Source organism: Candidatus Methanoperedens sp. (genome assembly GCA_027460535.1).
Taxonomy (GTDB): Archaea; Halobacteriota; Methanosarcinia; order Methanosarcinales; family Methanoperedenaceae; genus Methanoperedens.
This window is the reverse complement of sequence record JAPZAR010000014.1, coordinates 57,672-115,342: the sequence shown is the minus strand read 5'-3', so window position 1 is coordinate 115,342 and position 57,671 is coordinate 57,672. Positions and strand designations below refer to the sequence as shown.

Sequence of the window (57,671 nt, the reverse complement as noted above, 5' to 3'; positions counted from 1 at the left end):
TGTAATTCCGGATGATCTCTTTCTGCTTCACAGCAAGCTCTCCAATATCCTCACGGGTCAAATTCCATTTTGAATCTGGGTTTCTACGGAACACACCCATACCCGAGCACGGGGCATCTATAAGAACACAGTCAGCAGCGCCATTATACAGATGAATTTCATCAATATCGGATGTCTTTATGTTTGAAGCCCCAGCCCTGCTCGCCCTTCTTCTCAGATTTGCCAGTTTTGGCTTGCTGGTATCCAGAGCTATGATATTCCCTTTAGCTTTCATCAATCCTGAAAGGAAGAGTGATTTTCCTCCGTTACCGGCACATGCATCGATCACGCATTCTCCCGGCTTTGAGCCCGTAAGCAGCGTGATAAGCTGGCTTCCCTCGTCCTGGACCTCAAAAAGCCCGCTCCTGAACGCTTCTGTCTTGAAAATATCCTCCTTTTTATCAACAAAGAGACCAAAAGGAGAAAAAACTGTTGGCGTTGAATAATAACCTTCGGATTCCAGCAAGCTTTGAAGAGTATTCCTATCTGTCTTGAGCGGATTTACCCTGATCGTCAAAGGAGGTTCAAGATTATTGGCAAGACAAAGAGCATCCACCTGATTTGGCTCCCGGAATTCCGAAAGCCATTTTTCCACTATCCATGATGGATGTGAATGGTATATGGATATATGTTCAACTGGATTTTTCCCCATATCAGGAAAGATTATCTCGTCTTTATTCCTTAACACCCCCTCAACTGTTCTCTTTACAAACCCGGAAAATTTTTTCTGGCTCACCGATAACGCTATTGCATTATTCAATATCGCAATCGCGGAGGTTTGTGCAAACACGGCCTGGTATGTACATATCCTGAGCATATTGAGAATATTTTGGTCAAGCCCCAGGATCATGGCTCTGGATGCATTTTCAATGATAAAATCGATCCTTGCCCGATGCCTCAGTATCCCATAGGTAAGTCCAACGATAGCAGCTTTTTCAGATGATGAAAATTCTTCTCTCTTGAAAAGGTCTCCGAGGAGCGCATCAGGGTATTTTTTTTCGAAAGAGATGGTATCTAGAAGCTTGAGAACTGCGAAATATGTTTTTTGCCTGATGAACTGACTTCTGTTATTATTATCCACGATCGCCTTTTTATGCATTGTATTATTTAAGTATAGAGATTAACTATAATATAACCGGTTAGCCATCAGGGGAATAAAATGATAAAAGTCTACATAATTTTCTATACCCGCTACGGTAATACCTTAAAACTCGCAGAATTGATAGCTGAGGGCGCCCGATCTGTTAAAGGATGCGAGGTTATTCTGCGAAGGACAGCAGAACTTGCCCCTGAAGAAATAATCCAGAAAGACGAGCGCTGGAAGAAGATACGGGAGAACCTGAAGAGCATCCCCGAAGCAAAGGCCAATGATCTTTTCGATGCCGATGCCGTTATTTTCGGGAGTCCCACGCGCTATGGCAATATGAGTTCTTCTCTCAAGGATTTCATAGATAAGACGGCTGGCGTATGGGTAAAAGGAGGCCTTGTAGGAAAAATCGGTGCAGCTTTTACATCCAGCACATCGATCCACGGGGGACAGGAGACAACACTTCTGACCATGTTCATCCCCATGCTCCATCACGGAATGATCATTGCCGGGATCCCGTATTCTGAAGACCATTTGTTCACAACAACCGCAGGCGGATCACCGTATGGAGCCTCTGCAGTAACAGGTTCGATGGCGGACCTACCTTTCACACCGGGAGCCTCAGCTCTCGCAAGAGCTCTTGGTAAGAGGGTTGCTGAGCTTGCGACAAAACTGAAACTGGGCGAGGAAGCGATGAAAAAACAGGGATGAAAATGCAGAAAGTTTGCACAGACCTGAGCGATATAGAGTACAGCATACTCAAAAATTTGAGAATCGTGGAAGGGGAGAACGGCGATAAGCTCAGGAACCTTCTGAGATATTATATATTCACGACACCTGAATTAAAGTCATCGGAATATGCTCTCAAGAGATTTGAAGATAAAAAGGAAATTGAAGAGCTGACGACCGGGGTGATGACCGCATATAATGATACCGATAACCCGATGGAGAAATGGACCGAAGATATAATCAACAAACTGACATCCGACCTGGTTGAAATAAACGTGCTTACAAAAGTCGAAGGAAATCAATTCATGCCTTCGAATAAATTCAAGAGCATGTTCAAGATGCTGCTCCATGATATAGCAACGGAATCAAAGGATATCGAAGAATACCAGGCGGCGGTGGTAGCATCAATCCAGCTGCTCAAGGAGTTCGGCGGCGGGAGCCTGAGCATGCAGAGTATAAGGGATGGCTCGATCTATATTAATGAGAACTGGATGTATGCTTACGCCGGCGCGATGAAACGGGCAAGGGAATTCAAGAGAACTAAAAAAATATTCTTTTCTGAGACTGAAATTGCGGAATCTTTCAGCAGGGTATGATGGCCTTGACGGGACTCTACAGGGACGAAGGGTTGGAAATATACGAAAACTCACATTATCCCCATGGCGAACATATCACTGAAGTAGAGCAGATACTTTCATGGTACAGAGCAGGGAAATCGCGGGTCCTTGATATAGGATGCAGCGGGGGGCTGCATGCCATTGAGTTCTCCAGAAATGGCTTTTCTGTAACCGGTCTTGATATGGAATCGTCGGCAATAGAACGTGCGAAAAAAAGAGCCGGGAATATGCCAGGGAAGGCTGAGTTTGAGGTTTTTGATGTAGAGATCGATGATTTTTCGCATCTTGGGAAATTTGACCTGGTCTACAGTATTGGGAACGTCCTTTCACATATCAGAAAAAATAATATTTTGAACGTCCTGAAAAAAATCCAGGGCTGCATGGATGAAAATGGAATTTTTCTGTTTGATGTTCTCATCAATGAGAAACCATTTCGTAGAAGAATGCTTCCCGGAAAAAAGGACATTCAAATAATCTGGGAAAGAAAAATAGATGCAAAAACAGGCGGGATAAGCATGGACGGGACTTTCCTCGAATATGGTTTCGCCCAGCATTTTGATGTATGGGGATACAGCATCGAAGAGATATTGGCCATGTTAAAGAGCTCTGGATTCAGAAATATTGAGTTCTCAGGAAAACTCGATTTCGCCGCAAAAGATAAAACCAAAAACCCTATAAGTCTTTACATATAGATTTTTATCTCTTACGAATTATGAAAGTACCTGAGATTTTGAAGACTTCTTAAGCCCCTCAATAAAGCCTACCATATCAATCAATTTTGCTTTTGTATAGAAACGAGCGGTCTCCTTGCCCGTGCTAAAATCAATTGTCTTAATTCTATGTTTATCAAATTCTTCTTTGTTAGTCTGATAGAAACCTGAAATTTTTTGCAATAATGAAACACTAAAATATTTACTGAAACCAAATCCTTTGCAAAAATTATCATCTAAGGCTGGGACATTGCCGAATACTCCAAGCATTATCTTTGTAACTAATGTGGTAGATGCATATTCATCATCTTCGCCGAGACAACCAGAAATCTGTTCATATATTCCAAGCAACAATGAAATTCTCTCGCCCGAGTAAGTATCAAGGTCAATCTCCCAATAACTTTTTGGCATTTTGGCGATAACAGATATCAGTTTTTCATAATGCCTAACACTTTTCTTTAATAGAAATGACGAACCTCTCAGCATTCCCCAACTGGAAAGATAAAAGCCAATTTGCAGGCAACTTAACTGAACATTAGTAGAGCTGGCGATAGCCTCAATATTTCCCTGCTCATAGAATTCACGGAAATAATTATAGCAGTAATCAAAAGATGAATATCTCTTATCGGGTGAACGACCTTCCAAATAATTTCCTATGTTGTCACTGATATTCATTTTTCTCCAAGGCTTTCTGCATGATTCACTCTTATATATTCTTAAGTCTTTCCAATATAAATCCATCCCCCCATATTGACGGTCAATTATTGTATATGATCCAAGACGGGGAGCGGGGCGCCCTCCACCCGGCGCGCCGCCAAAGGTTCAGCTCTGCCGAATCCCTCCGGGGACGGTGCGCCCGGTGTCGGTGTGGCTGGGCGATAACTACCAAAACGAATTGTCACGATCACTTTTTAACACCAGCGACAAAAACATCAGTTCGTAAAAATCGAAAGTAAGCTCATAGATACAGTAAGGGCGATCCTTTGAATATTAAAAGTAATTCAATATGTATAAGTAATAACATAATATTGGCGTTTACTGTGCAAGCTCAAACCCTCTGGCGCAGTCCTGCATGAAAAAACAGGTGGCATGCTCTTCAAGCGAAGTCTGCTGGAGAGGAAGCGCATAGATACTCCTGGCCCTGAGCGTTTAAATAGAATCATCTTTATAAATACCTACATTCATTGTAATATATATGCCTAAATCAGACACTATTCTTACAAACAATAATAGAAAGAGCCTTTCAAAAACAGAGTCCTATTTACTTTCAAACTTATCCGAAGAGGAAACGGAAATATTTACTGTGAATGATGTGTCAAAAGTTCTTAATAAATCTTATGCAGCATCCCGTAAAATAATAAGCAACCTTAAAGCGAAACGATGGATTGAGAAGATAGAAGCAGGTAAATATCTCATCATACCCCTGTCTGCGGGCGTTAAGCCGAAATATACAGAACATGAGTTTATAATCGGCTCAAAGCTGGTCGAGCCTTATTATGTCTCGTATTGGAGCGCCCTGAATTATCATCACATGACAGAGCAAATTCCATTTTCGGTTTTTATTGCAACCACAAAAAGAAAGAGCAATAAAGAGATTCTGGGCGTGAAGTATATCTTTGTGACTCTATCGAAGAATAAATTCTTTGGGTTTACCACGTCAAGCATCGCCGGGAAAAGCGTTAATATTTCAGACAGGGAAAAAACAATTGCGGATTGCCTTGACCGTCCGGAGTACTGCGGCGATATAACCGAAGCGACAAAAGCCTTAAGAAGCATAGATTTGTCTTATAAAAAAATAGTTGATTATGCGATCAAGATGGGCAATGCAACAATCCTTAAAAGGCTGGGGTATTTATCTGAAATCTTGAAACTGGATTTGGGTGAAGGATTAAGGAAAAGAATGCTAAAAAATATTTCAAAAGGATATTCGGTTCTGGATCCTTCTGTAAAGACGAGAACGGGAAAATACAATGAAAAATGGAGATTGCTGGTAAATCGAAAAATCGGTGATGAATTCTGATAGCCGCAGAAAAGATACGGAAAATAGCACGGGAAAAAAAGTTTCCGGCAGGTGTAATAGAAAAAGACTATGCTTTGAGCTGGCTGCTTTACGGCATATATTTTTCTGATTTGAAAGATGTTCTTGTATTCAAGGGCGGAACTGCTTTGAGCAAAATATATTTCCCGAAAACGTGGAGGCTCTCTGAGGACCTGGATTTTACCGTTATTGAGGGAATTCAGGATTCAAGAATAAAATCGATGCTGGTGGATTGTTTTGAAGCGCTTAATGAAAAGAGCGGAATGGAATTTCATCTTGCAGAATTTCATTCGACCCCGGGGCACAATATAGGAACGGTGCAGTTCACCGGCCCTCTTGGCAAGAACAGCGTCCGCGTGGATATAAGCCTGAATGAAATTCTCACTTTAGAGCCCCTGAGAAAAGAAATAGATGACGATTACGCAGATATTGGGAAATTCGATATTCTTGTTTACTCGCTGGACGAAATATTTGCGGAAAAGCTGCGTTCGATAATTCAGAGAGGCAAAAGCAGGGATTATTTCGATGTCTGGATGCTAATGAAAAATGAAGCGTTTGATAAAAAGAAAATAAAGGAGATCTTCATAAAGAAGTGCACGGATAAAAACGTTGAGCCGGGGTATGAATTATTTTTTTGAGAAAACAAAGCTTAACGAAGCAAGGGATTTCTGGTAAACCGGATTGACAAGGCTGATGAACGAAATCCCGGACTTTGATAGGATTATAGACGAGTTAAGAAATGAGCTTGAATTCTTGAGATGATGTCTTTTGCTGTCGATAGAATTGGCGGGTTATTACTACGGCGAACCTAGTGTTGACAAGTGCGGAGAATCCTGCACAATGACTGTAGTAGGCACGTTTACAGTATCGTGCTACGGTATGGATTCAGAACCTCAAAGATGCAGAATTGCTCCATGAGTTGCATCATTCTTGCCCCTGAGCGGTGTAATATTCTATATGCATGGAGGGATATGTGATAAAAAAATAATGGAAAGGAATTATCCATAATCCTTAAATAAGATGAACATAATTGTACATCAATGTACTAAATTGTACAATCCACGAAAGTTATGCATCCAAAAATTAACGAGATATTGGCATATACTGCAAAGAGAATCCCGCCAGACGGAACTGATAAAAAAAGGAATGAGAAAACTCGAAGTTTCCAGGACATTTTAAAAATCAGAAAAAAGAATAACCTTGTTCCAGTGATAACGGAGGTCAAGCCCTCCTCACCGACACGGTTCATAAGGGCAGTGACACCTGCGGATGCAGCAGATATCGCTGTACAGATGGAAAAAGCAGGGGCTGCGGCAATATCAGTGCTTACGGAACCTCAATTTTTCAAAGGCAGCCTGGAAAACCTGAAAGCTGTCCGTGAAGCTGTAAAGCTTCCCGTTCTGCGAAAGGATTTCATTATAGATAAAAGGCAGATATATGAATCGGAGAGCGATCTGATACTCCTGATAGCGGGTATTCTCGGAGAGAGACTTAACGATTTTGTGGAGGATTCCATATCCTGCGGCCTTGAGCCGCTTGTAGAGGTACATAACAAAAAGGAGCTTGATAGCGCCCTTTCTACAGATACAAATATCATTGGTATCAACAATCGGGACCTCGATACACTGAAAGTTGACATCACCACCACTGAAGCTCTGGCACCGCTTATCAGCGATAGAATAATCATCAGCGAAAGCGGGATCTCAGCGCCAGAGGATGCCGTCCGTATGATAAACGCGGGGGCAGATGCGATCCTGGTCGGAACATCTATTATGCAGGGAAATATTTACGATAAAACATACGAGTTAGTACATGCTTTGAAAAGATAGGATATATATGAAACAGGAACTTAAATCTACCAAATTCGGTAAGTACGGAGGGCAGTTCGTGCCTGAAGTATTGATGCCGGCCCTTGAAGAGCTCACGGAACAGTATGAAAGATACAAAGACGACCCTGTTTTCAAAGAGGAGCTGGATTATTATCTCAGGGATTTTGCAGGACGCCCTTCGCCTTTATATCACGCAAAAAGAATGAGCAGCGAATATGGTGTCAAGATATATTTGAAGCGCGAAGACCTGGTTCACGGAGGCGCCCATAAATTGAACAATACGCTCGGGCAGGCGCTCCTTACAAGATACATGGGTAAGAAACGGATAATCGCCGAAACCGGCGCCGGGCAGCATGGTACCGCATGCGCAATGGCTGGCGCGGCTTTTGGCATCGCCACCGAGGTTTACATGGGCGCCAAGGACACGGTACGGCAGCGTATGAACGTTTACAGGATGGAACTGATGGGCACGAAGGTCATACATGTAAGAAGCGGCTCGCAAACGCTGAAAGATGCGATCAACGAAGCCATGCGCGACTGGGTTGCCAATGTGGAGACAACGCATTACATGATAGGCTCCGTGGTCGGGCCGCACCCTTATCCGACGATGGTGAGGGATTTCCAGAGCGTCATAGGAAAAGAGACGCGAACGCAGATAATGGAAAAGGAAGGAAGGTTCCCGGATTCCATAGTGGCCTGCACAGGCGGGGGGAGCAACGCGATGGGAATTTTCCATCCTTTTATAGACGATGACGTAGACCTTTTCGCCGTGGAGGCAGGCGGCAGCGGCATGAAAACTACGGATAAGGAAGCATTGCATTCAGCGACCCTTTGCGCCGGCGAGGAAGGCGTGCTTCACGGCGCTCATACAAAAGTGCTTCAGAACAAGTATGGACAGATACTTGAATCGAGCTCGATAGCCGCTGGCCTTGATTATGCGGGCGTAGGGCCGGAACTTGCCTACCTTGCAGATATCGGCAGGATAAAGCCCAGGAATTCAATGGACAGCGAAGCGCTGGACGCCTTTCATGACCTGTGCAGGCTTGAGGGCATTATTCCGGCGCTTGAGTCCTCGCACGCAGTGGCTTATGTCAAGAAGGCGGCGGCTTCGGGAGAGCTGGGAGATATTGTGGTAATTAACATTTCGGGAAGGGGCGACAAGGACCTTGAAACGGTGATGGGCGTGAAATAATGAAGATAAGTGAAAAATTCAGGGAACTGGAAGCAAGAAAGGAAGGGGCTCTCATAGCCTATATCTGTGCCGGCGACCCCACACCTGTTGCCACAAAAGAGTACGTGACCGCACTTGTGAGAGGCGGCGCTGATATCATAGAACTGGGGCTTCCATTCTCAGACCCGGTAGCGGACGGTCCTACCATCCAGGCTGGGATCGAGCGCGCGCTGAACGGCGGGATGAACCCAGATATTTATTTCAGGACAGTCGGGTCTCTTAAGGTCCATATCCCTCTTGTGGTGATGACCTATTACAATCTCATATTCAAAAGAGGTCTTGAAAAATTCGTAAAAGACTGCGGAGCCTCGGGTATTTCGGGGATCATAGTCCCCGACCTGCCGGTAGAGGAATCGGGGGAGCTTGCGGCTTTTTGCAGGCAGTGCGACATCGACCTGATCTTCCTTGTTGCTCCCACGACTACGGAATCAAGGATGAAGAGAATCCTGGCGCAGGGCACGGGTTTCCTGTATCTTGTGGCGCGCCTGGGCGTTACGGGGGCACGGAGCGATATAGCCAGTGCTACAAAAGAATTGATCAAGAGAGTGAAGACCAAAACGCCCAAAGCAGTAGGATTTGGGATCTCAAATGGCAGGCAGGCTTCCGAGTTAATCCGGGCCGGGGCGGATGGGGTTATCGTAGGCTCTGCGTTCGTGGATATTATCGCGAGCGGAAAAGATGCATCCGGGAGGCTTGAGGCGCTGGCGAGGGAATTGAAAGAAGGGATACGGGCGGCACGGGAATAAGTTGCTTCCGAAATTTTTTCCTTTGATTTTATAAGAATATTTCTTTTGTTCAACAAAAAAAGATTCATCTATACTTTATTCATGAATTACCCGCATGATGGCTTCATTATCATGGATAATTTTTTAAATGAGTATGATGTTTAATGTATTGATGAGTGGGTGTTCAAATGACTGTATCCGAATCAAAATTTGATGAATATAACTTCTATCAACCTTTATTGGAATCCCAAATAATAGTTTTCAGTCCAAAGGAATATATAGAAGTCTATGAATCGTGGTTCCATACATTGACAGGTGTTCTGGTTTTCCTGAAATGCAATCCGGAACTGAAAGATATTCTAAAAGCGGAACTCGTAAGGCATCAAAACGAGATAGTGCTTCAGTTAATAGAAATTATTGAAGAAAAGCAAAAACATGTCTGATTGTCAAAATATTATGGAGAAGATGAGCGTAAAACTTTAATGTTGTTCTTGAATCTGAAAAATTGAATATCATAACCCTCAAGCAGTTCCCACATCGAATTTTAAAAGTTTTCGCTTTAGATATCGATCTTGTTTTCTTTAGGACATTATAAATATAAAGTATTTATTATTCATCGTCCGAAAGTTCGATGCTCTGGCAACAAAACCTTTTTCCATGCCTATCAACTATGGTTCGGATTTACTTGCTCCTCTTCTTCTCCACCTGTGCTTTCACCCTCGGATTATCTGCAGCTTTCTGGACATCAGGTGGGAAGTCTGACGCCTCGAACACTTGGCGAATCTCGATCACGTCGCCATCTTGTGCAGGGACTCGCTTCGCCCATTCGACCGCCTCTTCCTTCGACTTCACGTCAATCATCCAGTAGCCGCCGATTACTTCCTTGGCTTCGATGAGGGGCCCATCGGTAACTTTGGGCTTCCCGCTGGAAAAAGCGACACGGGCGCCCTTCGAGATTGGATGAAATCCATCGAGTGAGATCAGCGCACCTACCTTCGCCAGGTCTTCGTTGAACTTCATCATCTTGGCAACGGACTCAGCGGGCGGGGCGAATCCTTCCCCAGCTCTCTCTCCGGGCGGCGTATCAGGTTGGTAGATTTTAGGGATCATGAACATCATGAATCGCATGGTTTTATCTCCTTTTAATTTACGCATAGGAAACTACTTTGATGAATCTTCTTGAAAGAAGAACTAAGGCTTCTTGGCAAACATAGCCTTCGCAGCCTTTTCTAGCTCCTTATCAGAAATATCCTTTATATGCATAGCCAGCATCCATCGATGACCGAATGGGTCAACAATACCGCCGGCGCGGTCGCCCCAGAACGCATCCGCGAGGGGCATGGTTACAGTGGCGCCTGCGGAAACAGCCTTTGCAAAGACAGCATCGACATCCTCAACATAAAAGAACATGCTGGTACTTGTGCCGCCCTCTGGTGATTGGGGTGAGAAGACTTTGTGTTCCGGGAATTCAGGAGACAGAAATAATATCGAGTCACCGATCTGAATCTCCGCATGTACGATGCTTCCATCAGGCCCGTGAAAGACCCGCCGTTTCTTTGCACCAAATACCCGTTTGTAAAATTCAATTGCCTCCGCCGCATCGCGCACAACCAGATCAGGTGTGAGCGAATGAAAACCTTCCGGAATTGCTTTTGTTTTCATACTAACCTCCAAATTTTTCCCTGCCTAAATTATGATTGGTTCTCATTCGATTTAAATTTATCTCGCATATGTCTGCTTTAAAGATCTTATGTCAATCCTTTTCATTTTAAGCATTGGCTTAAAGGATCGGTGCTGATGCTCCGGAAATAAGATTACTGTAAAAAGCAAAGTGATCGTAGAATGGGACTGAGGTTCCAGGTCTTTCAGCCATGGGTGTGAGATCAATACCTGATTCTCATGCATTTAAGTATACAAATCCGGGGAAACCTTCTTCAAACATTCTTCAGTTAATTTTCTTGAGAATGTATATGTTTATATAATTATGAATTTAACTCATATTATGAATGAAGGCAATTCCAGAGAGAATATTAAAGAAGGATTAAGTGTAGGAATCGTTTTAAAGCAAGATCAGAGGAGCGGTAAAATAACTCAGGGTATTGTAAAGAGAATTTTAACTAATGCTTCATATCATCCACATGGAATAAAGGTTGAACTAAAAAACGGTCAAGTTGGAAGAGTCAAGGAAATTCATTCAAACGTTGCAAGACAAGAACTATTCATTGGTCATTGGTTAAGGAGTTTGATTGATTTAATGCGTATCGTTTTTCGAAATACGAAAGATAGTTATGATTCTCGATCCTTAGTTGAAATAGAACACGGATGGCACGGATTTGACGGATACCCACGGATATTTTATCATCCGTGCCAATCCGTGTTATCCGTGGAATCCGTGTTCCATCCCATTTTTTTCTCTTAACCGATGACTTATGAAGAACTATTATTGAGTGTATTCTATATGGCAGTTTGATGCCTGGAAATTCCACGACTCAAACGAAATATAAGTATTAGGCATGAATCCTGATACACTGCTTTTCCCAGAGCGGCGGTCTGTTCCTCCTGCTTCAAAACACAGGAAAAAATAACAAACAGGACATCTGAAAGATATGCCCTTCAGGGTGTCAAGCGGAATAGGACTCAAACGGTGAGGAAGAACCTTTACTCAAAGAATCTTTTTAATTTTTTCTAGTCGGAGATAAATTTACTTGAAAATTGAGATTTCTTAATTCCCCATATAAATGATCCAAGTAAGGATAATCAACCACAGAGAACGCAGAGATCACAGAGTTGTAATAATTCTCTGTGTCCTCTGTGCGCTCTGTGGTTTTTTTCGTACCAGAAGATAATAAAAAGTCTCTACTTAAATCAGACCCTTTAACATCGAAATCTTTATCGATTTTTAGATGTATTACGAAGCATTATGTCTGAAATCCTCATAGTATATTACTCAAGGGCAGGCAGCACGGAAAAGCTGGCAGGGGCGATCGCTGAAGGCGTGCGTGAAGGAAAAGGGAATCCAACACTGAAATCCGTGGACGAGGTCGATGTCAATGAGCTTCCAGAATACGACGGCATCATAGCAGGTTCCCCCGTTTATTATGGCACCATGGCAGCCGAACTGAAGAAGTTCTTTGACGAATCTGTCGTGGTCAGGAAAAAACTCATCAATAAAGTCGGCGCGGCATTTGCCACCGGCGCCCACAGGACCGGAGGCAAGGAAACCACCATCATCTCCATACTCCTGGTAATGCTGATCGAGGGTATGATAATTGTTGGCGATCCCTATGAGACCGGGGGCCACTATGGCGCGGCAGGTTCTGATGAGGTCGGACTGAAAGAGGGAAGAGCGCTTGGGAAAAGGGTAGCCGAGCTTGCTGACGTCGTACACGGGAAAAAATGAAGACAAAGAAAAATAAACAAAAATCAGGACCAAAAACACCCGGTAAGCGATCGTTTTTCAATCTAAGAACAGCAATAGCCATACTTGTTTTTTTTATCCTAATTTTTCTTTTTTATTTTTCCATCCCGCAAGAAAGCGATAAATGGAGCGTGAGCAAAGAAGGTGTTCTTTCCTATCCTGAAAACAGGGGCAAAGTCGAAGTAAAAGTGCTCAAGACCGATTCGGGCAGCAACTATACTCTCGAAACTATTTCCTTTACGAGCAAGGATTATACAGTGGAAGGGCTCCTTCGCATACCTTCCTCTGACAGGAAAGTGCCGGGTATCGTGATACTGCCCGGAGCAACCGTTCCGAAGGAAGGGACGCAGGGGTTGGCTGGGATCTTTTCAGGTCAGGGTTATGCAAGTCTTGGCATTGAGCAGCGCAACCGCGGAGGTGTGGATTTCAACTATGACTATATGCTATGGAAAGAGGGAAAAGAACCGGTAGAACATAAGATGGTATTTGATGCCCTGCGCTCCATCGATGTATTAAGGCAGGATCCACGGATCGATCCAAAGAGAATCGCTATTCTCGGGGAAAGCAACGGCGGGCGTTTTGCGATCATTGCAGCCGCGCTTGACCCAAATATTAAAGGAGTGATCGGCATCAGCACAAGCGGTTACGATACGGAATCCCAGATTGCTAATATAAATGACGAAAATCTGATCAGGTTTTATCGTTCCATCGACCCTGAAACATACCTGCAGTTTATACCTCCGCGCAGATTTGTAATGCTGCATTCCGATAACGACAGTATTATTCCGGTTGACTTGGCGAGGAATACTTTTAAAATGGCTGGGGAACCAAAACGGTTTTATAATGTGACAACCGGGGGTCACGGATTCAGTGAAGGCATGAGAGAGCCTCTTGGGAATGAATTAAGGCTTGTGCTGCAATAATTTTTTACATTAACCTGACATTTTCCATATGGCTGTTATCATATAAGATAATGATTCATTGGAATATCATGGGTGTATAAAATGAATAAACATATTACTAGCGTTTGTTATTTAAATCTAAAAGTGTTTTAAATTAGCCTGAAATAACCATGAGCCTGAGAGAAAATATAAAAGATGGTGTTAAATCAGAAAAAACGCCCAGGCTAATTCTCTATGCAATCTCGATCGCTATGCTCACAGACATTTCATTAACCTATTATATACTCACGTCTATTGTGGGAAGCAGTGAAAGAAATCCTGCAGCATATTTATTTATTCAAACCTTTGGCATTATTCCCGGACTCCTGGTTTTAAGCCTGCTCAGTATGATTTTTTTAGTTATGTTTGGAATAATTTTAAAGAGACTGGTCCCAAAAATAGTAAAAAATGAAAAGGTTGATTGCCAGCTTGTATCCAATGGCATATGGATTTTCATACTGCTCTTTGTCCTGATACAGATTTTTAAAGGAATTGTGAAGAACCTGTTGATACTGCTGGTCTCCTTTTAATTTACCGATTAAAGAATATTAGTTTGGCGCCAAGGCTTGAGATTGACAGGTATGAGCAGTCGTCTGCCCGGATTCTGCGCCAATTATCATACAAATTGGAAGTATAAGGAAATAACCAGCCTAACCTATCTGAAAGCATCTCATTGAAATTGAACCATTTTGAAATCCTTCATAGGTGAATCTCAATGGCTCATTCTTCCCCTGCAGAGCTATGCCATAGATCATTGGCAAATAATGGTCAAGTGTCGGGACCGCAAAATAAGCTGATGGGCCAATATTTTGATAATTGATCAATTCCTTATGGTTCCCATCCATCAAATCAAATTTCACTTTCTCATCAAATTCTATCGCCCAATCATATGGTTCCGCATCAATATTCTGAAAGTTGATCAACCCAAGATTATGGACAATATTTCCGCTGCCGATGATCAGAACTCCCTTTTCCCTGAGTCCCGCAAGCCTTGATGCCAGGTCATAATGATACTGCAGCGGTTTGGGATGCCATTCGTTGAACGAGTAATCCAGGCTCATTTCAAATACCGGGATATCAGCCTCAGGATACATATGTTTCAGGATAGCCCATGAAGCATGATCCAATCCCCGATCATTGCTGCATTTAACCTGCGCTTTTCGTAAAGAATCGCTTACAGATCTGGCATGAACAGGCGAACCCGGACAGGGATATTTGATCTTGTACAGCTCATGTGGAAATCCATAAAAATCATAGATGGTTTCTGGTTTTTCCGTGCACGAGACATATGTCCCCACAGTCAACCAGTGCGCTGAGATGACCATTATTGCCTTTGGCCTGGGTAGATCTTTGCCTAACTTTACAAGGCTATCAGTGAATTTGTTCTTTAAGATGATATTCAATGGTGATCCATGGCCAATGAATAATACAGGCATTTTATCATCTTGATTCATAGTTCCCCAATTCAATTAAGTCTCAAGGCATATTATAATTTTGGGATGTCTTGGCTTTTAGATAGATTTAATAGCAACCGTGTAGAGTATAGCGATACTATTTGATCAGCCCGCAAGAAAATAGCTTTGTCGAGTTTATCAAAATCAGGGGCTGTGGCCTAGTCCGGCATGGCGACGGGCTCCAGCGGAAATCCCCGGAAAGTCCCCGGAATTTATTCCGTGGCCGGGGGTGTGATGATGAGCAACGGGTCTACCGAGCGAACCGGACGCGGTAAGCTATGAGGAGCCGTTGGAGCACTGAACGTGCATTGACCCCGTATTTAAATATGGGGCCAGAAAGCCAAAAACCTGGCGTTTTCGGAGAGACCCGTCGATCGTGAGTTCAAATCTCACCAGCCCCATACTACAAACAATTTCTATCTGCCTTTTGTGGTTCAAGAAGGGTAACTTTAGTTCGGTCTTTAATCAGAAAGATGAGGGAATGGCAAGTTCTGTTGAGAATTTTATTTCAGATCATAACACATGCGAATATATCAGGGAATATATTCCTGAAAACAGTATACAGGCCTCGTACATCGTCAGGGGATTGTGACTGATCACGATAGGTATTTCGTGCATCCTAAGAATGACTTATAACAATTGCGGAATATTGAACATGGGACACAGTTTTTCAAATAACACCAGTGATTTGTGAAATATTTATAAAGAAATTTGGTTGATAGAATTGCGGTGTGTTCTGAATCCCTGTATCTAGAATGAACCAACTATGCTAGCTTGGCAAATACATTGAAAGTGGATTCCGTTAAAAAAAGAAACGGGGGCGATTTGAATCCCCCGAATTTCCATAGTTTAACCCTGTGACAGAGCTTTTACGTTTTCTAATACTTGGTCGACCGAGATGACTGGGTACGTTTTGAACTTGATGTACGGAACATACCTCAATAATTCAAGGGCGATCTCCTGTTCAGTTCCTTCAGTGATAGTGTATCCTGAAATTCTACCAGCAAACTCTCCCCAATCCGTCATTTTGCCACTATCTAAGGCCTCTTTGACCATATTCAACATCTTGGTCCAGTTCTCAAATCGCTCTTCAGGTTTATCTGGCACTTTAGTCGCATCCACTTCCCAAAGTACGAGAAACTTTGTCATTCATTTCACCTCCTTCTATTTTAATCACATGCTTTTAGCCAAAGTTGTCAAGTATGCCTAGTGAACAATAGCATCTAACCGCTTTCCCAAACTGCAAATAAGAGAACACACTAAGTTTATTTAAGGTTGTCGGCTACTAAAGAAGTCAAGCCCCAAGAGTAACCATTTCGATATTAAAGCATTTACCTGCCGGTTCACAAACCAGGCTCAAAATAATTTTTTACATGACCATTTTATGATCTGAGTAACATTGGACAATAGACGTTCTCATGCGCCCACACCGATGCATCCACACCACCACACACAATATACCCGATTTTACGATTACCGGTTAATATGTTACGATAAAGCCGCTTGAAAATAAAGTCTGCCGATGATCAGGACATTAGAGGGAATGCTTTAGTTTTGACCACGATCATGCCATACAATTCATAATATTTATGTTGTATTGCTTGACTGTTGTTAATGTTAATACTCTTTTAGTAAAAAGCGATTATTAGGGTTCGCACGTCGTATGGGATTTGTGACTGACATCTAGTAGAGAACTCATACTCCAAAAGGTTATAGGAAGCCAGACCTCTTCTTGACCTCAAAAAATAGCGCACAATGTTTATCAAGAGTCTATTTCAACAACTTGGAATTGCTTTTCAATTTAAAGTCTAATCCCTTCGATAACGCTCTGTGTATTTTTTTATTGTATCGTTTAAATTTATATGCGCTTGTTTGTTTCTATATTTGAAAAAGAGATGTGTTTTTCCATCCAACATCAATGCTACATTACTATAGCGCTTCAATCAAAAAGAGCTTTAAGAATAATATTTAGATCAAGCGATCTAAATTCTTCATTATTTTTCGCAGCCCATGTTAATTCAGAATATGAAAACTGATCTTTCCTCAAGCTTGAAATCAAATCAAACATTGCATCCACATCTTCATCTTCGAAATAACCTGTAAGTTCATCTTTACTTTCTGGGATAAAACAATCGGTGTGGAATTGTCTCTCCCAATCCCACTACAAAATGAATTATATTTTGATTTTATTTAGTTTCTTGATAGCTTTGTATGATGGGTTCTTCAAAACATCTTCCAATTTATATCTCGGTACATCTTCCACAAATTCAGCCAGCGTAGCAGCTGTGAGTAACTGCACATCATATAAAACACTTTCGATTACAACATGTGTAATTTTTGACATGATTTCTCCTTTTTCATTTTAAGGTGCTATTTATTATATCAAGAATGAGGTCTTGATTATGCCCTTAATGAAAATACCACCTTAATTATTTATACTAATGCTCATGCAATATATTTTTTTCGGTGGACAGATGTTCCTTTATAATAAGGTCAAAGATTTCAGGACTATGTAGGTTGTTTTTCCCGATATCCATTTCTCCTTTCCCGTACTCTGCCTTCATTAGAATTAGCAAGAAATCAATACGAGTTGCTAAAACTTTTTTATTTCCTTTTGCACCTGATTTTTGGGATAAATATTACGATAAATGACAGGAAATGTATTAATGTTCGTGTCCAGAGTCTGTGGACATGAAGATTAATCGATAGTTTTGTAAAGTTAATAAATTATTTTATAGACATATTTATGGCAATTCTTAATTTTCCATTAAAACCAATGTTAAATAATCCTTCAAATTTTAGAAATAAACCTCAAGCATATTTAGGAAATCTCGCTCTGGATATAGGTATATTATTTTAATTTCTTAGTGATGTGATCAACATTAGTTGATTCTTCCTCTAATGTTCTTATTCTGTCGAAGAGTTCTCCTCCCATTAAGAGTTCTGGCTTGTCTTTTACTATATCTATATAATGATCCTTTATTTCTATGAGGATTTCATCTGCTATAACATCATCTGTTTTTTTAATGCAAATGAATAAGTATTCTATCGCGCGCGGATCACTGCTCTCTCTTATTTTCATCTCAATAATAGTTTTTATTTTATTTAAGAGTGATTTTGCTATAAAGGGATTTATCTTTTCAACACTAAGGAACAATTCTGCTATTGCTGAAAGGTCTGCACTTATATTTATTTTATAAGTATAATAATTTTTCGTTTCATTGACAAGTCTTTTTGCCGCCTTACTATCTAATTTTTTCACATTAGTTAGCAGGCTGCCTATTGCCACCAGGTCATTACTTTCTCCTATTTTCATTGCATAATCTTTTTGTGTTTCGTTAAGGAGTTCTTCTGCTATTTTTGGATTTATCTTTCTAATAATCGAGAGCATCAGACTTATTCCCCATAGGTCAGAGCTCTCTTTTATTATCCTTGCAATATCATTCTTTGTTTTATTGAGAAGCTCTTCTGCTGTTTTGTCTCCTGTTCCTCTCATTATATAGAGCAGCCTTCTTAATCCTCGAAGGGTATTACTTTTTCTTATTTTATCTGCATAGTCTTTCTTTGTTTCATTGAGAAGTTCTTCTGCAGTTTCAGGATCTATCCATTTCACATAAATAAGTAACAATCCTATTGCATTAAGGTCATCACTATCTCTTATTTTCATTTCAATATCATTCTTTGTTTTGTTAAGAATTTCTTTTGCTCCTATTAAATTAAAGTCTCTCACATAGTTAAGCATTGATCCCACTGCATTAATGTCTGAGTCCACTTTTATCTTCTCTTCAATGCACTTTAGACTTTTTCCATTAGAGAAGAGAACTTTTATTAGTTCATCATATCCAAAAACGCTTATTACTTCAACAAAGAAATAGTAAGTGCTCAAACTACTTTTCCAATCCATTTGTTTTATTTTTTCTTCGACAACTTCTTTCTTAACTTTTCCTTTATTTATATGCTCAAATATCATGTAGCGATTGAAAAGGTCGATGGGCAGCTTCTCAGGGTTTTCATATTCCAGAAGCATGCCCGCATCAGGCGATGAAATCTCCAGCAAGGTCAGATATGTTTTCAAGTCCATTACATCCCTGAATTTGGGTTCTTTTTTCAGAAATTTGCACAGGTTCCTTTCAGTCTCTTTTAATTTCTCTCCCTTCTCTCCAGCTGCCTCCCTCAGCAGTTTAAATGTCTCTGCTGTTGTATTTTCATCCTGAAGAGAATATAGAGCACTCTGCAGTTGCTCTTCGCTCAAAATCCGCTGGTAGAGGTTATACCACCGTTCCCTCATGCACATCAGTTTGAACAGCACACTCCTGTCAAATAAGATGTTGAATACCTGGTCGGGAGTGAAAACTCGCGTGATTCCCCGTTCCAGTGCCGAGGATTCTTCGGTCTTTTCTTCCCCTCTAAGCTTTGGTCTTTGAAATTCCTCTAAAACTGTGAACAACTTGCTCTCGAACACGCTCAGAATGAGCGCTGTAGCATTCACCACTCTCTTGATCTTTCTCGGATTACCACCGATGCTGTGATTCACAAGCTGTGTGTATTTTTCAATCTCTTCAACAGTCCCGCCTGTTAACGATTGCAAATAGCTGGTTATTGCCTGCTCGCTTATTCTTGGGATATAAAATTCAGCCTGAACTATTTTATCGAAATAATTTTCATAATAAAACTCATAATTCTCCTCTTTGTATCTCGTCTTGAGCTCAGCTTCCAGTATCCCATAGTCACAGCCCAGGATGAAGATACAGCCATTGATATCCAGGAATATCTTCAAACTGTTCAAGAAATCAATCAATTTCTCAGGTATTCTATCCAGGTCATCGATAAAAATGACGAGCTTGCCTTTCGATGGCTTTTCTGCCCTGTCCTTTGTTTTTATTCTCCACCAAAGCCGTTTGAAGAACTCTTCCTTCTGCGACAGTTTAACCTTTTTTTCAATTGCGCCCTTAAACTTTTCAATCTTGGTTATCCTCTCTATCACTAATTTCACATCTTCATCAGACCATTCTTTAAAGGGACTGGCTTTCTTGCTTTTCTTCACCAGCTCCATAACGCCTCCGGTTGATATCTTTCCTCCAGAATAAAATTGGAGCACTGAGTCGGTAGAAAAAAGGAATATGTTCCGCAGCGACTCACGCAGCAACTTCTTATTATCGTTCTCATCTTTAAAAAGCTCATTCACAATTTGAACCATAAATGGAATCCAGGGCTTCTCTTCGTTTCCATACTCCCAAGATTTAAAAAATACGGTCTTATAACCTCTGCGCTCCAATTCCGCTTTAGTAATATTCATTAGACTCGTTTTGCCTGAACCCCAGCTCCCAAAAATGCCAATGGTGAAAGGTGTATCATCGCTGGATATGCCCTCAATAGTATTGATTATTCCGTTGGCATACTCACTGAAACCAAGCTTGTCATCCTTTATTTTCTCTACCGCAACATCTGAGAATTTCGACACCATCCTGCTGTTAGATTAACCTTTTTTCTTCATAAAGCCTTTCATTAAATAATGTAAAGAGCTTTACAACCTCTCCCTCCCATACTCAACCGCATTCCAGAATAAGGCCAATCCCGAGCTCATAAATTACGTAACCGGCACGGTTCTTCCGCTTTGGATAAAGAAATGGGATATGGATGGGGTATATTTGGATTCAGGAGGGATGGCATACTGCGATTCCTACATAAAGAACTTGTGTGATAAAACCGGCTTTGCAAAGGGTTCTGAATGCCTGACACCTGTCAATGGTTACTTTAGTCCTGAGCCACTTGCAAACGCCATGCGTAACAAAATTGAAGAGCTGGAAAAAGAAACGGGAAAGAACTTGACCTTCGCAGGGGAAATACCATTTATGACCTCGCGGGATATGCCAGATGACATTATCATTAAGACCTGCAATGGTGACGTTTCCGGATGGTGGTCTGATCCCCGCGTAAACAGGACACTTGGAATATATTTTGATTGGGTGCAGGCCTATAATTTCAGGGGCCTTCTGAAATCAGTTTACGAGGGAAAGCCTCCATCCTATTCGGACAATTATATCAATGCCGTCAAATTAGTACAAAACGAGCTTGAAGGAAAATACGCAAAAACTGCAAAATTCGTGAATATGTGGGTTGAGGCTTATGATTTTCTTGATTTGCTCAAACCTGATGTTTCAAACGCTTTTATAACCCTGGACGCCACGGCTCCGGGCAATATTATTTGGATAGGGGAATACCAAATTATTCTCAATGAAGAAATTGCAAAAGCGCTTGGATATAAGCCGGACATTTTAAAGGAACAATATAAAAAACTCATTGCAATCAAGAAAGCTTTTCCAGCTTTGCAATCGGATAATATCGAAGACGCCCTGATAAGCCCGAAAATTCCGAAACTTATCGCATACAACCGCTGGGATGGAAACGAGTCTATTACCGTGATCGTAAATATAAACGGCAAACCCGTTGACGCTATTGTTAATACGAGATTCAACGAGGATACCGCAATCACTTACGATTTGTTAGATAATGAAACATTTGCAGGCAATTCCAAGGAACTGAAAGTCCGCGTACCGGCTTATGGGTCGAGGATTTTAACAATAAATAGGCGAAAAATGTGAACAAGAAAACCTTAATTTTTGCGGCAGTATTGTTTATTGCAATTGCTGCGTTTTGATAATTCGGCATGCTCCGGATCAAATAAATAACGCGCTAAGCAGCAAATGGACAAATTCCGGGAGTGGCTTAAGCAAGGTAAAGGTTGGCCGTTCTTCACCTGGATATTATGGATTATGTCAGAAATCCCGACGAAATAATTAAGACGCTTAAGGGAATTAACGCGGATTTCGTATTCGGAAAGTATGGTTTCCTGTTCCTGATACGCCAAATTATATTTCCCCTGAAATGAATGTGCGCTTACCCGCGAGAACAGTTCACTGGGAGGGATTAAGTGCATGTACGGGCTGACCTCAACACGCGCTCGTTCTAATGCCCGGCGAGGCTAAAGAATTTAGGATAACGTCAGATTCAAATTACTACGAAATTAAAGCCTTATAAGGAATCGATGGTGTAACATAATTTAATAGATTAACATCTTCAACTGTCATAATATCAGGTCTGCACAGGTCATTTGCAGGCATTTCAGTCTTAAGATGGCTTACGAGTTCAGATTTGCCAGCCCATGTAAAAAACCGCTTTAGTTTGACCCTGCAATTTTCCACCGTTACTGTTGAACATTCACCGTGCTTTTCCATAATGTACCTGTTCACATCGGTTCTATCCCACTTTTCAAGCGACTTAAGCTTATTCATGTTCTTTAAGAATCTACTATAATCCGTTAGAGTTTTCTCTGCCGTGCCATTAATTTTGAGCTCCTGAAGGAATTTATCGATTATACTAATCATATTACTTAATATGTAACTACTAAGCAATAAAGCTATAATCTAAAAAGCTCTGATAAATCCCCATAATGTAGTTTTTTAAAATAAAAATAATTTATACGTATATTTTCACAAAATATTAGTTCATATACAATTAAATACCAAAATTTGTCTTTATTAAGCTATTAAAACATAAAATAAACCCTTAAAATTGTCGATCCATTCATAACAATAACCTGGATTTACTGCTGAAACGGGGATTTATGGAGAACAGGACGATTATATACCTGCGACTGAATTAAACTCTTAATTGGGTAATAGAGAACTTGAAAAGAAAGATTCGGGTAATTAGCATCTTAGCGATATTATTATCCGGTATGAAACATAATGTATTCTTTGATATCAGAATTCGAAATCATCTCCAGAAATTAAAAAGTGGGTTCGGTCAGAAAATCTTGTGATTTCAAAAGTGGGTTCGAATTTACGGTGAAATATGGATCGATTGATGGAATAGTGAGGTCTGAACGTGGATTTTTCTGAAATTAAGGATGTTATTGAAACTTCAAAAGGAACTTTTGTTATCTATCGACTAAATAAGCTTGAAGACATGGGTTTCGAAAACATCTCACGTCTCCCCTGCTCCATAAAGATCTTGCTTGAATCACTCCTGCGGCAACTGGACGGGAAACTCGTTACAGAAGAGGACGTTAAATTATGTGCGCAATGGGACCCGAAAACAAGAAACAAACGCGAGATCCCTTTCATACCCGCCAGGGTTCTTCTTCAGGATTTTACCGGAGTTCCCGTGGTTGTTGATCTTGCGGCCATGAGATCGGCAGTAGAGAGGCTTGGGGGTGACCCTTCCAGGATAAATCCGGTCATACCTGCGGATCTCGTCATAGACCATTCTATTCAGGTGGACTATTACGGCACCTCATTTGCAAGAATGCACAATGAGACAAAGGAATTCGAGCGGAACCGTGAGAGATATTCCCTTCTTCGCTGGGCCAGTATGGTTTTTGATAATTTTCGGGTCATTCCACCTGGGAGAGGAATAGTCCATCAGATAAATCTTGAATACCTTGCATCTGTGGTACATGTCAAAAAAGTGAATAATGAACTTGTAGCATATCCCGATAGTCTTGTCGGGACCGATTCGCACACCACAATGATCAACGGCCTGGGAGTTCTGGGATGGGGTGTTGGAGGGATAGAGGCAGAAGCGGTCATGCTTGGCCAACCATACCATATGCCCCTTCCAGATGTTGTGGGTTTCAGGCTGTGCGGCGAACTCAAGGATGGAATTACGGCCACAGACCTTGTTCTCACGATTACCCAGATATTAAGGGAACGTAATGTGGTAGGCAAATTCGTTGAATTCTACGGTCCGGGATTGGCCAGATTGAGCCTTCCCGACAGGGCTACCATCGCCAATATGGCTCCCGAATATGGAGCAACCGCAGGTTTCTTTCCCATCGATGCAGAAACAATAAAGTATCTCCTGGAGACAGGCAGGAAAAAAGAAGATGTTGATCTTATCAAAAACTATTCCATGGAGCAGGGTCTTTTCCACACGGATGAAAGTCCCGAACCTCTGTTCAGCGAGACTCTGGAATTGGACATGCAGACAGTAGAACCAAGCCTCGCGGGCCCTAAACGACCCCAGGATCGTATACCTCTTGACCAAATGGAACAAAGTTTCCATAAGGTCATGGAAGAGACTTTCCGAAGAGAGAAAACAGAAATGGAAGCGGATCACGAATATCATCGCTGGCTTGGAGAAGGCGGCAGCTTCAAAGTTGAGCATGAGCCTGCCGGTGGGTCGGCGCTCGAAGCCAAATACGAATCAAATGTTCCAATCAGAAACGGCTCAATAGTGATAGCAGCGATTACCTCCTGTACGAACACTTCAAATCCTTCTGTGATGATAGGAGCAGGTCTTTTAGCGAAAAAAGCTGTTGAACATGGACTTAAGGTTAAACCTTACGTGAAAACAAGTCTTGCCCCGGGTTCACGCGTTGTCACTGAATACCTCAGGAATTCTGGGCTCATGCCGTATCTTGAAGCCCTGGGGTTCCACATTGTTGGATATGGTTGCACGACCTGCATAGGTAATAGTGGTCCCATATCTCTTACGGTCGCGAAAGCGGTGAAAGAGAGAAACCTGGTAGTAGCGTCGGTCTTAAGTGGAAATCGCAATTTTGAAGGGAGAATCAACCCGCTTGTCAAAGCAAACTATCTGGTTTCACCCCCGTTAGTAGTGGCATATGCTATATCAGGTAGGGTAGATATTGATCTCAAGACCGAACCTATCGGATACGACCCCAATAATGACCCGGTTTTTTTAAAGGAGATATGGCCAGCTAGTGAAGATATCAGGCAAATCATAAAAAATACTATTGACCCGGGGTTATATGCTCAACAATATGCAGAAGTATCTTGTGGTACGAGACTCTGGGAAGAACTTACTATCCCTTCTGGCAAGCTCTATGAATGGGATCCGGCATCCACCTATATCCAGGAACCTCCCTTCTTCATAGAATTCCCGGCAAAGCCTCCTGAAAGAAATGAGATCAGAGGGGCCAGGGTGCTTGCGTACCTGGGAAATAGTATCACAACAGATCACATTTCTCCAGCAGGGGAATTTTCCCAGGATAGCCTTGCAGGTCAGTATTTGATCTCCCGCGGTGTGTCCCCGGAAGGTTTCAATTCCTATGGGTCTCGAAGAGGAAATCATGAAGTCATGATGCGAGGAACATTTGCCAATATTAATCTTAGGAACAGCCTAGTTCCGGGTAAGGAAGGCGGGTGGACGCGTTATTTCCCGTCCGGAGAGGAGATGACCATTTATGATGCAGCGATGCTTTACAAAAAGAACCGGACACCTCTTGTCATCATTGCAGGAAAAGAATATGGTACAGGGAGTTCCCGTGATTGGGCTGCAAAGGGAACTTATCTCCTGGGGGTCGTGGCGGTCATGGCTGAATCGTTTGAGCGTATCCACAGGAGCAATCTCCTGGGAATGGGTGTTCTGCCACTCCAGTTCAAGAAAGGAGAGAACGCAGATACGCTGGGACTTAAAGGTGATGAGCTATTCGATATTCATGGTATCAGCAGTTTAAAGCCTGGAGGAGAACTTCGTGTTGTTGCAAAAGCTGATGGACGAGAGAAGATTTTCAACGTCATATCAAGACTGGATGCGCCAATTGAAGTAGAATTTTATCGAAATGGCGGGATATTGCATACGTTCCTCCGGAATATGTTAAATAAAATGAGATGAAAAACATTAAAAAGATGGTATCTATTATCCCATCCCTCCAAAAAAGGAGAATGATGGTTTGTGTATGACCCTTGAACCTTTTTAAAGCTCCATTCTTGAAATGCCCTACCTTTTTTTGGGCTTCATTATACTTTGCATAATCAGAGGGAAAACATCAAGTCAGTATAATTATTATAGGGATTAGAATTGCTGCCTGTTTCATGAGGTTGATTGAGTGAAAAAAGAGGGCAAGACTAAAAACCGAACCACAATCGAATCGGCAAAACCGGGCCGAAGAATTGCAGAAATAGAGGAATCTGAGACGGAGTGGAAGCGGATTGAAGAGACTTTGCAACACCGTATAGATATGGAAGAGCTCATCGCAGGCATATCAACCAGTTTTATCAATATTTCACATGATGAAATAGACTGTATAATAAACCATTCCCTGCAAAAAATAGGAGAATTCGCAGATGTTGACCGCAGTTATGTATTTCAACTTTACAATAACGGGAATCAGATGGATAATACTCACGAATGGTTCGCAGAAGGCATAGAACCGCAAATAAGAAACCTTAAACGGCTGATTCCAGATGGCTTTCCCTGGTTTATGAACAAATTGACGAAATTTGAGATCATCCATGTTCCAAATGTAATCGAACTGCCATCTGAAGCGTGTGCCGAAAAGGAAACTTTTCAGATGCAAGGGATTAAATCACTCATAAATGTCCCTATGGTCTATGAAAATTCTCTTGTAGGATTTCTCGGATTCGATTCAGTGAGAAGAGAAAAAATCTGGCCGGATGAAGATATCAGATTGCTTAAAATGATGGGGGAAATTCTGGTTAATGCGCTGGAGCACAAGCGGGCTGAGGAGAAACTTAAGAGATCAGAGGAAAAATACAGGGACCTTTTTGAAAATGCAAATGATGCAATATGTGTAATTGACGCAGGTCTGAAATATAAAGATGTGAATAAAAAGACAGTGGAGATGTTAGGCTACTCAAGAGAAGAACTGCTGAATATGAGTGTTCTTGATATTATTCCCCCTGCACAAATTTCAAGGTCTGAAATTGAGTTCAATAAATTAAGAAAAAAAGGATCGTATGAAAAGTTTGTCGGGAAGGCCCGCACAAAAGATGGGGGCCTTATCGATGTCGAAGTGAGCTCATCGGCCATTAAAGAAGAAGATAAGATCATAGGTTCAAGAGATATAATCCGTGATATTACAGAGCGCATGAAAATTGAAGAGGCATTGCGAGAAAGCGAGGAGCGTTACCGCACGATAATTGAATACTCCAACGACATGATCTGGACCCTGGACACAGAAGGTCGGTTCCTATTCTTCAATAAAAGTTCTGGAGAGATAACAGGACTTAGATTGGAGGATTGGCGGGGCAAGTCCTTTGCTCCGCTCATCGAAAAGGAAGATCTGCCTAAGGTAATTGATGTATTCCAAAGAACATTGAGCGGAGAGCCAGAGCAGTATGAGGTGTCAGTTAAAAAAGAAGATGGTAACTTAATTCTTTTAGTAAACACTGCTCCAATATATTCAAAAGGAAAAGTTGTGGGAACAGTGAGTTTTGGCCGGGACATAACAGAGCGCAAAAAAGCAGAAGAGCACATAAAAGAATCACTTAAACAAGAATTAAGGAGATCCAATAAGCAAAAGAAGCTCCTATACTATCTGATCGAAGGTACACGTGGAGGAAAGACCCGTGCATTGATCTTGACCCATCTTTCCGAGAAATCTTATAATGCGCATCAACTAGCCGTAGCTTTGAATAAGGACTATAAAACAATCAGGCACCATCTTGAGGTTTTAGTTAAGAATGGAATAATTATAAGAGGCAACCATGGATACTCTAATATATATTTTATTTCAAAGGATATCGCAGAAAGTCTAAATTCTTTACAAGATGAGAAATTGAAATCCTGATTCCTAATTAACTGAAGGGTTAAGTGGAAGAGAATTTTTGCTGATAATTCATGGATTTCGTGACCTAGAAGCTCTTTTTGTTATCTGGATAATTGAAAGCAATATTTCACAGATGGAAATGAAAAGCTTCTTCAATGGTTTCTATAAGAATAAAATCGCTGAAATGATCCAATTATAAGCCTTAAAAAGTTGATTTCTTCTGTGCGGTCTTGACCAGCGTTAATTAAAAAAGAAAAAATCAACTTAAACCTTCATTTCTTAGGCGCAGGCTTTCCCTTGGGTTTCTTTTTCTCCTTATTGGACATTAGGTTGTTCGCCTCCTGACACTTTAAGGTCATGGATAATTTGATTTTCAGAATATGAACTTTTCTGTAACAGGGGTCTGATAAATCTATGTTTGCCGATGAGTGCTGTCAAAATTCATTTGTAAATCAACGGCGTATCAGGACGGAATACGGGCCTGAAAAAAAGTACAGGTTGAGATTCCGCGCCAGTTTTCCTCATAAAGTTCGAAACCGACAAAACTTTAAGCTTGATTAAAGTGTAGATGCGAGAAAGTGATACAATGCAGATACTACTTATTCATTCTGATTACATAGAATACGAAACAAAGAGAAGCACCCCGGTTGCCGAGAAAATCGGGGACGAACTCAAAAAAGGGCGCATGGAAGAAGCCCTTACTGTTTTCCTGGCGGTTGAGAAAAACGATGAAGAGAATATCGAATATGTTGCCCGGCAGACTGCCGACGAGATAAAAAAGGTTACCGAGCAAGTAAAGACAAACCGCGTTATGCTCTATCCTTATGCCCATCTCAGCTCAAGCCTGGCCTCCCCCAAAACTGCGGTTGAAGCCCTTAGGAAGCTTGAAGAGCTGCTAAAGGAAGCGCAATTTGAGGTAAAACGTGCGCCATTTGGCTGGTACAAATCGTTTACGATAAAATGCAAAGGTCATCCGTTATCTGAACTCTCAAGGACAATAAGGATAGGCGAGGAAAAATGCGTCACCATGGTAAAAGAAAAAGAGGAAGTGGTTTCGGAGGCCTTGAAATCCGAAGCAAAGGCGACCTCCTACTGGCATATTTTAACTCCTGAAGGTGACCTCTTAAAACCCGATGACTTTGATTTTACAGGGCATGAGAAACTCAAAAAATTCGTGAATTATGAGATCCACAAGAGCAGGGCGGTTGACAGGGTACCGCCGCATGTGGAGCTCATGAGGCGGCTTGAGCTTGCTGATTACGAGCCAGGTTCAGACCAGGGTAATATGCGTTTCTATCCCAAAGGCAGGCTGGTGAAGAGCCTTCTTGAGAATTACGTGCTGGAAGAGACCGCAAAGAGAGGAGCCATGGAAGTGGAAACGCCCATAATGTATGATATGAACCATCCCACTCTCAAGAAATACCTTGACCGCTTCCCGGCGCGGCAGTACTCCATTGAGGCTGATAAGAAGATGCTTTTCCTCAGATTCGCGGCATGCTTCGGGCAGTTCCTTATGAACCATGACATGACCATATCATACCGGAACCTGCCGCTGCGTATGGTGGAACTTACCCGCTACAGCTTCAGGAAAGAGCAAAGCGGGGAACTGGTGGGCCTGCGGCGCCTGCGAGCATTTACAATGCCCGATATGCACACACTCTGCAGGGATATGGAGGAAGCGGTCGCCCAGTTCAACGAGCAGTACAACATGTGCATCAATGTACTTTCGAAGATAGGGCTTGATTTGAATGATTATGAAGTAGCCATCCGCTTCACGCGGGATTTCTTTGAGGCGAACAGGGATTTCATAGTGAATCTTGTGAAGACCGTGAACAAGCCTGTGCTGATAGAGCTCTGGGACCAGAGATTCTTCTATTTCGTGCTCAAATTCGAGTTCAACTACATCGATGCTATGGACAAGGCAAGCGCCCTTTCCACGGTCCAGATCGATGTTGAAAATGCGGAAAGGTACGGAATAAAATATGTGGATTCAACCGGAGCTGAAAAAAGGCCGGTCATACTTCATTGCTCGCCCAGCGGGGCCATTGAGAGATGCATATACGCCCTGCTTGAAAAGGCTAACATGGATTCAGAAAAGGGTATTGTCCCCATGTTTCCTGTCTGGCTCTCGCCCACCCAGGTACGCATAATCCCGGTTGCAGAAAAGCACCTGGATTATGCGGGAAAAGTGGCGGGCGAATTGAACTGCCGTGCTGACATTGATGACCGGGAAGAGACTGTGAGCAAGAGGATACGCGATGCCGGGAAGGATTGGATACCGTATGTTGCGGTCGTGGGGGACGAAGAGATCAATAACGACAACCTTACAGTTACAGTGAGGAGCGAATCTTCACCCAATAAACCTGTAAACATAAAGATGACCGCCGCGGAACTCAATGAGAGGGTATCGAACGAGATTTCAGGCTACCCATTTAAGAGAAGCCCGCTTGCGATGCGATTGTCTGGAAGGCCGAGATTTGTATAGATGACATTGATATTTAAACCGCAGATGAACGGTGATAATGCAGATATAGCAAATCTGCGTTCATCTGCGTTTATCTGCGGTTCTATTCAATAGGAAACCAGAAGAGCTATAAAAATTAAAAACATAGCGAACAACCATCTTCCTAAAACCGGATAAAAAAGATGCCAACAATAAGCGAAAAAATACTCAGCAGGGCCTCAGGGAAATCCGCGAGAGCAGACGATTTCGTGATAGCAAATATTGATTTTGCCATGGCGCACGACGGTACGAGCGTACTTGCCGTTAAAGCGTTCCGGGAGATGGGCGCAAAAAGAGTATGGGACCCAAAACGCATAATCATACCTTTTGACCACATAGCTCCGGCAAATAATGAAACTGCCGCGAAACTGCAGCAGGGTATCAGGCAGTGGATAAAAGAGCAGGGCATAACCAATTTCTTCGATATCGGCGAAGGCATATGCCACCAGGTGCTGCCTGAGCACGGGTTCGCCCTGCCAGGGAAACTAATCATCGGAGCAGATTCGCATTCATGCACGTACGGTGCCTTCGGGGCTTTCGCCACGGGCGTGGGCGCCACAGACATGGCAGAGGTCTTCGCAACCGGAAAACTCTGGCTCCGCGTGCCGCAGTCTATCAGGATAACAGTGAAAGGGAATCTGGCAAAAGGTGTGACTGCAAAGGACATGACCCTTAACATAATCAAAACCGTGGGTGTCGAGGGGGCGAACTATAAGGCTATAGAGTATTACGGCGAGAAGATAAGCGGTTTATCGATGGCTGAGCGGATGACGCTGTGCAATATGGCCATCGAAATGGGAGCAAAAGCCGGAATCGTGCCCCCTGATAAAACAACATTCGAATACCTGAAAGACAGGGCGGTGGAAAGATATGTATCAGTCTATGCCGACAGGGATGCCGAATACTCCGGGGAATACGAATTCGATGTCGCAGAACTTGAACCACAGATAGCGAAACCTCATGAGGTGGATAATGTGGTGGGGGTCAGCGAGGTTGTTGGAACCCCGCTTGACCAGGTTTTCATAGGCTCATGCACCAATGGAAGATATGAAGACCTTGAGGCTGTGGCACGAATCCTGGAAGGGAACAAGGTCAAAGTAAGGACAATTGTCCTTCCTGCCTCGCGCTCAGTGCTCATCAAAGCCACAGAATCAGGCATTATTGCCACGCTCCTGAAAGCAGGTGCCACTATCGCGCCACCTGGATGCGGTCCTTGCCTTGGTGCGCATATGGGAGTGATATGCGAGGGCGAGACCTGTCTCTCCACCTCCAACCGGAATTTCAAGGGAAGGATGGGGGCGGGAGGATTGATTTACCTCTCCTCACCAGAGACCGCGGCAGCAAGTGCGTTACACGGGAAAATTGCTGACCCGAGGGAGTTATTCTAGCCGCATTTTGAGTTATTCCAGTTATTTCACAAGCGGCGCGCCGAAAGTGAAATCCTCAAGGTCAATTACCTTTTTCCACAATTCCTTACACTCGCAATCAAGATTATTAAAAACGCCGACATCCTGATTGAGCGAAAAAACACGGATTGCTTCAGCCACGTCTTTATCGCATTTTCCGCAGTTATGGGGGCCGCGAGCCGAACCCGCCCCGACGGGATCGGAAATTATAATCATCTCAGGTGCAGAGACTTTTCCCCTTTTCAAGACTTCCACAGCACTCCACAGCCACGGCGGCCGGTAATCCCCGCGCTCGAACATTTCCTCCACGAGCGTCCCTTTCTGGACATTGCAGAGATTGATCGATATCGTTCCTGCATGTGGCGCTACGTCATTAATTGATCGTACTATGTCATCGATCGCGATACGCTCTGTAAGGAAAATAGGCTTGAGGAGAAGGTATGCCTTGACTGAGACATTCACTTCCCCTGCAATATTGCTTGCCTTTACAAAATCCGAGAACGTGAAGCCTTTATTGATGCAATCTTTCCTTATCATGTCGTTACTTGTCTCAAGTCCCACGGCTATCTCAAAGCTCTTGCCAAGAATCGATAGGGTTTCGGATAATATCTCCCGGGTTACATATTCAGGCCTTGTCTCGGCTATTACCTTTTTCAATCTCTCATCTTTCCCGAGGCGCAAAAGCATTTCGTGCCTTGTTGCCCGCGGGATCTCTCCCTCGTCCAGGAAGCTGCCTGAAGTGAATATCTTCACAACGAACTCTTCATCCTTGCAGCGCGACATCGCATTATCGAACTGCTTCATCAGATCATCGTGAGATGGGGGGTTTCTTGCACTGTCATAAACATAGCCGCACATAGTGCAGTTATTCCACCTGCACCCCAAAGTCTGGAAAATAATTGTGAGCGTAGAAACAGGTTTTCCATCAAGCAGATCCTTTCCGGTCCATACCGCTGTTGGCCTGTCCGGGGGATTGAATTTGACTTTTTGCCGTGAGCGGATTTCCCGCACAACTTTAGTGAGAGGCATCTGCATTCTCAACCTGATCATTCGAACTCGATAGTGGCAGGCGGTTTCGGGGTGAGGTCGTACAGCACGCGAGAAACGCTCGGTATCTCGCTGGTGATGCGGGATTCTATCTTCCGAAGTATTTCCCATGGCAATTCCATCGCCTCAGCCGTCATGCCGTCCCTTGACTCTACGGCGCGTACCGCTATTATCCAGCCGTGTACTCTATTGTCGCCTTTAACCCCGGTTCCTTTCTCAAGCAGCGCCGCAAAGGTTTGCCAGGGGCCGAACTGCTCCACGAGTTCTTCTTCCACGATCGCGTTGGCAGCCCTGACCACATCCAGTTTTTCCTCCGTCACCTCGCCTATTATCCTGACCGAAAGGCCGGGTCCCGGAAATGGCATCCTGTCGGAGATCTCCCGGGGCAATCCAAGCGCCCTTGCAACCTCCCGGACCTCATCCTTGTAGAGGTCGGCGATTGGTTCTATAATCCCCTCAAAATCGATGACCGAAGGGAGTCCACCCACGTTATGGTGACTCTTTATCCCGCCCTCGGATTCTATCCTGTCCGGATATATGGTTCCCTGTATCAGGTATCTCGCGCCGAGTTTATGTGCTTCTCTCTCGAATTCCCTTATGAATGCTTCGCCCACGGCCTTCCTTTTCTTTTCGGGATCCGCAAGGCCTTTCAGGGCCCGCAGGAAATTTTCTTTCGCGTCGATCACCTGGAGGCTCATATCGGAAAATATCTTCTTTATCCTCTCTGTCTCCCCTTTTCGCATTAACCCAGTATCGATATAGATGGGCGTGAGGAGATCGCCAATCGCTCTGTGCGCGAGCACAGCGCATACTGAGCTGTCCACTCCTCCGGACAATGCTATGATGGCCCTGCCTCTTATATCCTTTTTTATTTTTTCTATGCTCGACGGGATGAATTTTTCAACTTTTACCATTTGCCCCTTACATTATTGTTCCTGATTTAAATGGTTTTACTTTCTCCCAAGGGTGTGCGTATGACCTGAGGTTTTCATCTGCATTTATCCACGCTCATTTTGCGGCAAAAAATTAAAGAAGAAGAGAAGTGCTAAGGATATTAATTTAGCGCCAGATGGAAGAAATATAATGCTTCAAGACTGTGAGTACGATAGTACCAAATGGAAAAAAAACCAGTAGGTGGGCGACGTTATCGTCATTTAAATTCAATTTTCTCTTCTTTGAATTTCAGTAGTAAACTCTCTAAGAATTCAGAAATTATTTCATCTTTTTTATTGATTTCCCTGATCCAGAGTCGTATGCTGAGCATTACTCCGGCATCTGAAATCTCTGACACCAGAACCTTTGGCTCGAAAAGGCTCATATCCATTTTATCCTTGAACAGCATCTTGATGTTGGGAAGTTCCAATAATTTGGTTATAATATCTTTTTCTTCCCCCCGAACATGAGGAAGAATATTTGCATGCTCGTGAGCCACCGTTTTAATGATTCCCTTGACCTTTCCAATATCAGAGTCAACAGGGATTGTCAAAGCCACCGAGATTTCCACAAGACCTGATTTTGTATAGTTTATAATACTTGAAGAAATCAGAAAAGAGTTTGGCATATATATCAATCTGCCATTCTTATTCCTCAAAATCGTGCGTGTCAGCGTGATATCCTTAATATTACATATTCCCGTTTCTCCAACTTCCACCCAGTCATCTATATGGACCGGTCTTCCAACTGAGATCAGTATGCCGGCAATGAAATTCTGGATTACCTGTTGTGATGCGAAGGCAATCGCAATACCAATAATACCAAGCGAAGCAACGAAAGCGTTCAGGTCCAGCTCCAGAACGTAACGCAGGCCGTAGTAGAGACCGAGTATAAATATAGCATATTCCGTTATTCTGGCCACCAATTTTGAATAACCTATAGAAATCTTGCTGTCCAGGAATCTCCGTATCAGTGTATAAAATAAATTACCCATTACAACTGTTATGATAAATATAAAGATGAATATTAAGAAGTTAGCCAGTGTCACCTTGCCTATAAAAATATCTGCAGCCATCGAACATAATGTGCATCAATTCTTTAAAAAAGTTTGCTGCAATTTCTTAGCAAAGAGATATAATGCTTCAGCCATAAAGTTATAACCTGAAGTTATCGGGGTGACAAATATGGCAAGTTTCGACGAGACGGTAGTTGCGGCAGTTGAAAAGATAATTCCCAGCGTGGTAAATATCAGTGAAGTTAAACTCATAAAAGATGCATATCTTCACGTGCATCCTGTTCCGGGGGTGGGCTCGGGATTCATAATAGGGAAAGACGGCTTCATACTGACAAACGCCCACGTTGTGCTCGGTTCGCAGGAGATAAAAGTGACATTGGAAGACGGCAGGATTTTTCCGGGTGAGGTCAGGGGGCTGGATACCATAATGGACCTGGCCGTGATTAAAATCGAAGCCGCAAATCTCCCTGTCCCGGAGACGGCAAAAGGCAATGGTCTCAAGATAGGCCAGATGGCGATAGCCATAGGCAGCCCTCTGGGTTTGGTGGGCGGCCCAACTGTGACAGCAGGTGTGATCAGCGCGCTGAACCGCTCTATCCAGACAGAAGTTACCTTCATGGAAGGATTGATACAGACAGACGCTGCTATTAATCCCGGGAACAGCGGTGGTCCGCTTGTCGACAGCAAAGGTGTCGTCGTTGGGATCAACAGTGCCATCATACCTTTCGCACAGGGTATCGGCTTCGCAATCCCGATACAATCCGCAATGTGGGTGGCCGACCAGCTAAGAGAACATGGCGAAATCGTAAGACCATGGATCAGCATGAATGCCGTTGATGTCAATCCCAAGCTCGTGGCGTACTATAACCTTCCGACGGAAAAAGGGGTGGTGGTGACAAACGTGGTGGCCGGAAGCGAAGCTGACAGGTCAGGAATAGAAGTTGCGGATATCCTGGTCCGCATGGACGATATTGAGATAAATAACGTCAGGGACCTGATCAAAGTCCTTAACAAGCACAAAGTGGGCGACAGGGTTTCCATGGAATTTTTCAGGGGCCCAGGAAAAGTAAAGCTTAAGACCGTGCTTGAGAAGGCTCCAACTGTGCAGCAGAAGCCAACACTTCATTCGTAAAAACCATGCCTACTTGGGTGCGGCCTCTATTTGCTTTTCCCTGCTGATAATTACAGCCCCTGCAAGTATGAAACCACCGCCAATCATCGTGGCCAATGAAACAGGCTCACTCAATATTATGTATGCAAAGACCATAGCGCTGACCGGTTCAAGGAGTGAGATGATGCTTGCGTCCTGGGCTCTCACCAATCGGAGGCCATTCAGGTAAATTATCCCGCCCAATGCAGTGGGTATGAGGCCGAACAGTATGAGAAGATACAGGTTTCCTTGTATCACTGCCGGGGATACTGCCATTGAAAAAGGTGAAAAGACAACTAATGACACGATGATAGACCATGTTGCCTGGGCTGTACCCGAGTAATAGTTCCTGAGATACCTGGATGTGAGTATCATCAAAGCATATAACAGACCTGATATAATACCAGAAAAAATCCCAAAAGAACTCATTCCCTCAATGATTAAAGATCCGGGTTGAATCACTATGATAATCCCTGTTATTGATAATGCCAGTGCGAAAATGCTTTTGCGCGTTATATTCTCTTTCAGTATGAAGGGGGACATAAGAATAACGTACATGGGCGCGGTATACAGCAGCAGCACCGCCATTGACACATCTGTATACCTGACCGAATAATAGTAAGTGAGAATTGCACCTGCCTCGAAAAGACCGAGCAGCAGAAGGTATTTCTTTTTCTCTTTAAACCTGAGTTCCTTGAAATTGCCGCAGATGTAAAGATAAAGAATTATAGCGGCAAATCCAAAGAAAAGCCTGTAGAATATCATAGAGGGAATCGGCATATCGGTGATGAGTTTGATGAAGATGCCGATGGATCCGAATAAAACGGAAGCGGCCACAACCTGAGCGTAGCCTTTGAAACTTGAATTTGCCATAGCCACCTGATCCATTTCATCTATGTATTTTCAACTTCATAATCCATTTTATGGGAATGAACATCGAGACATTATTTTGATATTTCCTATATTCTTCGCCGAAAATTTCCAGTAATCTTTTCTCCTCAATGAAGGCTCCAATAATGAGATAGATCGATACAAGCAGCACGGCGGTCAGGTCAAGCTGGCTCATTTCCGTCTTTGTGAATACCAGGATAATGCCGCCTGCGTAGAGCGGATGCCGGACTATCCCGTAAGCGCCCGTTGTTATCAATTCATTTTTCGCGCTTCGCCTCAGCCCGATAAATTCAAGGACGTCGGTCTGGAATGCAGCATAGGCAAACAAACCGAGTGCGAGCATGCGAACAAGAAGAAAAAAAGGATACAACCAGCCGGGGATGAAGTAGGCAAGAGGGGTCGAGCCGATGATCCAGATAAAGAAAGCCGGAGCGAATGTGATGAGACTGATGATCACGTATATTATCCTGTAAAAACGGAACTTATTTCCAAGCAACCTTTCGGCTTCCTCTTTGACAAAATCCGTAGCGAGAGCACTGTGGAACACTGCAAAAACAAGGAAATAAAAAATAAAAGTTATTATTACCATTTGAATTGTCCTTTATCGCTAAAAGGTTATAAATCTTCATCATTAAATGCGAAAATATCCTCAATTTTAACTTTGAAAAGTTTAGCAAATTTAAAAGCCAACTCAAGTGAGGGATTATATTTTTCTTTTTCAATTGCATTTATGGTTTGCCTCGTGACTTTAACTTTTTGAGCAAGGTCTTCTTGAGTCATATCATGCATGGCCCGGAATACTTTGAGCTTGTTTTTCATTAGTGCCCCTACATTTCGTTCTTGTAATAGAACCTGAGAGCTTCGTACAGGAAAATCAGGAAAAAGAATGTATAGGTAATATAGGTAACAGCCGGTTTAACCTGTTCAATAATTTCCAGATCCAAAGGCCCAAGAAAAATAACTGCAATGTTAGCCAGAACTATGCTTACTAAATAGATCCAGAAAGCACCTGCAATGGCCTTTTCAGAAATCTTTCTGGTTCTTTCATCTGCGATAACAACATCTTTGTATCTAGTTTTCATAAACAGAAACAAAGATAATCCTATAGCGAGTATCATTACTCCGCCAATCAGATTGCGTGTGGCGATTGCGAACCCCATGCCTGCCGCTACTAAGACAGCTGTTAAAATCCTCATTATCGTATAACTTTTCTCTTTTTCGCTCATTCTAATTCCTCAAAATGTCAATAATATTTTACATTATGTAATGCATAATTTACTAAATGTATTTAACACTTTCCACATGATAGAAATTTTTCGGAAAGCTTGCTCTGGCGACATCATATTACCTTCAATTATGAGAATTAGTGTGAGTTCTATTTTTGGGCGCCGAATTTTCACATTTTAAGAAGAATTCGGGTTACCTATCGGCTTCTGTGAGCAACGAGCACAGATGCATCACACACCCATCGCAGAAAACTCAAGTATATCAAATTTATATAGTTAAGAAATATAGTTTAAGGCACATACCATAATCCAGTTATTTTAATTTTATTTTTCATATCTTAATACATGTCAATTCCCCCGCGAAATTCATTTTTAATTAGGCAAACGGCTTTCCTCACTACATCTGTGAAGGTTTAATGTTCTGATTCATACGAAATAGGTTTGTAGGATCATATTTATTTTTTAAAGCAACTAGCCTCTCGTAATTCTTCCCGTATGCAGCTATAATTCGCCCTTCTTCTTCGGAACTTATGAAATTCAAATAAATCTGACTGGCCATAAAAGGCTCCATTGCCTTCCAGAAATTTCTTGTCCATTCAAGATTCTTTTCTGATATTGCTTTATCTTCCCATATGCTCACTATGTGGAAATTATATTGATAATTACGATTGCTAAATGCAATTTCTCCTGTTTTTATCCTATTCACTGCACCGTGATGTGACCATATATGAACCATTGAAATGGGCGATGGTACATTCTTCGTATAAGATATTATTGTTTCGATGACATTGTCCGATAATTCTTTCAAAAACGCTGATTTCCAATAATTTAGTTTTCCAGAGGGAGCCGTATCATTTAACATTTTTTGAGCACGTTCATATTGCATCGGTCCTATAGTATCAACCACTGGAGCGCCAAATTCTCTCAATGGTGCCAGCACTTTTTTTCCCTTTTCTATTTCTCCAGAATAACAAACTGCTACCCCAACCACAGGTACTCCACCTGGCAATGTTGCAATCGCAAGTATTGTGCCTAATTCATCAGGCTCATCTCTCGTAAAGTCCCTGAAAAAGTGCAACACTTCTTTAGCCTTATCCAGAGGCCACAATATAAGACCTGCTAGAACCTGACTAATAGGATAGACTTTATATTCGAAAGATGTAACGATACCAAAATTACCTCCTCCGCCTCTTATTCCCCAGAATAAATCCTGATTTTTTTTAGAACTTGCAGTAATAAATCTACCATCTGCTGTAACAATATCAACAGACACAAGATTATCGCACGCCAGACCATATCTTCCCATTAACCAGCCAATTCCTCCGCCTAGTGTTAATCCAGAAATACCGGTAACAGAAATCGTCCCAAGCGATGTAGCAAGCCCGTGAATCTGTGTCTCGTGGTCCAATTCTCCTAATACAACTCCAGATTCTGCACGTACGGTCCTTTCTATTTGATCTACTCTAATTCCTTTCATATTTGAAAGATCTATCATTAGACAGCCGTCGCATATAGCGTGTCCTGCTACGCTATGACCTCCACCTTTCACTGCCAATAACAAATTATTTTTACGAGCAAAATTGACCGTAGTGATTACATCTGCTACTCCGGCAGATTTAACTATTAATCCTGGATGTTTATCAATCATGGCATTGAAAATTTTTCGAGACGATTCATAACCTTCATCTCCAGGCCGAAAAAGGTTGCCTCTCAAATTTTTCTTAAATTCATCTATAGTTGATTCTTCTAAAACATTAGTTAAATTCGGCTTATCCATATTTTGTATCTCCCTTCATGGCTTTTGCTTCAACATTTCTTGATCTACCATCGCTTTTGCATTACCTAATGTACTGAGATACAAAAATAGTAATTTTAGCATAGTTTTCTCCCCTTATCTTATTGATTGAGTGATTTTGCTGCTTCCACTCACACATTAATGTTCTATGTTATCTGAATTAAAGCTTTCGCTCAATTAGAGCTATGCATACAGGTTTTTCAGAAAGTCTTCTTTTTATTCGAAGACTCCTTTCAAACATCATAAATTGATTCTTGAAGTTAACTTTCCTCTTTCCCACCCTCTTCCCCTTAAGGCTTCGGCATGCATCGGTGTGCATGCTCGAGGGCGTTTGAACGAGTGTGGATGCAGTCACTGACTCCTGAATGAATTCGGTAGCATCAGCGCCCATGCTCGATAGTTTTGCATTTTTGGAAGATTTCACGATTTATCATATGGTGCGCCAGATTGTGCATACCTATTTTCGACTCTTAAAAAGTAAAATTACACCCACAATGTAAAGCAGTGTTCCGGATATCAATACTAGAATTCCATACTCTTTAGGTAAACGACTGCTGAGCAGTCCCAGCAAACTCCCAACACTGACAAAAAATAGTCCGATTCCTTGTTTTTGATTATCCTTTAGCTCCATAGTTAGCCATTGTTAATTTACTGATTATATAGTGTTTGGGTGCTAAATCTATTTTTTTCTTGTTCAAGGCAAGAGAAGTAGAATCGGCACTTGAATTTCGGAGGTGCACTAATTTCCTGATATTGGAAGTTCTTGATTCCATTTCCTTTCGGGAGCACGAGAACGCCTATCGCCTTCAGTCGCGCAATGATTCGTAGGGCATCCCCGCACGGATGCATGAGGTTTTTCTCGCCCATTTTTGTTGGAAATTGTCAAAAAGGGGGCACAAAAGTGTATCCCATATTCCGCACTTGAAATGAATTATTTTAATATTTTTCTGCAAGGCAGTTTGTTATATAATCTAATATTAATCTTTTACACGTAATCGCTAAAACGGTTTGATTTTAACAATAAATGGAAAAAATTAATAACCTATATATCTAAAATAAGTATGAGGAAAAATCCTAATTAATCAAAGTTGATATGTATAATGTGGGTTTTAACATCACGTTTATATTCAGATTGGTTTAACTTTTTTAATTGATGCGTATCGCTTGTTCTTTAAAACTTCATCTATTTTACCTTTTGGGAATTCTAATATGAATTCTTTCAGCGTGTCCGGTGTAGGCTTCTGCACATCATACAGAAAGCCATCAATTACAACATGTGTGATAGTTGACATAGTTCCTCCATTTTCTTTTTAAATTGCCAAATTTCGGTAATATTGCTCAAGATACCTCCTTGATAAATTACCACCATGACAGATAATAGTAATAATTATCCATATTTAAACCTTACGCTGGATAATGCGCGTCTGATTTTCAGTATTCTGTGAGGAGTTCTGGATTCTATCGCTTTTTGGGAGCATGATAACGAGCGCAGAAAGGTAGAGTCACGGTATACCCCGTACGATGCCTGTATGAGATGCATAAATCCCCTATTTTGTCAATATTCAACGGTGCTTGTGTGCTGCGGATATGCAGTTAATATAAATGATGAAATAAAAAATTATTGGGAAAGGTGAGCGTGATTGCGCTCATCCGAACATCATCTTGTCAAATCCCGGGTCGAGGGACCAGTCTATCGCCTTGAAAAAAGCCTCTATATAGTCCGCTCTCTTCAATTGATAGTCGATCATGAAGGCATGTTCAAAAACGTCCATGACTATCATGGGACTTGCCGCGCACAGGTGGCCAACATCGTGTTCATTTATCCAGGTATTGAAGAGTTTGTCTCCCATACCGTCGTAATACAGTATTACCCATCCGATGCCGCGCATGGAGCCCACGGCCCTGAAATCCTTTTCCCAGTTTTCATATGATCCGAAATCTTCAGCGATCTTTTTATAGAAATTTGTATTTTTATCGATCACTTTGCCGCCCTTGATCATATTCCCGAAATAATACTCATGCAATCTCATGCCGTTCCATTCCCAGCCGAATCTGCGTTTCAGTTCAGCATACTCGGGTGTCCCGGCCTTTCCTTCTTTTGCCATCGCATTCAATGCATCAGCCACTTTATTTGTGTTCGTTACATAACCCTGGTACAATGTGAAATGGTTCTTCAGCAACTGATCGCTGAACCCTTTCGTTCCAAGCAAGCTATCAAAATTCTTTGGTTCGTAAGCCATATTTTTTAACACCCCATAGTTATTCATGGTCTCTAACATTTTTATAGCTTTCGTGATGACAGCTTTGCGATCAAAGTCACTCAAGTATCTTTAGAGTTCACAAAAGAATAACTTATCCAATTTTATTCATAAGACCTGGCAACAAATCTGCGTTCATCGGCGTCATGCCCGCCGCAATGCATAGACACGTATGCCTGCGGGCATACGTGGATGCGCCGCTCCGAAACCCTGCGGGTTCTCGACTCCGCGCCCACGTATTGCGAAGCAATACGTGTACACGCCCTCCCGAGGCGCGACTCGGGAGGCTCGCGACTCGGGGCGTTCATCTGCGGTTTGTTTCCAAAATATTGCTATCTATTTTTAGGTAATCCCTGAGATCAGCAGGAAAGGTTGATGTCCTAATAATTGAAAATTCAAGATAGACAATTTTATGCGCATCGGCAATGCTTATATTGATTCAGGGCATCTCTAGGACAGTTATCGGAGACTTTTAAGATGATCACCTGCTCAGCCCCGGGCAAGATATACCTTTTTGGTGAGCATGCCGTTGTTTACGGCGAGCCTGCCATAGCCTGCGCCATTGAACTTCGGACCCGTGTGTGCGTAAAAAGCTCTGATGCGATTACAATATCATCGGATATAGGAACTACAGGACTTGATTTTGAAGTACATCCTTATGTTTCAACCGCGATCGAAAAAATAGGTGTCAAGAAGGTCTCGGTCAGCATAAGTTCGGACATTCCCGTGGGCTCGGGACTCGGCTCCTCGGCAGCCGTAACTGTCGCAACCCTTTCTGCGATCAACATTGAATTCGGGCTTGGATATGACAGTGAATGGATCGCAAAAACAGGGCACGAGATCGAAAAAGAAGTGCAGGGGGCAGCAAGCCCAACGGACACGTTCGTATCTACATTCGGCGGCGTGTTTGAGATGCCTTCGCGAAAGAGATTACCTATCCTTGAATGCGGCATGGTAATAGGTAACACCAACAAAGGAGCATCGCCCAAAAAAACCGCAAAGCTCGTAAAGCAGGTGGCCGCGCTCAAAGAAGAATATCCGGATATGATAAACCCCATAATCAGGACGATCGGCTCATTCGCCAGAAAAGGTGAAATCTTTATCTCAAAAAAAGATTACAGTTCCCTGGGAAAGCTCATGAATATTAATCACGGGCTGCTCGATGCCCTTGGCGTCGGCACGGCGGAATTATCTTCTCTTGTCTATGCGGCCAGGGATGCCGGGGCTTTTGGTGCGAAGATCACAGGCGCTGGAGGGGGTGGATGCATGGTAGCCCTGACAGATTCACCTCAAAAAGTTGCGTCCGCGATTGAAAAAGCAGGGGGACATGCCATAGTCACCCGGTTCACTCCGAATGGGGTGCAAACAGAATGAGCCTTATTATCTTAAAGATCGGTGGAAGTGTTATCACCGAGAAAGGTTCTGTATCAATTGCAAAAAAGGATGAAATAGAGAGGATATCGCAGGAGATTGCCTCTTTCAAGAAAGATATTGATGCGAATCTCATACTTGTCCATGGTGCAGGTTCTTTCGGACATCCCCAGGCTATGAAATGGGTAAATGAAGGGTTCGATGCCAGGGGCGTATATTTCACGCATAATTCCGTAAAACTGTTGAATTCAATGGTACTTGAATCATTAAATAATGCAGGAGTTAACGCGTTGCCCGTCCATCCGTTAAGTTCCTGCATTCTTGAAGATGGGAAAATTGCTTTTTTTCAGGTGGAGCAGATCAAAGTGATGTTGGGCAGGGGCGTCGTGCCTGTGCTCCACGGAGATGTGGCGATGGACACAATGAAAGGGGCCGCCATCCTCTCCGGGGACAGGATAATCTCCTATCTTGCGCCGATTATGAACGCATCCAGGATCGGCGCGGGAACAAATGTTGAAGGTGTGCTTGATCAAACTGGTGAAGTAATAAAAAAGATCACTCCACTTAGCTTTGTGGATATCAAAAAAGACATCAAAGGTTCAGCCACCACCGACGTGACGGGGGGAATGCTCGGGAAGGTTTCAGAATTCCTGGAACTCTCAAAAGCCGGGATAAGCTCCCGTATTTTTAACGCTTCTAAAAAAGGAATGGTCTCTAAATTTTTATACGGGGAAGATGTAGGAACGCTGATTGCGGACAAATGATTATATATATAATGTTAAATTACAGGTATTAAATGACCACATCGGACAGGAAGATCGAACACTTATTATTATGCGTTGAAAAGAACGTTGAATCCCATAAATCATATTTAGGGCTTCGGGCTTCAGGTTTTGATGACGTGGATCTTGTTCATAACTGCCTTCCTGAAATCAATAAAAAAAACCTTGATCTGGAAATTGAGTTTCTGGGCAAGAAATTGAGTGCTCCAATACTGATTGCTTCAATGACAGGCGGACACCCTGACACTACAGCGGTAAATGCCGCGCTTGCAGGTGCGGCTGAAGAGCTTGGAATAGGAATAGGTGTGGGAAGCCAGAGAGCAGCGATAGAAGACCCGGCCCTTGAAGATTCATTCAGGATAGTCAGGGACAAGGCCCCCAATGCATTCGTATATGGAAATGTAGGTGCTGCACAACTCGAAGAATTCGGAATAGAAGGACTTGAGCGGGCTGTAGAGATGATAAAGGCCGATGCCATGGCGGTTCACCTGAATTTTCTCCAGGAAGCCATACAGCCAGAAGGCAACATTGACGCCACAGGATGTCTTGATTCGATCAAGAAAGTCTGCGATGAGCTCTCGGTGCCAGTGATAGTCAAGGAGACGGGTGCCGGCATTTCACATTCGCAGGCTGTGGCGATATGCGAGGCCGGGGCTGCGGCCATAGATATAGGCGGTCTTGGAGGAACGAGCTGGGCCGGGGTTGAGACATATCGCGCCCAGAAACGAGGAGACCTGCTATCAGATCATCTGGGAAAGCAATTCTGGAACTGGGGAATACCAACAGTTACCAGCATCGTAGAATCCACGATATCGGTGCCTGTTATCTTCGTCACTTTGCGGCATAGCACTGCCTCTGGTAGCGCCTGCATTGAAAGGTCAAAAAGATGTTGTGGATAAACTGACCATGGTTATTGAAGAACTCAAAGTTGCGATGTTCTTAAGCGGATGCAGGACTGTTGAGGAGCTTGGAAATGCCCCTGCGGTCATCACAGGCAAAACGAAGGAATTCCTGGAGCAAAGGGGATTTGAGACAGCTAGATTTGCCAGAAAAAGATATAAAAATATAAAATAATTATTATGGAGTGAATTAATTGACTGAAATAGGAATAATAGCCGTCGGCGGATATAATGAAATGGGTAAGAACATGACCGGCGTCAGGATAGATAATGATGTCATTATACTGGATATGGGACTTCAACTGGACAGGGTCCAGATACACGAGGATGTGGAAATAGAAAAGATGCATTCAATGGACCTGATCAAGATGGGTGCTATACCGGATGACACCGTCATGAAGGAAGTGGGTGGAACTGTCAGGGCGATCGTGTGCACGCACGGCCACCTTGATCACATCGGTGCGATACCGAAATTGGCGCACAGGTACAAGGCACCTATAATCGCTACCCCCTATACCGCAGAACTTGTGAAACATGAGATAGAAGATGAAAAGAAATTTAAGGTGAATAATGAAGTTATCCCGCTGAAGCTTGGCGGGCGCTATAACCTTACACCGGATATACAGATCGAGTTCATCAGGATCCAGCACAGCATAGTGGATGCGGCTTTTGCGGCAATCCATACCCCTGAAGGGGTGGTGCTGTACGCCAGCGATTTTAAGTTAGACAGAACCCCAACGCTGGGCGAGCCGCCTGACTTCCAGAGGCTTAAAAAACTTGGAAAAGAGGGCGTAAGAGTAATGATCACCGAGAGCACGAATGCGGGGCACTCAGGGAAAACACCCTCGGAACAGATAGCCAAAGACTTAGTGCGCGATGTGCTTCTTGGAACAGAGGAAACAGACTCCGGGGTAGTAATTACGACGTTCTCTTCCCACGTAGCGCGCATTAACGCCATAATCCAGGCCGCTGAAGAAATGAACAGGATCCCCGTGCTGCTGGGGCGGTCGATGGAACGATATCTTACCACAGCAAAGAACATGGGTTATATAAAATTCCCGCAAAATCTTGAGATACACGGGAGCAGGAACGCTGTTGACAAAGCCTTAAGACGCATTTCCCAGGATGGAAAGAAGAAATACCTTCCCATAATCACGGGGCACCAGGGCGAACCTGACGCCATACTCTCACGCATTGCAAATGGAGAGACACAGTTCAGGATTGAATCCGGGGACAAGGTCATATTTTCCGCGAATGCTATCCCCAATCCAATGACGCTTGCGAACAGGTATGCCCTTGAGACAAAACTAAAGATGGCTGGAGCGCGTATTTACGATAACGTTCATGTTTCCGGGCACGCTTCCAGGGAAGATCACTGGGAAGTCCTGCGGATGATAAATCCTGAACAGGTCATACCTTCGCATGGGACTATGTTGATGCATGCAAGTTATGTCGAATTGGCGGAAGATGCGGGCTACGTTTTCGGCGATACGGTCCATATCATGAGGAACGGCGAGGAAATGCTCTTATGATCGAAGAGGAGCTTCAGAAGCGGGCGAAACTGGTGGATGAAGCCATCCCGAAATTCCTGCCCATAACTCCTCCCGATGAACTGTATCATGCCATGCGCCACCTGCTGGATGCAGGAGGAAAGAGGCTTCGCCCATCTGCGCTATTACTGGCCGCTGAGGCTGTGGGGGGCAAGCCTGAAAATGTGCTGCCCGCTGCAGTAGCTATAGAGCTGGTCCATAACTTCACGCTTATCCACGATGATATTATGGACGAGGCCGAGCTGCGGAGGGGGCTCACTACTGTTCATAAAAAATGGGGAGTGCCAAGGGCAATCATAGCCGGGGATGCCCTTTATTCAAAAGCTTTTGAGATCCTTTCGTGCACACGAAGCGAACCGGTGCGGCTTGTGGAAAGCCTTGAACTCATGTCCAAGACCTGCACAGATATATGCGAGGGGCAGTGGATGGATATGAATTTCGCAACGCGGAAAGACGTTACAGAGGAAGAGTACATGCGCATGGTTGAGAAAAAAACCGCCGTGCTTTTTGCGACCGCGGTAAAAATGGGGGCGACATTATCCGGAGCCAATAATGACCTGGCCCGGAGCCTGTGGGATTTTGGGCGGATGACAGGTGTGGGATTCCAGATATACGATGATGTGATAGACCTGATAACACCCGAGGAGATCCTTGGAAAAGCGCAAGGCGGAGACATTATCGAGGGAAAGCGTACTCTTATCGTTATCCATGCTCTCTCAAAAGGAGTTACCATTGATGCGCTCGGGAAAAGCAATGCCACACGCAGTGAGGTCTCGGCCGCGCTCACCGCATTGAAAGAATCGGGCTCCATCGACTATGCTATGAACAAGGCCTTGAATTTTGTAGAGGAAGGAAAGTCCTCGCTCAAATTACTTCCTGATTCTGAAGCGAAAAAGATACTTATCGGGCTCGCTGATTATATGATAGAGCGAAAGTATTAGAGTAATCTATAAGCCTTACAATTCTATTGAGTATCCTATGTACCACCTCGAGTGCATCGCATGCCACAGGAAATATAGTTCAACCGATGTCATTTACACCTGTAGCTGCGGCGGTCTCCTAGATGTGGTTTATGATTATCAAAATATCCATATATCCAAAAAAGACCTGAGCGGTCCTCTTTCCGTCTGGAAATATCGCGCCCTTTTACCTGTTGGACGCGAGCCCATCTCCCTTAAGGAGGGGGGAACACCGCTTTATCGTGTTGACAGGATAGCCGAAAGTGTGGGTCTGAAAGAGGTTTATGTCAAGCACGAGGGGATGAACCCTACAGGCTCATTCAAGGACAGGGGAATGACCGTGGGCGTGACAAAAGCCCTTGAGCTGGGGATGAAAACAGTTGCCTGCGCCTCGACAGGGAACACTTCGGCATCGCTTGCAGTTTACGGGGCAAAGGCCGGGGTTCCTGCTGTCGTGCTATTACCCTCAGGCAAGGTGGCTCTGGGAAAATTAGCACAGGCGCTCATGCACGGCGCCAAAGTCCTGAGCATCCGGGGGAATTTCGATGATGCGCTCAAGCTTGTGCGCGACCTGTGCGACAGGGAAGGATTCTACCTCCTGAATTCAGTGAATCCATACAGGCTTGAGGGCCAGAAAACAATCGCTTTTGAGATAGCGGACCAGTTAGGATGGCAGGCCCCCGACAGGGTCGTTCTGCCGGTGGGAAATGCCGGCAACATCACCGCTATCTACAAAGGTTTTAAGGAATTCAAACGCCTCGGAATAATAAATAGCGTGCCTAAAATGACAGGGATACAGGCTGAGGGCGCAAGTCCTATAGTGAAGGCCATTAAAAGCAATGCAGAAGCGATTACGCCAGAAGCCAGACCAGAAACCGTGGCGACAGCGATCCGCATTGGGAACCCCGTAAATGCGATAAAAGCTCTCCTGGCAATAAAAGAGTCGGGAGGGACAGCCGAGACAGTCTCGGATGATGAGATCATAAAGGCACAGCAGGAGCTTGCAAGTCTGGAAGGGATTGGAGTTGAACCTGCAAGTGCATCCTCGATCGCGGGATTACGAAAGCTTGCGGATATGGGTGTTATAGATCGGAACGAAATTGTTGTATGCGTTACAACCGGGCATCTGCTAAAGGATTCGGAGCATGTTCTCAATGTGTGTCCCAGGCCTGTAGAGATCGATGCCACTATCGAAGCCGTGAGAAAAGCTGTTTTTTCGAATTAGGCCGAAGCTTTGATAACCTAAAATCAGGCTCTATCAATGGATGGGAGGTTATGGCTGATAAATTACAAAGGACAATGAACTCAACGAAGTAATAACAAAATACCTGCAGCGCGGGATGTCTTGCCCTACCGATACATGAATAGCGATTACAGGCTCGGAACTATTGCATTCGGGGGGATATCACTCCTTCCGATTTGCATTTTTACCTATAATGTAGCACGCTCTTTAATTCCGCCAAAAGAATTGAAGAAGAGTTGAAACAACTTTTCTCTGTATGAAAAAAGCATCTCTCATGTATCGAAGGATAAGTTTAAGTATTTTGCAGATATGGGGAAGATTTAATAATCATTATACATGATAGGATGGCCATATGCAATTTAAAAACGCTTCGAGGATTATAATAGGTATAGTTTTCGTACTATTGACAATATCAGCTCTGCAGCTATTGATCCAACCGGTGGCTGCCGCACCGCCGAATTTGCCGAACAACTCATGCGCTGACTGCCACCGGAAATTGCTCTTTTCTAACGAACAACAGAGGCAGTTTATAGAAATACGCCTCAAGCATCTTGAAAGCGGCATTTCCTGTTCGATCGTATGCCACGAGGATAAACTCAATAAAACCACAGCCTCAACATATGCTCTATGGTCCATATCCACTCATGCTCTTTTCAGCGTCACCTGCGAAAAATGCCATGGGGGTAATCCAGCGGCACCTTCCAAGGAGGAAGCCCATGTTGGTCTTTCAAACGTCAGCATAGCGCGGGCTAATACACCCGAAACATGCGGAAAATGTCATGAACCTGAGCTTGCAGAATTCAAGAATTCACAGCATTTCAAGAATTTGGAATCCGGCGAGCAAGTCCTGGCGCCTGCATGCATCACATGCCATCAGGCGCACAGCGTGCGTGTCCTGACAGCTTCTGAAATAGAGGATTTCTGCAGTAATTGCCACAATGGAATAACAGGCGTAGATCCTACGGTACCGAAAAAAGCAGAAAACGCCTTGACATCGGTAAGCGATTTGCAGGTTGAAATTTCAAAAGCCAGGAGCTCTATTATTACTGCACAAGCAGAAGGTAAGGATGTAACGGAGGCACAGGCAAATCTGGATGCTGCGACAGCCATCCTGAAAAATACCCCATCTGTTTGGCACAGGTTCAATTTGACCTACTTCGATACGGAAGTCCAGAACGGTATTGAAATGACCCGGAATGCAGAAAATATGACAGCTGCGGCGCAGGCCACGACAATGCCCACTAAGGCACCCGGATTTGAAATAATCATGCTGATCTCAGTGCTTCTTCTGGCATATTACCTGAAAAAACATTAAAGGGACTCTACATTAGAAGAGACTAAAAAGGTGAACCTTATATGTCAAGCAGGATTCAATAGAGAAAAATAGTGAGTGATAGGAATGAAATTGAATAAAATAATATTATCCGGCATATTACTAATGTTTTCCGTTTTCATTGTACCTGGAGTATTGGCAGATAATTCATGTCTGAACTGTCATGAAAAACTTTCAGCATTCAATGAAACCGAGCAGCAATTCAACCAAATTAGACTTCAGCATCTGGCACGGGACATACCATGTTCTCTCGAATGCCATACTACTACTCTGAGTAAGTTCGCCAAGAGTAATTATGAGCAGTGGACAAAGTCCAAACATGCATTATTCAATGTGACTTGTAATAACTGCCATGGTGGAGACCCCAGTTCGGAAATAAAAGAAAAAGCACATATTGGAATCCTGATATCTTCTGATCCCAACAGTACTATTTTTTACAGGAACGTGCCCGAGACCTGTGGAAAATGTCATGTAAATGAATTGGAGCAGTTCAGGAATTCTGCGCATTATCAGAATTTAAAAGCATTAAAGCAGGCTCCTACGTGTGATACCTGTCACAGTCCGCATGAATTCATGGTCTTGAATATCAGCGCGTTCCATAATCTATGCAGCCAGTGCCACAATATAGACATGAGAATCGCTCCATCCGATGCTCCGGACAAGGCGATAGCTGCATTAGAATCTGCGGACAACTTAAAGAATGAGATTAGGAAAGCCGATGATGCTATCAGACAGGCCAAACAGCAGGGAAAGGATGTATCTATGGCCCAGAAAGACCTTGATACAGCAATAGCGATAATGGATGGTCTGCCGGTACTGTGGCACAGTTTTAACCTGCCGCATTTTCAGGACGTGATTGATAATGGTACAAAATATGCCCAGCAGTCGCAGCTTGACACCGGCTTACCCATAGCCAAGCCAAAAGCTCCCGGTTTCGGCGTTATAATGTCGTTGACGGGAATTATTGCAATATACCTGCTGCTGCGCAGAAAATGAGGTGTAAAGCAATGAACATGTCCAAAGGTAACATTTTTTTACTTCTTGCATTAGCTCTCCTGGTTACGACATCTCTGACTTCGGCAAAACCCGAATATGCAGTCAAGGAAAGCCGCAACTGTCCCTACTGCCATGCCAGGGACGGTCCTCCGCAGCTTAACGAAGTAGGTGTCTATTACGGGACACATAATCATTCGTTCGAAGGTTATGTCCCTGCGCCAAAAGCAACTCCCACCCCTGAACCCACGCAAAATATCGAAATAGGTGTACACATGAACACCTGGGACGTTGGTCTGCGGGCATTCGCCACTATTTTGGTAATACTGGCAGTGGTTCTCGTCATAAGGTTATAGGGTGAATTTATGCATATAGAAAATGTCGAATATGGACCGGAGAAAGAAGGGTTCTGGTCACAGGCAGCATTTGCCTTAATAATCGTATCTACCCTGGCTGCCGCGGGAATAACAGGTACCATCATATGGAAAATCATTTCGAGCGATCCCTCTGCGGCGTCCTCAAGAACATTCATAGAAGATGTTGGGAAGTTGTTTGCATACCTCCTTTTCATCTTTGCCGCGATCTTGTACCTGTACGTAAAAGGACTGCTGCAGGATGAATACGTCACAACATTGGAGTGAAAACATGGGAGATAAGATCGTAATCACACTCACGAGAAGAAAGGTTACTGAGATTTTGGTTGGCCTTGTTGGGCTTTTTTTTGCAGGCGGTGCGGCTGCAGCGTTATTGAAATACCTGTGGCCCCAAACTGAAAAAAGGGGCGAATCCGCCGAAGTTAAGATTGCATCCGTTGATGAAGTTCCCACGGGAACTGCTAAAAAATTTTCGTTCAACGGCAAGGCCGCAGTGCTCTTACATATGCCTGCAGGCTTTCGTGCGTTCGGGACTGTTTGCACACATCTTGGATGCATTGCATACTGGAAACCAGATGAGAGCCTAATTTATTGCCCATGCCATATAGGAAAATATGACCCCAACACGGGTGCAGTGATTTCTGGACCCCCGCCTTCACCATTACCTGCGATCGATATCGTTGTGAAAGAAGGCGCTGTGTATGCGCTCAACTGGAAAGACCCGAATTACGTGAAATCCATTTCGTTCTATGCCGGGGCGGCGTGAGGTGATGATATGACTTTATATGAAAAAATCTACAAATGGCTTGATGACAGGTTTAAGCTAAGAGAACTGCTGCCGCCCATAGTCAAGCATCCGGCCCCTCTTGAGGTAGTTTCCAATCCCCTGTATTGCCTTGGCGGCACTGCCTTCCTGTGTTTCATTATTCTTGTTCTTACAGGAATATTTTTGGCAATGTACTACAAACCCACACCTACAGACGCATATAACAGTGTTCAACACATAATGACCGCCGTTCCATTCGGCAGTCTCGTACGAAGCATACACCACTGGGCTGCAAATACAATGATAGCGGCTGTGATGCTCCACATGATAAGGATCTACTTCATGGGAGCCTATAAGAAACCCCGTGAGCTGAACTGGGTCGTGGGTATCTTCCTTCTCCTTACGGTCACAACTTTCGGTTTCTCCGGGTACCTTCTCCCCTGGGATCAGCTTTCATATTGGGCCACGAAGATCGGAACCGGCATTGCAGGCTCCATACCGATCGTAGGCGGATATATTGCTTTGATCCTTATGGGAGGTAATGATCTCGGCGCTGATACCATCACCCGGTTCTTTGCCATCCATGTATTGATACTACCACTGGCAATAGCAGCGCTTCTCGGATTGCATTTTGTGATGGTCCGGATACAGGGTATTTCCGGGAGGCTTTGATATGGCATTGATAGAAGTTGAAAAGCATGAAGTCGAAGAACAATCCAGTGAACCCATACGCGTTCGAGGGCTTCCTTTCTTTCCTCATTTCGTACTCAGGGAAGTTGTGGTCATGTGTCTTATTGCGGGAAGCCTCATACTGCTGGCATCGCTTTACCCGGCGGGCCTGCTTAAACCCGCCGATCCATTCGATACGCCAACCCCGATATACCCGGAGTGGTATTTCCTGTATGTCTTTGGTTTCCTGAAATTCTGGACCTTTGACGTTGGACCTCTACCTGCAAAAATCATCGGTGTAACAGTGCCCATGATCCTGTGGTACGGCCTATTGATACTGGTGCCGTTCATAGACAGGAACCCGTCCTCGGATATCAGGAAAAGAAAAATTGCGGTCGCTCTTGGCGTTATTGCCCTCATAGGCGTGCTGTTCTTCACATACTATGGGATTGTTCACGGCGAATGAAACTGTCAAAGTCAAAATATGAGAAGTTAGATGCGGTCACCAAGATCATAGGATTGGTGATCCTGGCATTCAGCATAGACAGAGTGACAAAGGGCAATTATTCTGTTGCCCTTGCTCTTTTCGGCCTGGGAGCTTTGATAAGCATCATTCCTCTGTACATTGAGGTAGAGCCTTCCGCATGAGGATCATTTTTAATTTATCCTCGTTTATCCTGTAATTGAAAGCTATTTCACCATCTATCTCAAGTACCGGTATCAGGCATTTGTATTTTTCAAAAGCGTTTTTATCTTTTTCAATGTCAATTTCTGTCAATGAAAAAGGAATTTCGTGCTGGATTTTTAGAAGTATTTCTTTCGCAATATGGCATAAATGACAATCTTTTTTCGAATAGATGGTGACATTGACCATAATGGTTTTTCCGCATTTAAGCAAATTAACATGTGCGCCCATTGTATATCATTTTTATCTTTGAATTTATAATCCATAGCGTGCTTTTTCGCACGAATTGCTGTGATAATTTATTCGGCAAAATAATATTTTACGAATGTGAGTTAAAATATCACTTTATTAAAAATAACCCATCTAATGAGCAACATTATCATTGTGACCAAAAAGTACTTATTGAATCAAAACAAACTGGACGATTAATAGACGAGATTTACAAAAAAAAGTGATGCACTGAATAAATAAAATAATCTTGTTTACTTTAGAGGTGGAATAAATATGAAACAAAAATATATATTAGCTTTGCTTATAGGCATTGCAATAGTTTCAAGTCTTTTTACCCCAACAGTTGGGGCTAAACTTGAAGCTGGAAAATTAAATGGCTACAAGACTATTGTAAATCAAAAGATTGAATTTCAGGACTCAAAAATCCAATCAAAACTCCTGGAATCAATGGAAAAGAACAAAGAGGAAGAAAAAGATATAATTATTATAATTAAGAAAGATAAAAATAAAGACAATGTGAATAACTTTCTAACCCTGGGTTCAAAACCAAAAGCCTTGGGTAAGAAAATAAAATATCATAAAATGGCGAACGCATATTCTACTAAAGTGAAAGCTAAAGACATCCAGGATATTGCCAACCTTGATGAAGTTGATAGGATATATGAAGATTTCAAAGTAACAGTTGCCCTATTTGATAGTGTCCCAATAATTAAAGCGAATTCATTATGGTCGAGATATGATGGAACCGGAGTAAAGGTAGCGGTGATCGATACTGGTATAGATTCAAATCATCCAGACCTGAAGGGTAAGGTCGTTGATGAGATATCTTTTGTAAATGGTGAATCACCAGAGGACGGATTTGGCCATGGCACTCATGTGGCAGGCATAATAGCGAGCAGCGGAGCATCTTCCAATGGTAAATATAAAGGAGTGGCTCCAGGAGCATCGTTAATGAACGTAAAAGTCCTTGGTAATGATGGATCTGGTTTAGCATCATCAGTTATGTCAGGGATGGAGTATGCAGTCGATAATGGTGCTGATATAATTTCCATGAGCCTTGGGACAGATGTATGGCCGCCGGACGGCACTGATCCTGTGGCTATGACAGCTAATGCAGCCGTAGATGCGGGTGTTGTTGTAATAGTCGCGGCTGGAAATAGTGGTGCGCCTTTCCTTATTGGCTCACCTGCGACTGCCGAGAAGGTAATTGCAGTAGGTGCAAGCACAAAAATGGATAAGATCGCGGATTATAGTTCCCAGGGACCGACATGGGATCACAGGATCAAGCCTGAAGTAGTCGCTCCTGGTGGCGCAGCGTATATAGATTCAAATCCAGCGGGATTGGGGATCGTTTCAACCTTATCAGCAGGATCATTGCTGGGAGAATGGTATCCAGGTTATGGAGTAGATAAATATTATATGGCCCTATCTGGAACCTCCATGGCAACCCCACATGTTTCAGGAGTTGCAGCCCTGATGTTACAGGCACATCCGGGTCTGACTAATGAGCAGATAAAGCAACGGTTGATGAATACAGGCGTTGACCTTGGATATGATCCCATAACCCAGGGTGCAGGAAGGATAGATGCTCTAGCGGCTGTGGATAATATTGTTACCATAAGCCCTGTTAGTTTAAGTTATTTAAAGAATCCAGGTACAAACAACAAGGAAACACTTAAAATCATTAACAATGGAAAAAATAAAATAACACTGTCCTTGAAATATACAGGGGATCTCACAGTAAAATTCTCAAAGGACAAAGTCACAATCAATCCGGGACAGACAAAAAGCATAACTGCTTCAGTAGGAATTCCATCAGGCTTATCGACAGGTATACATTCCGGTAATATTGTATTATACAACGGAAAAACACTGACAGCAAGAGTTCCGATGTTAGAAGATACACCAATGAATTTCGTTAGCGGTAAGTCAGAATTCAACGAAAATATTAAAATAAAATCATCAGATTTTGGTGGAGAGGGAACTAAATATTATTATTTCAATGTGACCCAAGGCATTCCTGGCATTTCGTCCATATTGAATTCCACGAACCTGCCTGCGTACACTTATGTGTATCTGATCGATCCCTATGGTGAATTCGTGGACTATTCCTATATTAGTCAGGATAAGACATCTACAACAGTTTCAGCATCCAATCCCAAACCTGGAAGATGGATGATACTTCTTGATTCATGGGCTTATGATCCAACGGTCCAGGAGGTGCCTGTAACACTAACAACATATCTGCAATCGCTTAAATTACAGCCCTTGTCGTGGAGTCCTAATACAACAATATCTACAGGGAGCAATATTGTCCAGGATTTCACTGTTACGAATACAGGAAATTATAGAAAATCCATCCTTGTGGATGCGTATATGAATATTCCAAATAATTTGGCTAGCGGAAGCTTCAATGGTGAGGTCAACTACAGTAATAATAATGGAAGTATGATGTCGCATACATTTGAAATTCCGGAGGGTTCCTCCCAGTACACTTTTACTTTAACTGCACTGGATAATCTGGGTTATATCTTTGCGGATATTTATGATCCTAACGGTATGTGGGTCAATGGGGTAAGTGCCGGATTATTTGCACCTCAATCCTCCAGTGTTAAAATAAAGGATCCGATACCAGGGACATGGAGAGCTAATGTCACAATGGGTTTTGCTGAAGGCGATGCTACAGAACACTATCGTGGAGATTATGCTGTAGTTTCAAAGAATACGGAATGGATAACGAACGAACCGAATTCATTATTCATTCCGGGATCATCCAGCAAGCATTTTGCTTCCCATCTGGCACCACCCGGGGATGTGAATGGTTATTATACGGGAGAATTGAGCGTATCTGCATCAGATGGACAGACCATAAAAGTCCCCATATCAGTGAATGTGGGAACGAATATCGCATACCCAGGTGATTTTGCCGGCGAGATCCAGAAAAAAGCATGGAGATATTATAACACAAATATCAATTCCAACCATCTGAATGTCAATATTAGTTGGGATAATATCACCAGTGATCTGGACTTGTTCCTATTTGATCCATCGGGTAAGACTGCGGCAAGTTCAACCCAGTCAAATACGGTAACTGAAGCGCTCAATGTATCAAATCCAGCAACGGGAACATGGACCATTGGAGTATATGGATACAATATGACAGGTAATCAGAATTTTACAGGAAAATTGAATTAAAAGTTCCAGCCTGGGTTTACCAGGCTCGTTTTTTTTATATTTTTACTTTGATTTTAATTGGGGCAAGGTTTTTTTCTTCAATTCTGGCCGTGTGCCGCCTTGCGGTGGATGAACAGAAAGAGACCAGAGCAGGTATTAAGCAAGAAGCACAGATATTAGATTAAGACATTATTTTTTATCCCAACCATTGTGCGGATAAAAAAGGAGAGGTTATATATGAAATTGGGTATATCATAGCGACTGGAGGATTATGGTCTTATTCGAAATATTAATTATCATAATTGGGCTAATTTATGGATATTTAAAACCCGGCAAGGAAGACCGTATGTCTTTATTCAAGAGAGGAATTCTTATCGGGATAATACTCGCTGTCATCTTCATACTTCTGGGAGCCTTAATGGGCGGTGGGCTCATGATATTGTTCAGTGGCATAGTAAGCGTGGTTGTGTTTATTCAGGTCATAATCCTTACAGTGCTTTTTATCGTGGGCACATTAATAGGGGACTGGCTTGAGGAAAAATTTAAAGTCAAAACTTAAAAGATAAATTCAAATATTCAATCAAGCCTGAATCTGCATAGCTTCAGGAATTTATTCATTCACAAAGGATTGAGTAAATTTAATATCTGAGCAATTTCACTATTTTGTATGGTATTTCGACGGGAGTTCCTTAATTGGTTAGGAGTTGTTTTCTTTTTCATCTTTTCAGGATGCATCAGCAAAGAGGGAATATCAATGAAAAAGCAGGGAGAAACAGGAGAAGAATTGCCACGATATTCAGGCTCGAAAGTTTATGTGATAAAAACACAGGACCGAAGAATCGCTATCAATGAGCTTCTGAAATATTTCGATATCAAGAAACTGTCCGGCAAGAAAGTGGCACTTAAGGCCAACTTCAATAGCTCAGATCCATTTCCGGCTTCCACTCATCCAGATACCCTTTCAGGCATCGTCGATATAATGAAAGGGAATGGAGCAAGCGTCACTCTGGCTGAGAGGAGCGGCATGGGGGATACCAGAAGGGTGCTGGAGGATACGGGAGT

General features: G+C 43.1%; 57 protein-coding genes, 1 tRNA gene and 1 pseudogene (2 of these 59 cut by a window edge). 37 read left to right on the top strand and 22 right to left on the bottom strand.

What is annotated here, in order from left to right; translation table 11 throughout:
- Positions 1–1,138, bottom strand: partial view of a 16S rRNA (cytosine(967)-C(5))-methyltransferase RsmB gene (rsmB, locus tag O8C65_07075; GenBank protein MCZ7356679.1) — the 5' portion only. It extends 248 nt beyond the left edge of the window; the window shows 1,138 of its 1,386 coding nt (coding positions 1–1,138); its start codon is at positions 1,136–1,138; its stop codon lies beyond the left edge, outside the window.
- Positions 1,139–1,198: 60 nt separating this feature from the next.
- Between rsmB and wrbA the strand changes: the two genes are divergently transcribed.
- The 3 genes from wrbA to O8C65_07060 are packed head-to-tail and all read left to right on the top strand — an operon-like array spanning position 1,199 to position 3,164.
- Positions 1,199–1,837, top strand: coding sequence for an NAD(P)H:quinone oxidoreductase (wrbA, locus tag O8C65_07070; GenBank protein MCZ7356678.1), 639 nt, complete (start codon positions 1,199–1,201; stop codon positions 1,835–1,837).
- Between the two features lie 2 nt (positions 1,838–1,839).
- Entirely contained in the window at positions 1,840–2,451 is a 612-nt protein-coding gene (locus O8C65_07065; GenBank protein MCZ7356677.1) for a hypothetical protein, read from the top strand.
- Positions 2,448–3,164, top strand: a complete 717-nt coding sequence (locus O8C65_07060) for a methyltransferase domain-containing protein (GenBank protein ID MCZ7356676.1) — start codon at positions 2,448–2,450, stop codon at positions 3,162–3,164. The genes O8C65_07065 and O8C65_07060 overlap by 4 nt, the downstream gene beginning before the upstream one ends.
- Before the next feature lie 18 nt (positions 3,165–3,182).
- On the opposite strand, the gene O8C65_07055 is transcribed toward O8C65_07060, so the two are convergent.
- Entirely contained in the window at positions 3,183–3,857 is a 675-nt protein-coding gene (locus O8C65_07055) for a hypothetical protein (GenBank protein ID MCZ7356675.1), read from the bottom strand.
- A gap of 520 nt (positions 3,858–4,377) precedes the next feature.
- On the opposite strand from O8C65_07055, the gene O8C65_07050 reads away from it, so the two are divergent.
- The 6 genes from O8C65_07050 (at position 4,378) to O8C65_07025 (ending at position 9,448) form a co-directional block, all read left to right on the top strand.
- Positions 4,378–5,202: a hypothetical protein gene (locus tag O8C65_07050; GenBank protein ID MCZ7356674.1), complete on the top strand. Its 825-nt coding sequence runs from the start codon at positions 4,378–4,380 to the stop codon at positions 5,200–5,202.
- A 74-nt stretch (positions 5,203–5,276) separates the two neighbouring features.
- A complete protein-coding gene (locus O8C65_07045; protein MCZ7356673.1) occupies positions 5,277–5,858 on the top strand; it encodes a nucleotidyl transferase AbiEii/AbiGii toxin family protein in 582 nt (193 codons plus the stop codon).
- 432 nt (positions 5,859–6,290) lie between these two features.
- Positions 6,291–7,049 (top strand): indole-3-glycerol-phosphate synthase, encoded by a 759-nt coding sequence (locus O8C65_07040; GenBank protein ID MCZ7356672.1) that lies wholly within the window; start codon positions 6,291–6,293, stop codon positions 7,047–7,049.
- A 7-nt stretch (positions 7,050–7,056) separates the two neighbouring features.
- Entirely contained in the window at positions 7,057–8,241 is a 1,185-nt protein-coding gene (trpB, locus tag O8C65_07035) for a tryptophan synthase subunit beta (GenBank protein ID MCZ7356671.1), read from the top strand.
- Positions 8,241–9,026 (top strand): tryptophan synthase subunit alpha, encoded by a 786-nt coding sequence (trpA, locus tag O8C65_07030; protein ID MCZ7356670.1) that lies wholly within the window; start codon positions 8,241–8,243, stop codon positions 9,024–9,026. Before trpB ends, trpA begins: the two co-directional genes overlap by 1 nt.
- 167 nt (positions 9,027–9,193) lie before the next feature.
- Positions 9,194–9,448, top strand: a complete 255-nt coding sequence (locus tag O8C65_07025) for a hypothetical protein (protein ID MCZ7356669.1) — start codon at positions 9,194–9,196, stop codon at positions 9,446–9,448.
- A gap of 238 nt (positions 9,449–9,686) precedes the next feature.
- On the opposite strand, the gene O8C65_07020 is transcribed toward O8C65_07025, so the two are convergent.
- Positions 9,687–10,133 (bottom strand): YciI family protein, encoded by a 447-nt coding sequence (locus tag O8C65_07020; protein MCZ7356668.1) that lies wholly within the window; start codon positions 10,131–10,133, stop codon positions 9,687–9,689.
- Between the two features lie 63 nt (positions 10,134–10,196).
- Positions 10,197–10,667, bottom strand: a complete 471-nt coding sequence (locus O8C65_07015; GenBank protein MCZ7356667.1) for a VOC family protein — start codon at positions 10,665–10,667, stop codon at positions 10,197–10,199.
- 340 nt (positions 10,668–11,007) lie between these two features.
- On the opposite strand from O8C65_07015, the gene O8C65_07010 reads away from it, so the two are divergent.
- The 4 genes from O8C65_07010 to O8C65_06995 all read left to right on the top strand — a co-directional run bounded on the left by O8C65_07010 (position 11,008) and on the right by O8C65_06995 (position 13,894).
- Positions 11,008–11,424 (top strand): YwbE family protein, encoded by a 417-nt coding sequence (locus tag O8C65_07010; protein MCZ7356666.1) that lies wholly within the window; start codon positions 11,008–11,010, stop codon positions 11,422–11,424.
- A 501-nt stretch (positions 11,425–11,925) separates the two neighbouring features.
- Positions 11,926–12,405 (top strand): NAD(P)H-dependent oxidoreductase, encoded by a 480-nt coding sequence (locus O8C65_07005; GenBank protein MCZ7356665.1) that lies wholly within the window; start codon positions 11,926–11,928, stop codon positions 12,403–12,405.
- Complete coding sequence (locus O8C65_07000) at positions 12,402–13,346, top strand: alpha/beta hydrolase (protein ID MCZ7356664.1); 945 nt, start codon at positions 12,402–12,404, stop codon at positions 13,344–13,346. The genes O8C65_07005 and O8C65_07000 overlap by 4 nt, the downstream gene beginning before the upstream one ends.
- A 149-nt stretch (positions 13,347–13,495) precedes the next feature.
- Entirely contained in the window at positions 13,496–13,894 is a 399-nt protein-coding gene (locus tag O8C65_06995; protein MCZ7356663.1) for a hypothetical protein, read from the top strand.
- Between the two features lie 120 nt (positions 13,895–14,014).
- Here the strand turns inward: O8C65_06995 and ygiD are convergent, their stop codons facing one another.
- Positions 14,015–14,818, bottom strand: a complete 804-nt coding sequence (ygiD, locus tag O8C65_06990; protein MCZ7356662.1) for a 4,5-DOPA dioxygenase extradiol — start codon at positions 14,816–14,818, stop codon at positions 14,015–14,017.
- 147 nt (positions 14,819–14,965) lie between these two features.
- Here ygiD and O8C65_06985 point away from each other — a divergent pair.
- A tRNA-Trp gene (locus O8C65_06985) sits at positions 14,966–15,219 on the top strand.
- 448 nt (positions 15,220–15,667) lie between these two features.
- On the opposite strand, the gene O8C65_06980 is transcribed toward O8C65_06985, so the two are convergent.
- From O8C65_06980 to O8C65_06970, 3 genes are all read right to left on the bottom strand, one after another.
- The gene (locus O8C65_06980; protein MCZ7356661.1) at positions 15,668–15,967 is read right to left on the bottom strand and encodes a hypothetical protein; all 300 of its coding nucleotides are present in this window, start codon (positions 15,965–15,967) and stop codon (positions 15,668–15,670) included.
- A gap of 1,024 nt (positions 15,968–16,991) precedes the next feature.
- A complete protein-coding gene (locus O8C65_06975) occupies positions 16,992–17,162 on the bottom strand; it encodes a hypothetical protein (GenBank protein MCZ7356660.1) in 171 nt (56 codons plus the stop codon).
- A gap of 507 nt (positions 17,163–17,669) precedes the next feature.
- Complete coding sequence (locus O8C65_06970) at positions 17,670–20,282, bottom strand: P-loop NTPase fold protein (GenBank protein MCZ7356659.1); 2,613 nt, start codon at positions 20,280–20,282, stop codon at positions 17,670–17,672.
- A gap of 199 nt (positions 20,283–20,481) precedes the next feature.
- Here O8C65_06970 and O8C65_06965 point away from each other — a divergent pair, with 199 nt between their 5' ends.
- Positions 20,482–21,420 (top strand): hypothetical protein, encoded by a 939-nt coding sequence (locus tag O8C65_06965; protein ID MCZ7356658.1) that lies wholly within the window; start codon positions 20,482–20,484, stop codon positions 21,418–21,420.
- Between the two features lie 414 nt (positions 21,421–21,834).
- Here O8C65_06965 and O8C65_06960 read toward each other — a convergent pair whose 3' ends face one another.
- Positions 21,835–22,203, bottom strand: a complete 369-nt coding sequence (locus O8C65_06960; protein MCZ7356657.1) for a site-specific integrase — start codon at positions 22,201–22,203, stop codon at positions 21,835–21,837.
- Positions 22,204–22,705: 502 nt separating this feature from the next.
- Between O8C65_06960 and acnA the strand changes: the two genes are divergently transcribed.
- The 4 genes from acnA (at position 22,706) to O8C65_06940 (ending at position 31,247) form a co-directional block, all read left to right on the top strand.
- A complete protein-coding gene (acnA, locus tag O8C65_06955) occupies positions 22,706–25,459 on the top strand; it encodes an aconitate hydratase AcnA (GenBank protein MCZ7356656.1) in 2,754 nt (917 codons plus the stop codon).
- Between the two features lie 214 nt (positions 25,460–25,673).
- A complete protein-coding gene (locus O8C65_06950) occupies positions 25,674–27,377 on the top strand; it encodes a PAS domain S-box protein (protein ID MCZ7356655.1) in 1,704 nt (567 codons plus the stop codon).
- 565 nt (positions 27,378–27,942) lie between these two features.
- The gene (locus tag O8C65_06945; GenBank protein ID MCZ7356654.1) at positions 27,943–29,841 is read left to right on the top strand and encodes a threonine--tRNA ligase; all 1,899 of its coding nucleotides are present in this window, start codon (positions 27,943–27,945) and stop codon (positions 29,839–29,841) included.
- Between the two features lie 161 nt (positions 29,842–30,002).
- Complete coding sequence (locus tag O8C65_06940) at positions 30,003–31,247, top strand: 3-isopropylmalate dehydratase large subunit (GenBank protein MCZ7356653.1); 1,245 nt, start codon at positions 30,003–30,005, stop codon at positions 31,245–31,247.
- A gap of 21 nt (positions 31,248–31,268) precedes the next feature.
- Here the strand turns inward: O8C65_06940 and O8C65_06935 are convergent, their stop codons facing one another.
- The 3 genes from O8C65_06935 to O8C65_06925 form a co-directional block, all read right to left on the bottom strand.
- Positions 31,269–32,294: an archaeosine biosynthesis radical SAM protein RaSEA gene (locus O8C65_06935; protein ID MCZ7356652.1), complete on the bottom strand. Its 1,026-nt coding sequence runs from the start codon at positions 32,292–32,294 to the stop codon at positions 31,269–31,271.
- Positions 32,295–32,311: 17 nt separating this feature from the next.
- Positions 32,312–33,226: a glutamine-hydrolyzing GMP synthase gene (gene guaA, locus O8C65_06930; GenBank protein ID MCZ7356651.1), complete on the bottom strand. Its 915-nt coding sequence runs from the start codon at positions 33,224–33,226 to the stop codon at positions 32,312–32,314.
- 236 nt (positions 33,227–33,462) lie between these two features.
- Positions 33,463–34,320, bottom strand: coding sequence for a mechanosensitive ion channel (locus tag O8C65_06925; protein MCZ7356650.1), 858 nt, complete (start codon positions 34,318–34,320; stop codon positions 33,463–33,465).
- 109 nt (positions 34,321–34,429) lie between these two features.
- Here O8C65_06925 and O8C65_06920 point away from each other — a divergent pair, with 109 nt between their 5' ends.
- A complete protein-coding gene (locus O8C65_06920) occupies positions 34,430–35,392 on the top strand; it encodes a trypsin-like peptidase domain-containing protein (protein ID MCZ7356649.1) in 963 nt (320 codons plus the stop codon).
- Positions 35,393–35,401: 9 nt separating this feature from the next.
- Here the strand turns inward: O8C65_06920 and O8C65_06915 are convergent, their stop codons facing one another.
- From O8C65_06915 to O8C65_06875, 9 genes are all read right to left on the bottom strand, one after another.
- Entirely contained in the window at positions 35,402–36,283 is an 882-nt protein-coding gene (locus tag O8C65_06915) for a DMT family transporter (protein MCZ7356648.1), read from the bottom strand.
- Between the two features lie 16 nt (positions 36,284–36,299).
- Complete coding sequence (locus O8C65_06910) at positions 36,300–36,890, bottom strand: isoprenylcysteine carboxylmethyltransferase family protein (protein ID MCZ7356647.1); 591 nt, start codon at positions 36,888–36,890, stop codon at positions 36,300–36,302.
- A 26-nt stretch (positions 36,891–36,916) separates the two neighbouring features.
- Complete coding sequence (locus O8C65_06905; GenBank protein MCZ7356646.1) at positions 36,917–37,120, bottom strand: helix-turn-helix transcriptional regulator; 204 nt, start codon at positions 37,118–37,120, stop codon at positions 36,917–36,919.
- Between the two features lie 8 nt (positions 37,121–37,128).
- Positions 37,129–37,527 (bottom strand): DUF2178 domain-containing protein, encoded by a 399-nt coding sequence (locus tag O8C65_06900; GenBank protein MCZ7356645.1) that lies wholly within the window; start codon positions 37,525–37,527, stop codon positions 37,129–37,131.
- Positions 37,528–37,924: 397 nt separating this feature from the next.
- Complete coding sequence (locus tag O8C65_06895; protein MCZ7356644.1) at positions 37,925–39,304, bottom strand: FAD-dependent oxidoreductase; 1,380 nt, start codon at positions 39,302–39,304, stop codon at positions 37,925–37,927.
- Between the two features lie 178 nt (positions 39,305–39,482).
- Positions 39,483–39,746 (bottom strand): hypothetical protein, encoded by a 264-nt coding sequence (locus O8C65_06890; protein MCZ7356643.1) that lies wholly within the window; start codon positions 39,744–39,746, stop codon positions 39,483–39,485.
- A 703-nt stretch (positions 39,747–40,449) separates the two neighbouring features.
- Entirely contained in the window at positions 40,450–40,614 is a 165-nt protein-coding gene (locus O8C65_06885; GenBank protein MCZ7356642.1) for a hypothetical protein, read from the bottom strand.
- A 354-nt stretch (positions 40,615–40,968) separates the two neighbouring features.
- On the bottom strand, positions 40,969–41,601 hold the full coding sequence (locus tag O8C65_06880; GenBank protein ID MCZ7356641.1) for a Fe-Mn family superoxide dismutase: 633 nt from the start codon (positions 41,599–41,601) through the stop codon (positions 40,969–40,971).
- Positions 41,602–41,684: 83 nt separating this feature from the next.
- Positions 41,685–41,888: a hypothetical protein gene (locus tag O8C65_06875; GenBank protein MCZ7356640.1), complete on the bottom strand. Its 204-nt coding sequence runs from the start codon at positions 41,886–41,888 to the stop codon at positions 41,685–41,687.
- A 169-nt stretch (positions 41,889–42,057) separates the two neighbouring features.
- Here O8C65_06875 and O8C65_06870 point away from each other — a divergent pair, with 169 nt between their 5' ends.
- From O8C65_06870 to O8C65_06805, 14 genes and pseudogenes are all read left to right on the top strand, one after another.
- Entirely contained in the window at positions 42,058–42,954 is an 897-nt protein-coding gene (locus tag O8C65_06870; GenBank protein ID MCZ7356639.1) for a mevalonate kinase, read from the top strand.
- A complete protein-coding gene (locus O8C65_06865) occupies positions 42,951–43,715 on the top strand; it encodes an isopentenyl phosphate kinase (GenBank protein MCZ7356638.1) in 765 nt (254 codons plus the stop codon). The genes O8C65_06870 and O8C65_06865 overlap by 4 nt, the downstream gene beginning before the upstream one ends.
- A 32-nt stretch (positions 43,716–43,747) precedes the next feature.
- A pseudogene (fni, locus tag O8C65_06860) lies at positions 43,748–44,807 on the top strand (type 2 isopentenyl-diphosphate Delta-isomerase).
- Positions 44,808–44,826: 19 nt separating this feature from the next.
- Positions 44,827–46,164 carry an RNase J family beta-CASP ribonuclease gene (locus tag O8C65_06855; protein ID MCZ7356637.1) on the top strand — a complete coding sequence of 446 codons (1,338 nt, stop codon included), beginning with the start codon at positions 44,827–44,829 and terminating at the stop codon, positions 46,162–46,164.
- Complete coding sequence (locus O8C65_06850) at positions 46,161–47,123, top strand: polyprenyl synthetase family protein (GenBank protein MCZ7356636.1); 963 nt, start codon at positions 46,161–46,163, stop codon at positions 47,121–47,123. The genes O8C65_06855 and O8C65_06850 overlap by 4 nt, the downstream gene beginning before the upstream one ends.
- Before the next feature lie 37 nt (positions 47,124–47,160).
- Complete coding sequence (gene thrC, locus O8C65_06845) at positions 47,161–48,366, top strand: threonine synthase (GenBank protein MCZ7356635.1); 1,206 nt, start codon at positions 47,161–47,163, stop codon at positions 48,364–48,366.
- A 370-nt stretch (positions 48,367–48,736) separates the two neighbouring features.
- Complete coding sequence (locus O8C65_06840; protein ID MCZ7356634.1) at positions 48,737–49,699, top strand: cytochrome c3 family protein; 963 nt, start codon at positions 48,737–48,739, stop codon at positions 49,697–49,699.
- An 84-nt stretch (positions 49,700–49,783) separates the two neighbouring features.
- On the top strand, positions 49,784–50,713 hold the full coding sequence (locus tag O8C65_06835) for a cytochrome c3 family protein (GenBank protein MCZ7356633.1): 930 nt from the start codon (positions 49,784–49,786) through the stop codon (positions 50,711–50,713).
- An 11-nt stretch (positions 50,714–50,724) separates the two neighbouring features.
- Positions 50,725–51,066: a hypothetical protein gene (locus tag O8C65_06830; GenBank protein ID MCZ7356632.1), complete on the top strand. Its 342-nt coding sequence runs from the start codon at positions 50,725–50,727 to the stop codon at positions 51,064–51,066.
- A gap of 9 nt (positions 51,067–51,075) precedes the next feature.
- Complete coding sequence (locus O8C65_06825; GenBank protein ID MCZ7356631.1) at positions 51,076–51,351, top strand: hypothetical protein; 276 nt, start codon at positions 51,076–51,078, stop codon at positions 51,349–51,351.
- Positions 51,352–51,355: 4 nt separating this feature from the next.
- Positions 51,356–51,850 (top strand): Rieske (2Fe-2S) protein, encoded by a 495-nt coding sequence (locus O8C65_06820; protein MCZ7356630.1) that lies wholly within the window; start codon positions 51,356–51,358, stop codon positions 51,848–51,850.
- A gap of 9 nt (positions 51,851–51,859) precedes the next feature.
- Positions 51,860–52,522 (top strand): cytochrome b N-terminal domain-containing protein, encoded by a 663-nt coding sequence (locus O8C65_06815; GenBank protein ID MCZ7356629.1) that lies wholly within the window; start codon positions 51,860–51,862, stop codon positions 52,520–52,522.
- Between the two features lies 1 nt (position 52,523).
- The gene (locus O8C65_06810; protein MCZ7356628.1) at positions 52,524–52,985 is read left to right on the top strand and encodes a hypothetical protein; all 462 of its coding nucleotides are present in this window, start codon (positions 52,524–52,526) and stop codon (positions 52,983–52,985) included.
- Positions 52,982–53,167 carry a hypothetical protein gene (locus O8C65_06805; GenBank protein MCZ7356627.1) on the top strand — a complete coding sequence of 62 codons (186 nt, stop codon included), beginning with the start codon at positions 52,982–52,984 and terminating at the stop codon, positions 53,165–53,167. Before O8C65_06810 ends, O8C65_06805 begins: the two co-directional genes overlap by 4 nt.
- On the opposite strand, the gene O8C65_06800 is transcribed toward O8C65_06805, so the two are convergent.
- Positions 53,130–53,435, bottom strand: coding sequence for a glutaredoxin family protein (locus O8C65_06800; GenBank protein MCZ7356626.1), 306 nt, complete (start codon positions 53,433–53,435; stop codon positions 53,130–53,132). The genes O8C65_06805 and O8C65_06800 overlap by 38 nt on opposite strands.
- A 273-nt stretch (positions 53,436–53,708) precedes the next feature.
- Between O8C65_06800 and O8C65_06795 the strand changes: the two genes are divergently transcribed.
- The 3 genes from O8C65_06795 to O8C65_06785 form a co-directional block, all read left to right on the top strand.
- Complete coding sequence (locus O8C65_06795) at positions 53,709–56,630, top strand: S8 family serine peptidase (protein MCZ7356625.1); 2,922 nt, start codon at positions 53,709–53,711, stop codon at positions 56,628–56,630.
- A 250-nt stretch (positions 56,631–56,880) separates the two neighbouring features.
- Positions 56,881–57,168: a hypothetical protein gene (locus O8C65_06790; GenBank protein ID MCZ7356624.1), complete on the top strand. Its 288-nt coding sequence runs from the start codon at positions 56,881–56,883 to the stop codon at positions 57,166–57,168.
- Between the two features lie 195 nt (positions 57,169–57,363).
- Positions 57,364–57,671: the beginning of a DUF362 domain-containing protein gene (locus O8C65_06785; GenBank protein MCZ7356623.1), read on the top strand. 637 nt of this gene lie beyond the right edge of the window; only the first 308 of its 945 coding nucleotides appear in the window; the start codon lies at positions 57,364–57,366; its stop codon lies beyond the right edge, outside the window.

What these genes read in the sequence shown, in the direction of transcription:
- O8C65_06960 (MCZ7356657.1), bottom strand. Translation starts at nt 22,203, where the DNA reads ATGATTAGTATAATCGATAAATTCCTTCAGGAGCTCAAAATTAATGGC.
- O8C65_06905 (MCZ7356646.1), bottom strand. Translation starts at nt 37,120, where the DNA reads ATGAAAAACAAGCTCAAAGTATTCCGGGCCATGCATGATATGACTCAA.
- O8C65_06975 (MCZ7356660.1), bottom strand. Translation starts at nt 17,162, where the DNA reads ATGTCAAAAATTACACATGTTGTAATCGAAAGTGTTTTATATGATGTG.
- O8C65_07020 (MCZ7356668.1), bottom strand. Translation starts at nt 10,133, where the DNA reads ATGCGATTCATGATGTTCATGATCCCTAAAATCTACCAACCTGATACG.
- O8C65_06880 (MCZ7356641.1), bottom strand. Translation starts at nt 41,601, where the DNA reads ATGTTAGAGACCATGAATAACTATGGGGTGTTAAAAAATATGGCTTAC.
- O8C65_06940 (MCZ7356653.1), top strand. Translation starts at nt 30,003, where the DNA reads ATGCCAACAATAAGCGAAAAAATACTCAGCAGGGCCTCAGGGAAATCC.
- O8C65_06835 (MCZ7356633.1), top strand. Translation starts at nt 49,784, where the DNA reads ATGAAATTGAATAAAATAATATTATCCGGCATATTACTAATGTTTTCC.
- O8C65_06920 (MCZ7356649.1), top strand. Translation starts at nt 34,430, where the DNA reads ATGGCAAGTTTCGACGAGACGGTAGTTGCGGCAGTTGAAAAGATAATT.
- guaA (MCZ7356651.1), bottom strand. Translation starts at nt 33,226, where the DNA reads ATGGTAAAAGTTGAAAAATTCATCCCGTCGAGCATAGAAAAAATAAAA.
- O8C65_06895 (MCZ7356644.1), bottom strand. Translation starts at nt 39,304, where the DNA reads ATGGATAAGCCGAATTTAACTAATGTTTTAGAAGAATCAACTATAGAT.
- O8C65_07010 (MCZ7356666.1), top strand. Translation starts at nt 11,008, where the DNA reads ATGAATGAAGGCAATTCCAGAGAGAATATTAAAGAAGGATTAAGTGTA.
- O8C65_06915 (MCZ7356648.1), bottom strand. Translation starts at nt 36,283, where the DNA reads ATGGCAAATTCAAGTTTCAAAGGCTACGCTCAGGTTGTGGCCGCTTCC.
- O8C65_06850 (MCZ7356636.1), top strand. Translation starts at nt 46,161, where the DNA reads ATGATCGAAGAGGAGCTTCAGAAGCGGGCGAAACTGGTGGATGAAGCC.
- O8C65_06935 (MCZ7356652.1), bottom strand. Translation starts at nt 32,294, where the DNA reads ATGCCTCTCACTAAAGTTGTGCGGGAAATCCGCTCACGGCAAAAAGTC.
- trpA (MCZ7356670.1), top strand. Translation starts at nt 8,241, where the DNA reads ATGAAGATAAGTGAAAAATTCAGGGAACTGGAAGCAAGAAAGGAAGGG.
- O8C65_06875 (MCZ7356640.1), bottom strand. Translation starts at nt 41,888, where the DNA reads ATGAACGCCCCGAGTCGCGAGCCTCCCGAGTCGCGCCTCGGGAGGGCG.
- O8C65_06885 (MCZ7356642.1), bottom strand. Translation starts at nt 40,614, where the DNA reads ATGTCAACTATCACACATGTTGTAATTGATGGCTTTCTGTATGATGTG.
- O8C65_07065 (MCZ7356677.1), top strand. Translation starts at nt 1,840, where the DNA reads ATGCAGAAAGTTTGCACAGACCTGAGCGATATAGAGTACAGCATACTC.
- ygiD (MCZ7356662.1), bottom strand. Translation starts at nt 14,818, where the DNA reads ATGAATCAAGATGATAAAATGCCTGTATTATTCATTGGCCATGGATCA.
- O8C65_06815 (MCZ7356629.1), top strand. Translation starts at nt 51,860, where the DNA reads ATGACTTTATATGAAAAAATCTACAAATGGCTTGATGACAGGTTTAAG.
- O8C65_06980 (MCZ7356661.1), bottom strand. Translation starts at nt 15,967, where the DNA reads ATGACAAAGTTTCTCGTACTTTGGGAAGTGGATGCGACTAAAGTGCCA.
- O8C65_06830 (MCZ7356632.1), top strand. Translation starts at nt 50,725, where the DNA reads ATGAACATGTCCAAAGGTAACATTTTTTTACTTCTTGCATTAGCTCTC.
- O8C65_06870 (MCZ7356639.1), top strand. Translation starts at nt 42,058, where the DNA reads ATGATCACCTGCTCAGCCCCGGGCAAGATATACCTTTTTGGTGAGCAT.
- O8C65_06820 (MCZ7356630.1), top strand. Translation starts at nt 51,356, where the DNA reads ATGGGAGATAAGATCGTAATCACACTCACGAGAAGAAAGGTTACTGAG.
- O8C65_06910 (MCZ7356647.1), bottom strand. Translation starts at nt 36,890, where the DNA reads ATGGTAATAATAACTTTTATTTTTTATTTCCTTGTTTTTGCAGTGTTC.
- wrbA (MCZ7356678.1), top strand. Translation starts at nt 1,199, where the DNA reads ATGATAAAAGTCTACATAATTTTCTATACCCGCTACGGTAATACCTTA.
- O8C65_06840 (MCZ7356634.1), top strand. Translation starts at nt 48,737, where the DNA reads ATGCAATTTAAAAACGCTTCGAGGATTATAATAGGTATAGTTTTCGTA.
- O8C65_06925 (MCZ7356650.1), bottom strand. Translation starts at nt 34,320, where the DNA reads ATGGCTGCAGATATTTTTATAGGCAAGGTGACACTGGCTAACTTCTTA.
- O8C65_07025 (MCZ7356669.1), top strand. Translation starts at nt 9,194, where the DNA reads ATGACTGTATCCGAATCAAAATTTGATGAATATAACTTCTATCAACCT.
- thrC (MCZ7356635.1), top strand. Translation starts at nt 47,161, where the DNA reads ATGTACCACCTCGAGTGCATCGCATGCCACAGGAAATATAGTTCAACC.
- O8C65_06800 (MCZ7356626.1), bottom strand. Translation starts at nt 53,435, where the DNA reads ATGGGCGCACATGTTAATTTGCTTAAATGCGGAAAAACCATTATGGTC.
- O8C65_07005 (MCZ7356665.1), top strand. Translation starts at nt 11,926, where the DNA reads ATGTCTGAAATCCTCATAGTATATTACTCAAGGGCAGGCAGCACGGAA.
- O8C65_07050 (MCZ7356674.1), top strand. Translation starts at nt 4,378, where the DNA reads ATGCCTAAATCAGACACTATTCTTACAAACAATAATAGAAAGAGCCTT.
- O8C65_07055 (MCZ7356675.1), bottom strand. Translation starts at nt 3,857, where the DNA reads ATGAATATCAGTGACAACATAGGAAATTATTTGGAAGGTCGTTCACCC.
- O8C65_06865 (MCZ7356638.1), top strand. Translation starts at nt 42,951, where the DNA reads ATGAGCCTTATTATCTTAAAGATCGGTGGAAGTGTTATCACCGAGAAA.
- O8C65_06810 (MCZ7356628.1), top strand. Translation starts at nt 52,524, where the DNA reads ATGGCATTGATAGAAGTTGAAAAGCATGAAGTCGAAGAACAATCCAGT.
- O8C65_07040 (MCZ7356672.1), top strand. Translation starts at nt 6,291, where the DNA reads ATGCATCCAAAAATTAACGAGATATTGGCATATACTGCAAAGAGAATC.
- O8C65_06805 (MCZ7356627.1), top strand. Translation starts at nt 52,982, where the DNA reads ATGAAACTGTCAAAGTCAAAATATGAGAAGTTAGATGCGGTCACCAAG.
- O8C65_06790 (MCZ7356624.1), top strand. Translation starts at nt 56,881, where the DNA reads ATGGTCTTATTCGAAATATTAATTATCATAATTGGGCTAATTTATGGA.
- O8C65_06970 (MCZ7356659.1), bottom strand. Translation starts at nt 20,282, where the DNA reads ATGGTGTCGAAATTCTCAGATGTTGCGGTAGAGAAAATAAAGGATGAC.
- O8C65_07000 (MCZ7356664.1), top strand. Translation starts at nt 12,402, where the DNA reads ATGAAGACAAAGAAAAATAAACAAAAATCAGGACCAAAAACACCCGGT.
- O8C65_07015 (MCZ7356667.1), bottom strand. Translation starts at nt 10,667, where the DNA reads ATGAAAACAAAAGCAATTCCGGAAGGTTTTCATTCGCTCACACCTGAT.
- O8C65_06795 (MCZ7356625.1), top strand. Translation starts at nt 53,709, where the DNA reads ATGAAACAAAAATATATATTAGCTTTGCTTATAGGCATTGCAATAGTT.
- O8C65_06825 (MCZ7356631.1), top strand. Translation starts at nt 51,076, where the DNA reads ATGCATATAGAAAATGTCGAATATGGACCGGAGAAAGAAGGGTTCTGG.
- O8C65_07060 (MCZ7356676.1), top strand. Translation starts at nt 2,448, where the DNA reads ATGATGGCCTTGACGGGACTCTACAGGGACGAAGGGTTGGAAATATAC.
- trpB (MCZ7356671.1), top strand. Translation starts at nt 7,057, where the DNA reads ATGAAACAGGAACTTAAATCTACCAAATTCGGTAAGTACGGAGGGCAG.
- O8C65_06965 (MCZ7356658.1), top strand. Translation starts at nt 20,482, where the DNA reads ATGGCATACTGCGATTCCTACATAAAGAACTTGTGTGATAAAACCGGC.
- O8C65_06900 (MCZ7356645.1), bottom strand. Translation starts at nt 37,527, where the DNA reads ATGAGCGAAAAAGAGAAAAGTTATACGATAATGAGGATTTTAACAGCT.
- O8C65_06995 (MCZ7356663.1), top strand. Translation starts at nt 13,496, where the DNA reads ATGAGCCTGAGAGAAAATATAAAAGATGGTGTTAAATCAGAAAAAACG.
- O8C65_06945 (MCZ7356654.1), top strand. Translation starts at nt 27,943, where the DNA reads ATGCAGATACTACTTATTCATTCTGATTACATAGAATACGAAACAAAG.